The following is a 57,671-nucleotide window of genomic DNA, read 5'->3' as shown; positions in this document are numbered from 1 at the left end:
TGATTCCGGCATATCTTGCAGTATTTTCGGATTCACCTACTACTGTGATCTCATAACCCTGTTTGGAATATTTCAGATAGAAAAACATAACAAACATCAGAATTACAACAATAAGAATATTGAGGTTGTATCTCTGTCCCATAAACTGCGGAAACCATCCGGCCTGTGTGGACATGTTCAGTTTTCCAAGACTGGAGGCCTTTCCTCTGAGAATGTTCGTCATACATGCAACAATACTTGTTGCAACGTAATTCATCATCAGGGTGAAAAGAGTCTCGTTGGTATTCCAATATGCTTTAAATACTGCCGGAATAAATCCCCAAAGACCGCCGGCGATCACACTTGTAAGAAACATTACCAGAAAAAGCACCGGTGTAGGAAGGCTTCCTCCGAATTTTACCATAATCATAGCTGTCGCAAGACCGCCTACAAGCACCTGACCTTCTGCACCAATATTCCAGAAGCGCATTTTAAACGCAGGAGCAAGGGCAATACCAATGCAAAGCAGGGTTACCAGATCTCGCATTGCCCAGGAAAAACGGATGCTTGTCATAAAGGTTCCGTTTAACATAACTCCGTATACAGACAGCGGATTTAGCCCGGTTACACTATAAATGAAAATAGCATCTACGACCAGTGCCAGAATAATGGCAGCTGCCCGAACCCATACCTTATAGCCAAAGCTGCTTCTGTCACGCTTAATAATTCGGATCAAGGGCTCTTTTGTTTTTACTTCGCTCATTTATTTTCCCTCCTTCCGAAGATTTGTCATAAGAAGTCCCACTTCTTCCTTGGTAGTAGTTCTGGCATCCAGAATGCCGTTCTCCTTACCGCCGCAAAGCACAAGGATACGGTCACACAAATCAATAAGAACGTCCAGATCTTCACCAACGTAGACAACTGCAACTCCTTCTTTTTTCTCTTCATCCAGAAGATTATAAATTGTGTAGGAGGTATTGATATCAAGACCTCTTACCGCATATGCAGTCATCAGTACAGTAGGTGCCTCTGCAATCTCACGGCCCACCAGAACCTTCTGCACATTTCCGCCGGACAGACGGGATACAGGAGTATTCAGGCTTGGAGTTACAACCTCCAGCTCCTCTTTTACCTTTTCTGCCATTTTTCTTGGAGTACGCATATCTGTAATCGGGGATGAGCCTTTTCCATAGCTTTTAAGAAGCATATTTCCGGTCATACCCATAGAGCCTACCAGTCCCATGCCAAGACGATCCTCCGGAACAAATGCAAGGTGAACGCCTGCATCGCGGATCTTTTTTGGTGTTTTACCAACCAGCTGAATAGGCTGATCTTCTTTGCCGCGCTCATAGAACTCAATGCTGCTTCCCTGCGCTGTGATCTGAAGTCCTGCAATGGCTTCCAGAAGCTCCTTCTGGCCATTTCCGGAAATACCTGCGATTCCCAGGACTTCTCCTCCATAAACATCAAAGCTTACGTCATCCAGTATCTTGATTTCCTCGCGATTATATACAGTCAGATGAGATATTTCCAGACGTTTCACAGGATTCACAGGTGCGGAACGGGCAATGTTCAGTTCTACCTTTTTGCCTACCATCATCTCTGTCAGAGAATTCTCTGTAGCTTCACTGGTGTTTACTGTACCTATATATTCGCCTTTTCTGAGAATTGCAACCTGATCAGAAATCTCTAATACTTCATGAAGCTTGTGTGTGATGATAATAACAGATTTGTTATCTGCCTTCATATTACGGATTACTTCAAAGAGACGTTCTGTTTCCTGAGGTGTAAGCACTGCAGTAGGCTCATCCAGAATCAGGATGTTCGCGCCTCGGTAAAGTACCTTTACAATCTCCAGAGTCTGTTTCTGAGACACACTCATCTCATAGACCTTCTGGTTCAGATCCAGGTCAAAATGATATCTGTCACAAATAGCCTGTGCTTTTTTCCGAACCTCTTTCAGATCGAATTTCTGTTTTTTGTCAAGTCCAAGAGCAATATTTTCTGTGGCACTGAATACATCGATCAGCTTAAAATGCTGGTGGATCATACCGATTCCCAGATCATAAGCATCTTTTGGTGAGCGGATCTCGACTCTCTTCCCATCAACAAGGATTTCCCCTGAATCCGGAAAATAGATACCGGAGATCATATTCATAAGGGTAGTCTTACCGCTTCCGTTTTCTCCCAGGAGGGAGAGGATCTCGCCTTTTTTTACATCAAGGCTTACATTTTTGTTGGCAACAACTTTTCCAAATGTTTTGGTAACATTTTTTAACTGAATTGCATATTCCAAAGTGTTGTGCCTCCCTTCCCTTTTTCATTAAGAAAAGGGGAGCCATTTTTACAGCTCCCCTTTTGGATTCATCTAATTCTTAGCTGTCAGAAACAGCATTTCACAAAAGATCTGTCAGTTATTCAACTGCCTCTGCATCCTCTGTGATTCCGTCAATACGAAGTGTAAAGTATGGAGCACTTCTGAATGTGGACTCTGCAAAATGTCCGTCCTGAATTGCCTCAACTGTCTCGCCCTGGTATACAACAGTTGCAGGATCAGTTGTGTAATCCATAAAGGAAAGATCAACCGGTGCAGAAGTAACCTCTTCGCCGCCAACAGTAAATGTAGAAGTATCAAATACCTGAAGAGAACCATCTTTGAGCTTGCTCTCAATGTCAGCAACATAATCTGCTGTGCCTTCTGCGCAGGACTCACCAAGGTCTGTAATACCTACTGCATCATCATTATATCCTGCGGACCAATCCTGCTCAAGATCACCGCCGCCCATTACAGTTGCAATAGCGTGTTTGTAATATACAGCCCAGTTATTGGTTGCAGAAGTAAGTGCTGCTGTTGGAGCAGTTGCGATCATATCAATGTTGTATCCTACAGAGTAGCAGATCTTGCCATCATCATGAAGCTTCTGTGTAGCTGCAGGAGCACCTGTAGAGTCTGCATGCTGTCCAATGATAACACTGCCGTTTGCAATAAGTGCCTCAGCTGCTGCACCCTCTTTGTCAATATCAAACCAGGAGTTTGTGTACTTAACTTCCATTACAACATTCGGAACTACGCTCTTAACACCAAGGTAGAATGCAGTGTAGCCTGAAACAACCTCTGCATAGCTGAATGCTCCAACATAACCGATCTTAACATTGCCGTCTGCATCAAAGCTGTCTGGCTGAGTTTCAGCTGTAAGAGTACCGTCTTCCATAATCTCTTTCAGCTTCAGGCCAGCTACAACGCCGGATACATAACGGGATTCATAAATGTTTGTGAATGCATTCTTGAAGTTCTCAAGACCGCTGATTGCTGCAAAATCACCTGTCATAGAAACGAAGGTTACATCCGGATACTCCTGTGCAGCCTGTACCAGATAAGTCTGATGTCCGTAGCTGTTTCCGATTACCAGGGAGCATCCCTGTCCCACAAGGTCAATTGCTGCATCATAACAGCTGGAATCTTCCGGAACTTTATATTTCCAGATGATCTGGCTGTCATCAAGTCCAAGCTCTGCAGCAGCTTCCTTAATGCCTGCAATGTGAGCTGCAGAATATCCTTCAGTCTCATCGCCTACAAGGATAACGCCCATTTTGAAGTTCGGGTCAGCTTCTACCTTGTCTTCGTCAGCGGCATAAACAACAGAAGCGAAGGCAGTCATTGTGAGTACCATCACTGCTGCAAGAAGAAGGCTGACAACTTTTTTACACATTTTGTTCATTTTACTTCCTCCTTGATATTTTTATTTGCTTTCATTTTATTTTTTTTCTAATTAGATGTCAACCTTTTGCAACTAATTTAAAAAATTTTTTTGAACAAATTATAAATTTTTTTGGATTTTTTTATAAACGCACCTGGTCGCTTTTTTTATTTTCCAGACGAAAGGCTCTTGGCGTTACATGATAGCGTTCTTTAAACACCCGGTGAAAATAACTGTTATTCTCATACCCAACTGCTGCGATCACATCACTGATGGGAAGATCTGTATCGCACATCAGTTCCACCGCCTTGCTGAGTCGTTTTCTCTGCAGCAGCTCTTTAAAATTATAGCCCGTAGTTTTCTTGATCATTTTACTAAGCACATGCATAGGAAGGTGAAGCATTTCGCAAAGCTCAGTAAGGGTAGCAGTGCGGTATTTCTGCTCAATATAATCCAGCGTAGTCATGGAAATCATATTCTCATACTGATTTGGCAGACGCATTTCCACACACTGCACAGAGTCCAGAAGATAAAGGAAAATAAGCCCCATTGTGGTCTGATTGATCCGATTCTGGTTTCCCCGGCCTGTCACAAGGGAATAAATCATATTCTCCAGAAGATTCTGGATCTGCAGCACCTCTGATACCTTAAAATGAAGATATTCTCCTCGTTGGTTATCACGGCGAAGCACATTCACCAGAAAATTCGCCAGCACATTGTTGTTGCCCGCCATTGTATATGCCACATCGAAAAATTCCGGAAGAATCATAAAATTAATCGCAATGTCATTTCTTTTTGCCGCCAGGATTTCATGATGGGTAAACTGATTCAGAAAAAGAAGTTCCCCCTTTCGCACAATTACCTGTTTTCCATCTATAATATTGGTAAGGGATCCCTCACAGACATAAAGAACCTCCACATAATTATGCCGGTGGAGAGGAAAATGGATAAATCGTGTGTGGGTACGCACCGCAATCAGCTTTCCTTCCTCCAGCATCTTGCTGCTGTCAACAGTAAAATCCTTTCCTGATGTATAAAGGTCTCTATCTACTTCAGCCTCTCCGTTCAGGATCCGCCTCTCTTCTTCTGTAATTTCACGAAGCTTTTCCAAAAGTTCTTTTTGCACAGGGTACCTCCTGACTGTATTCTAAAACGTTCAACGCAAAAGTCCGTTTTTCCCATTATACAGTCAAAAAGAAGCCAGTGTCAAAAAATCTTTTCGCACTGGCTTCTTATTTTCAGGAGAGGATTGGTCTCCTGCATCTTATTTCATTTTTTATTTGCTTCGTTTCAGTATTCTGGTTTCCAGAGGCGCAAGAACTTCCTTCTCTGTTCCGTAGAGCACTTCATAACCAGCCGGAACCGGGACTGCTTTTGGCTCTCTTGCAAAGTTCTGGATAAACAGATACTGGTATGCTTCATTTTCACGCAGGGTAACGGAAACGCCTGCTGGAACGAATTCCAGAGGAGCCTGTACACCCGCTTCTTTTACAGTGCGTCCGTAGAAGTCTTCATAGAAGGCCTGCTCCATATCCGCGCATACATAGTATACGTGACCCTTTCCATATGCCTTGTGTGTCAGAACTGGTCTGCCTGCGTAGAAATCTTTGCCGTAGCGCATCAGCACTTCGGCATCAGAAACCTTCACAAGCTCACACAGATTTTTGCAGGTGTAAGTACCTGTTATTCCAAGGTGATTGCCGTTTTCCGGGATGCCGAAATTCTCTTCCCAGTCATAAAGGGCGTCAATTTCTTCTGTGCGAAGGCCTACTGCCTCCATCAGACCGTAAGGAGTTCCCCCAAGTAAACACTTATCTGTGCCGTCCACAAGTCCGGACCAGTAGGTAAGCACCAGCGTTCCGCCGTTTTCAGCAAATGTACGCAGCTGCTTCTCGTAGCCATCCAGGAACATATAAGCCATCGGCGCTGCCACGATCTTGTAATCAGAAAGGTCGTGCTCCATGGAAATCACATCCACATTCAGACCCTGCTCCCGCAGTGCACGGTACTGCTTCTGTACTGCTTCTGTATAAAACATATTCTCGTTTCTCGGACCCTGTACATCCTGTATTGCCCAGTTGTTCTCTCTGTCGTAAAGGACAGCCGCCGGAGCCTTCATCTGGCTGCCGCATACTTCCTGAAGCTTCACAAGTGCCTCGCCTACTTCTGTCACTTCTTTAAACACACGGGTATCATCACCGCCGTAGTGGTCGATCACAGCCCCATGGAATTTCTCAGAAGCACCCTGGCTCTGATGCAGCTGGAAGTACAGCACACTGTCAGATCCATGAGCCACAGCCTGCAAAGAGGCTGCCAGCATCATGCCTGGCTTTTTCAGCTTATTGATAGGCTTCCAGTTGGTAGCGGAGGGGCAGGATTCCATAAGAAGGAAGGGCTGCTTCTTGATGCTGCGCATAAGGTCATGCTGCATGCCTGCATCAATGGCAGTAAGATATTCCTCTTTTTTGTGCCATCCCGGGTAGTTGTCCCAGGACACAACATCCAGAACGTCACGGAATTTCTTATAATCCAGTCCATTGTAATCGTACATCAGATTGGCTGTTACCGGAAGCTCTGAACCGCCTTCACGGATTGCAGATATCTCTTCTTTGATAAAGTCGAGGGTGCGGTCTGTGACAAAGCGTTTCCAGTCCAGATTCAGGGCATGCAAAGCATCCTCTCCTTTGGGTGATGGCGCCTCAATCTGGTCAAAGCTGTTGTAAGTATGGCTCCAGAAAGTGGTGCACCAACTGGAATTCAGCTTCTCAATGGTTCCGTATTTCTCCTTCAGCCATTCCCGGAATTTCTGCTGACACAGCGGGCAGTAGCACTCTCCGCCGAATTCATTGGAAATATGCCACAGGATCACCCCTGGATGGCTGCCAAGTCTCTGGGAAAGCAGCTTATCTATTGCATGAACCTTCTCCCTGTATACAGGGGAGGTGTAGCAGTGATTATGCCTGCCTCCAAAAAATCTTCTGGTACGGTCCGGATCCATGCGAAGGACTTCCGGGTATTTGTCTGCCATCCACTTTGGCCTTGCACCGGATGGTGTGGCAAGGATGGTATAGATTCTCTCTTTGTATAAATTATCAATGATCTGCTCCAGCCAGTCCAGATTGTATTTTCCCTCTTCCGGTTCCAGCACAGCCCAGGAAAAAATTCCTACAGATACGGTATTGATATGGGCTTCTTTGAAATATTCAATGTCTTTTTTCAGAATGTCCGGGCGGTTCAGCCACTGCTCCGGGTTATAATCTCCGCCGTGCAAAAAGCGGCCGTATTCTATTTTTTTTGCCATCGCTGTCTCCTTTTATGATCTATCTCAGATTCCCTTAAATACAAAGGAAAACTCCATAGGCTTGCTTGCATCCAGCAGATATTCCTCGTGGGTGCGTGCGCCCCAGCTGTCGTCTCCTGCAATTCCCATCTGGCCTTTTGCCACACGGACTACCGTGTAGTGAACTTCCGGAAGCTCGTAAGGATGCATTGCATTTTCCATTTCATGCGGGGTATATGGAAGGGCTGAGAACATCATCGGGCCGTTTTCCGGATCCATCTCAAAGAGCATTCCTCTGCCCTTGCGGTCTGTGATCTTCGCCCATCTTACCTCTTCCTTGGAGCCGCACTCCTGGGGAACCATATATCTTGCAATATTATCTTTTACCAGGTTGCTGTAGATGCCAAGCTTAGCACCTTTCTTGCGGTCTGCGTAGGTCTCTGCCTCTCCAAGTCCATACCAGCTTACATGGTCATAATCTGCATTAAACTTGAAAATCACACCGAACTCCGGCATATCGCCAAGCTCCTTCACAGGATCATAGGAAAGGGTGGTGCGTACTCTTCCGTCTCCGTAAACCTCGTAAGCAAGGGTGCACTCTGCCGCCGGGGTTGTAGGAAGGAAATAGGTGTAGGATACTTTTACAGAATGTTCCTTCTCTTCCACCTTGGGTTCATTTCCTGGTCCGTAGGCTGCGCCTCTGTATTCCTTGTGGTTTACATACATGCTGGCAATTTTCCACTGTGCGTAGCGCATTGCCATCAGATTTCCACAGTCATTGTCTGTTGGTGCACGCCAGAAGTTAGGCTTCGGAATGGCCTCGATCATTTCTTTGCCTGCGTATTTATAGGATACCAGTCCGCCGTTGAGTACGGAGAAAAGTACTTCAAACTCTGCACCTCTGACACCGATGTTGTGAGTGCTGTGAATGACCTGAAGGGGTGCTGTGCATGGCTTCACAGGTGCTTCTACCTTGTATACGTACTGGCCGAAGGCTACCTCATGGCCAGCCTTTGCCCATGGCTTATCCTCTTTCAGATGGAAGGATACGGTTACGGTATACTCGCCTGCTTTTTCCTCTTTCTTAAATGGAAGGGCATATTCTTTCTGGCTTAAAGGCTCTACTGCAGTCTCCATGACAGCTGTGCGGACAACCTTTCCATCTTTCTGAAGCGTTGCCTTGCAGTCAAAGATATTGGTATTTACAAACAGGTTCTTATTGATAACCTTCACGGTTTCTTCTTTTACCTGTGCGGTAATGTTCTGATAATTGAACTTCACTTCCTGCATCTTCGGAGACGCATCACGATTGCCGCCGTAGGCAATTCCGTTGCCGCTGAAATTGTAGTCAGTAGGACGCTCGCCGAAGTCTCCGCCGTAGGCCTGGAATTCCTTGCCGTAGCGGTCTTTTTTGTAAATAGACTGGTCAATGTAGTCCCAGATGAAGCCGCCCTGGTATTTCGGCTCCGTGCCGGTAAGGTCTGTATATTTGTGCATGGCTCCGCAGGAATTTCCCATTGCATGAGTGTACTCACAGCAGATGAATGGCTTGGAATCGTCCTTTGCAAGGAAGTCCTTGATTGCCTCTACGGACGGATACATCTGGCTTTCCATATCGCTGGTGGCATTGTATCTGCGGTCATGGCAAACCCCTTCGTAATGTACCAGACGGGTAGGATCTGTGTTTCGGAAAAACTGGGACATTTCAAAAATGTCCTTGCCGCCGAAGGACTCATTTCCGCAGGACCAGATGAGAATTGCCGCATGGTTCTTGTCTCTCTGGTACATGGAATTGGCACGATCCAGCATCATAGCCTGCCACTCCGGCTTGTCGTGAGGAACTACATAGGTATAGTCCTTAGTAAATTCTGCCACATCCCAGGAGCCATGGCTCTCCAGGTTAGTCTCGTCGATCATGTAAATGCCGAACTCATCGCAAAGCCGGTAGATCATAGATGCGTCCGGGTAATGGCAGGTACGGATGGCATTGATATTGTTCTGCTTCATGGTAGTCAGATCCTTACGAAGCTCTGCCTCAGATACGCATCTTCCTGTGACGGAGCTGAACTCATGGCGGTTCACGCCTTTGAATACAATTCGCTTGCCGTTTAAGGTCATGATTCCGTCTTTCATTTCGAAGCGGCGGAAACCGATTTTCTGCGGGATGACTTCCTGAAGAGTACCGTTTTCATCGGAAACTTCCAGAACCAAATCGTAAAGCTGGGGATCTTCTGCACTCCAGAGAATGGGATTCTCTACGGTCCATGTGAAAATGTCCAAAGAATCAGCCTGTGCAGCTGCACCTTTGCCGTCATCATTGTTCTTTGCATCTGCATCCATATTCCTGCTGCCTGATTCTGCTGCCACCGCTCCCAGACTCTTACTGTCTTCCAGCACCGTCTGTCCGTCTTTTGAAAGAACAATATGTACGCTTCCTTTTCCCCATGCAATTGTTTTAATCTCAAATTCTGCCTTCTTTAATGTCTCATCTGGAATCGCGCGAATCTGCAGATCATACACATGTACATCCGGCACCGTATAAAGATAAACCTCTCTGTAAATGCCAGAGAAACGGTAGAAATCCTGATCCTCGCACCAGCTGCTTGCTGTCCACTTAAACACCTGGGCTGCCAGCTTGTTTTCCCCACCTTTCACATAATCAGTGAGTTCAAATTCGGACGGGGTGAAAGAATCCTCGCTGTATCCCACAAACTTTCCATTCAGCCACAGGGCAATTCCGCTCTCTGCGCCCTGGAAGGAAATGAAAAGACGTTTTCCTTTCATCTGCTCCGGCACTTCGAAATATTTCACATAGCTTGCCACTGGATTGAAATGCTCCGGGATTTCTCCAGGATGGATGTCTTCATGGCCTTCCCATGGGTACTGCACGTTGGCATACTGGGGAGCGTCGTAGCCTTCCATCTGAATGTGTGCAGGTACGCGGATATCATCCCAGTCCCTGCAGGAATACTCTTCCTTTTCAAAGCCCTTTACTGTACTTTCATAGTTGCGGGCATAATGGAATTTCCAGATGCCGTTCAGGCTGTGGCGAAAAGAAGTCTCCTCCAGAGAAGCTTCCTCTGGATTGGCGTAACTGATGTGGTCGGAATGGGCATCCATTCTTCCGTCCTTAAAATATTCCGGATTCTTTACTAATGAATAATCAAATTCTTTCATATACGATCCTTTCTGTTTCTTCAATAAAAATTTCTAAGTTCCTATTATACTCACATAAGAGTTTATTTCCATGAAATTTATTAAGATAAATATATAAATATTTGCGCTTATTCAACAAAAGGGCGCCGCAGACAAATCGCAGCACCCTCTCATTTTTCAAACTTATTTTACCGCACCGGTAATACCTTCTGCAAACTGTTTCTGCAGTACGAAGAATACAACCATAGTCGGAATGGAACAGAATAATACGCCGCACATCAGCATACCGTAATCCGTTACATAACCTGTGATCAGGTTGGCGATCAGCATTGGCATTGTGATGGCTTTGTTATCTGTCATAATTACCTTCGGCCATAAGTATGCATTCCAGGCATTCATAAAGGTAATAACAGCGGCTGCTGCGTAGGTTGATTTCATGGTCGGAATAAACATCTGGAAAAAGATCCGGACCTCACTTAATCCGTCAATACGTGCAGCTTCAATAATATCTACCGGGAATGCACGGGCATTCTGTCGGAACATCATGATCATAAACGGAGTGGAAATGATCGGAAGGATGAAACCGATGGATGTATTCAGAAGCTTTGCCTTTGAGAACATCTTGAATAACGGAACCATTGTGGCAACCTGGGGAACCATCATGGCAAGAAGCAGGATGGAAAACAGTCTGTCTTTTCCTTTGTCATGATATACCTCAAATCCGTATCCAGCGATGGAGCAGATCAGAAGGCAGATCACAGTGGTCAGGATCGCATACAGGAAAGAGTTTCCAAGTGCTCTCCAAAGAGGCTGCTGGGATGTCAGGTTGTTGAAGTTCTCCATAAAGTGACTTCCCGGAATAATACGTCCGCGTGATACATCTGTGGAAGTATTGGTAGCTGCGGAAATCATCCAGTACAGCGGGAATACGGAGAAAAATGATACAATGATCAGAAAAATATATGTAGGAATCAGTCTTCTCTGGATTGCAGATTTGTTTTTCTTAGTCACGAGTATCACCTACTTTCAAGTTGATAAATGCCAGAATCGCTACCATGATAAAGATAATAAAGGACATTGCTGCCGCATATCCGAAGTTCGGCACGTTGACGAAACAGGTATTGTAAACATAATGTGACATTGTAATGGTACTGTTTGCAGGACCGCCCTTTGTCAGGTTCATGGACTCATCGAACAGCTGCAAGGTACCGTTGATGGACATAATAAATGTCATGATAATGGTTGGCTTCAGAAGCGGTACTGTAATTTTCCAGAAGGTTTTCCATCCGTTTGCACCGTCGATCTTGGCTGCCTCATATACAGAATACTCAATGTTCTGAAGTCCTGCCAGATAGAATACCATGTTATATCCGGTCCATCTCCAGATCAGGGCGATGATGATTACGATCTTCGCGCTGGTAGCGTTTCCAAGGAAGTTATATCCTGTGGACAGGATTCCCAGTTTCATCAGAACACTGTTGACCAGACCGTCTGTTGCAAACATGGAACGGAAGATCAAAGAATAGGAAACCAGGGAGGTCGCACACGGAAGGAATACGCATGTACGGAAAAATCCCTTAAACTTCAGGTCCTTATTGTTCAGAAGCTGAGCAAGCAGGATTGCAAGCACCAGCATGATGGGAACCTGAATGATCAGATACAGGAATGTATTTGCAATAGACTGCTGGAATACTTTGTCTGCAAGAATACGTTTGTAGTTGCTGAAGATCGGATCTGTGAAACGCATGTTTGCGCCGGCACCTGTCTGCAGGGAAATGATGAATGCTCGGATCATTGGATAAAAGCTCATGATCGCAATCATAATAGAAGCGGGTGCCAGGAAGATCCATCCGGCTGCCTTTTGCTTGGTAGCCAGAGTCATACCTTTTTTCTTGGAATTCACAGGAACTCCTCCTTTCAAGTCTTGTGTACCGACAAATGATCCGGGAAAATTTGCCGCCGCACTTTCATTTAATGCCCATATTTTTGTATAGAAAACGGAGGACCACTTAGCAGTCCCCCGCCTCCTAATAAATTATTTCTTATTCAGTCTGAAATCACATCGCAAGAAAGATTACTCAGTCATCTTGAATGCCAGTGTATCCTGTGCTTCCTGAAGAGCATCTTCTTTGGAAGTTCCGTTTACAATATTTACAACTGCTGTGTTGACGCACTCTCTTGCCTCATAGTGATATGGAGTCTTTGTGAACTCCGGAATATGAGAGGAGTACTCTACGATTGTGGAGAAGATCGACTGTCCGCCAAAGAACTCGTTTGGCTCGTTGTAAACATCAGACTCACCAGCTGGCAGGTAGCAGGAAATAGCACCTGTCTCAGGAAGGATTGCATCATAGAAGTCTGTGCTGGAACCGAATGTGCTTGCAAGGAAGTCCTCAGCAAGCTCTACGTTCTTGCAGTTAGAGGTAATGTACCAAGAAGATCCACCGTTGTTTGCATAGTTTGTAGCTGTGTCAACACCGTCAACCTTAGGCATTGTGGTGATTCCCCATAAGCCCTTCTGATCCTCTGTGGACATCAGAGTAGCTGTGATCCAGTTACCATTTACGATACCAGCAGCCTCGCCGCTTGTGATGGTGGAGATGTACTCATCCCAGTTGTTTACAAGTTTTACAACGTCATTCTGTACCAACTCTGTGTAAAGGTCGATACATTTCTCAGCTGTCTCATTGCCAACGATATAAGCTTCACCGTCTTCGTTTACGAAGTTTGCACCGCAGGACTGGATCATCATCATAAGTGTATCGCCGCCTGTTGCTTCGCTTGTAAGAAGGTATTTGCCTGTTTTCTCATGAACGTCTTTACCGATCTCTTCGAATCTGGACCATGTGATGTCTGTAAGGTCATCCAGTGTATATCCAGCTTCCTCAAGGATATCTGTACGATAGCATGCAATAACTGCACCGTTATCAAACGGAACACCGTAATGTGTATCATCTACCATGGAATAGGACTGTTTCAGAGCTCCGAAATCATCCCAGTTGATATCCATATCTTTCAGATCTGTGAAAGCATCCGGATAAGCTTTCAGGAATTTCTGATAGCTGTTGTCCTGCATAAGAACGATGTCAGGAAGAGTGCTGTAGTCACCTGCATTCGCTGCTGTGGTAAGCTTGGTCTGGCAGTCATCAGAAGAGGTCTCGATAATATCTACTGAGAATCCCTCATGGTCGGCTGCATACTGGTCAGCTGCGATCTGCATGGATTTAATATTGAAGTTCTGGTCCCATGCCCATACAGTTAAGGTGTTGTCGCTCTCTTCTGCAGATACAACTGTTGCGCCAGCTGCCATGGAAGCTACCATTGCACCTGTGAGTAATACGGTAAGTACTTTTTTCTTCATAGAAATATCCTCCCTTAATAAATTGTTTCTTCGTATTTCTTATGAATGCATTATAACATCCGTATGCCCTTTGATGTATGCAATACCGCTCATATAATGTGCATTTTCGACCATTATATGTGTTTTTAACTTTTTTACTGTTCGTTCATTTTTCTATATATTTTCGTCATCTTAACGAATTCCGTCGTTTATTTTCACCAGATAAAACATAAAAAATGTATTTTCTGTACTTTTTCACAAAATTTATGTGTCCATTTTGTGAATATGTTACATTCTTTTCTTTTTAAATTATGCAAAAAAGACTTTACGCGGATACTTGGTTTTGATGGTATGGAGCATCTCCTGGGTAAGATCCAAAAGGAGTTTGATCTTGCGTCCGTCCTCCTTTATGATCATGGTGTAATAAGGCGTATCCTCTTCATAGGAGGTGTAATCATATTTCTTCAGATGCTCGGTTCCGCCGTTCTTTTTGTACTTTGCCACTGCCTGATGCCAGTGTGGGGCGATCATCTCAAGCTCTCTTAAATCCAGCTCATGGGCAGTCTTTCTATACTTGTTTCCGTAGATCACGTCAATGGTAAGGGTATCGTTTTCCAGGGTGTACTCATAATCCCTCTGGCAGAAGGTTCCGTAAATAAAATACAGACCTGCCAGACAAAAGCCGGCCAGCATAAATGCCTGGGAGATGGTAATTCCCATCAGTACAAATACCACTGCAAAGAATACCATTGTCTTTTTTAAAACTCCGGAGAGCTTCTTTTTCTTTCTTGTCACCTGTTCTACTATTTTGTAATCGTACATTCTACCATCCTTTCTCTGAGTGAATATCAAATTTCAGCAGCTGCTGTTCATAATTTTCCGGACGCTTCCGCCACTCTGCCGGGGACATTCCCATAAGCTGGTGGAAATTCCGGTTAAATGTGGAATTAGTTGTGAAACCGCATTTGTAGGCAATATCAGAAATGGGCTCGTCTGTCTTTTTCAGGATTTCACATGCAGTCTGGATCCTTACTTTGTTGATGTACTCCAGCGGGCTCATGTGCATGTAAGAAGTGAAAACCCTGCGGAAATGAGTCTCGCTGATGTGGCTTGCCTTTGCCAGGTCCCCAATTCGGATATCCTCCATATAATACTGAGATATGTAGTCGATGGAACGGGCGATCATGTTGGTAATCTTTCCTTTTTCCTCAATATTCTCTTCCTGGGAAGAACGGTTCAGCCTTGCCACCTCTGCCAGTAGCGCCAGAAGGATTCCCTTGGCTTCTTCCAGGTAAAATTCCTCACCACCACGCATAATATCCAGGATCTTAAGAATCTTATCAGAAAGGCTTTTGTATTCACACTCTTTTAGGCAGAAGGCTTTGGAATAGATACGCTGGACCATCTTCTCTGCGCGCAGAGGAGTTCCCGCCGCATTCGCCAGAAAGCCTTCCACATCAATAAACAAATACTCCCATTTGCTGATATTTCCGATATCGCTGGTAGTGGTGTGGGGAAAATTGGGCGGGATGATTGTAAACTCCCGGCCTGCGAAACGCACAGTCTCCTCGCCCAGTACCAGTTCTCCTGCTCCGCTGTAGCAGTAGCCGATTTCCAGGTAATTGTGGAAATGAAGGAAGTCCACATCCCTTCCGTAATTCTGTTCCCACTTTTCACCAAGAAGGGCAAGAATGGGGCTGCCATCCTGCATCTGGTAATAGCGGAATTCCATTTTCATTTTTCGTTTCTTCGCCATATGGTCTCCTTTGAAGTTCGTCTTGCTTTACTATATCATAATTCATGTTTCCATTCATACTTTTCTTGTAAAAAATACATTTTTCTGCTATGCTCTTTTTATATTTTACACGCTAAAGGAGATTTCGCCATGTCCGAAGCACAGATTTTACTATACAATTTCAAAGATGAAAACCGCCTGCGCCAGATCCGCAGATATTTGAACAGACAGAAGATTTCCCTGCGGATGGTGCAGCCGTCAGAGTACCTGGAGAGCCTTGGATTTTTGTTTGAGATTCCGGGATTTGCGAAGAATTCGGTGTTTAACCTGGGACAGAATTTCCAGGAGGAAATGATGGTTCTGAACGGCTTTTCCAGCCAACAGCTGGATGAATTTCTGGCCTTCTTTAAAGAAAACAGCCTCCCGCCCGTAGCGTTAAAGGCTGTGCTTACCCCGGTAACCATGCACTGGGATTCTATGAAGCTCCATGAGGAACTGATGAGGGAACATGCAGCCACACATGCTCGTTGATAACGCCAGAATACAAATCCAGGACAGAATCCCCAAGACGTGAAAAAGCCCTGCACGCGGCAGGGCTCTTTCTTTACCATTTAATCTTATTTTAGACTGTCTGATTAGTACAGTTTAGCCATCTCTTCGATGTTGTCTGGGTTGAACTGAAGAGGAGCACCAAGAACAACTTCTGTGCCGCCGTCATCAGCTTCTGTGATTGTGTAGTCCCCAAGGTCACCAGCTGTGAAGGTCTCATCAAGAGCACCTGTGATATCCTCGTTGACCAGAGCGATTGTTGTCAGAGCGGAAAGTTTTCCAAGGCCCTGCATATCCCACAGATAGAAGTATGGGCAGGAATGCTCATCATCAGCACCTGTGTACTCAAGCATCTCAGATGGAAGTCCAAGACCTGTTAATTTGCAAGCAGATCCGTTGTCCTGAAGGTATTTAGCAGCTGCTGCGATACCAACTGTTGTAGGTGCGCAGATAACTTTCAGATCTGGATATTTCTCAAGAAGAGCTGCTGTCTGGTCTGTAGATTTCTGTGGCTCGTCATCGCCGTATGCAACTTCTACAAGCTCAAGGTTTGCATAAGTGTCATCGCTTTCCATGATGTTCTTCATAGCATCAATCCATGCATTCTGGTTAGCTGCCTGAGATGTAGCAGAAAGGATTGCGAACTGTCCTTCTCCGCCAGCGATATCAAGAACTGCATCCAGAAGAGCCTGTCCTACAGCAACGGTACCAGCCTGGTTGATGAAGATCTGACGGCTGTCTGGGTTTGTTGCAGAGTCGAAGCAGGAGATCTTGATTCCTTCGTCCATAGCTTCCTGTAATTTAGCCTGAAGAGCGTTTACGTCGTTTGCGGAGATACAGATTGCATCATAGTCCTGAGAAATCAGGTTGTCAAGAACTTTGATCTGAGCATCTGCTGTAGCTGCCTCTGGGTAAACAGTATCAACTGTAGCACCCTCTGCCTCAGCTGTCTCTACGAAAGAAGCTGCTGCGATTTCGAAGAATGCGTTACCAGCGGATTTACCAACCAGTGCGATTTTCTTTCCGTCAGCTGTACCAGCCATAGCCGGAACTGCGGATCCGAGGATCATTGCTCCACAAAGAACTGCGCTTACGATTTTTTTGTTCATAGTTTTTTCCTCCCATGGAAATAATATAGTTTTTATTTGCAACTGCCCCGCCCTTCCGCGGGTGCAGTTAACAAGCATGTAAAATAAAATTGTATTACTTTTTTAAGGTTAAGGTATTAAGGAATTTTATTGGTATAAGTTAGGTGTTTCACTGCAAAAATTATTTTGCCATTTTTGCTTTTTTCTGGATTTCTTTTACAATGTTTGGAAGTCCAACTGCACCGATGAGAAGCACACCGATGATCAGCAGGATAACCTGTGGATGAATGTTTCTCTGTCCAAGACCAACACGAAGGCAAACGATGATAAATGCTGAGATCAGACCGCCGACGATATTACCTTTACCACCTGTGGAGGAGATTCCTCCGAATACTGCCATTGCGATGGCATCCATCTCGAATCCATTACCAGTTGTGGTGTTTGCTCCAAATGAGGAAGAGATCAGGAACAGCGCACACAGACCGGAAATCGTTCCCATCAGGGTGTAGATAATGAAACGGATCTTCTGTACATGGATTCCTGAGTAGTAAGCTGCAAGGCGGTTGGTACCGATTGCATATACTCTGCGTCCGAAAGTACATTTGCCAAGGATGACTGCTGCAATGATTCCAAGGATCAGAACCAGGAAAAGGATGTAAGGAATACGTCCTACTTTTCCGCCAAGTGCAGAGAAGCCTTCTGTATTAGTTACGGAAATACTTCCGCCGTTTCCAAGAACGATTTCTGCGATACCTCTGAAGATGATCTGTGTTGCAAGTGTTACGATCATCGGAGGCAGTTCCTCAAACTGTGTAAGAACGAATGCGTTTACTGCACCGCATGCAGTTCCAACAAGAAGAGCCGCAAGGATTACTACGATAAATGGTGCACCTGTATTGGATACGATACAAGCCATTGTTGCGGAGAGACACACGATAGATCCAACGGAAATATCAATCTCGCCAAGTACCAGAATGTATGCCATCGGCAGCATCAAGAAGATTTCTGCCAGATAAACAGGCATCTGACGGAGCAAGCTCTTCAAATTATAGAACTCTGAAAAGTTTGCACAGAAAATATTTACTGCAATAAACAGGAGTACCAGAATGCCTTCCCAGCTGAAGATCATCTGTTTTACGGGGCTTTTCGGCACGTTGTTAATACTTCTTCCAGATTTTCCAGCCATGATTACATCTCCCTTCCCTTTAATGCGTTTTTGTCAGCTGTACGCTGTAAAACAATGTTTACAACAACTACGACAAGAATGATAACACCCTTGATCGTGTTCAGCCACAGCTGATCGAAGAATGGGATCAGCGGAAGTGCTTTTGCGATTGTTGCAAGGATTAAAGAACCAAGTAATGCACCAAGTACAGTACCGCGTCCACCGCTCATGCTTACACCGCCGATAACACAGGCTGCGATAACATCCATCTCACCGCCCTGCTGCATATCAGGCATTGCGGAAGCGTAAATAGAAACCTGAAGGGCTCCGCCAAGACCAGCAAGAAGACCCATGATGGTGTAAACAAGAAGCTTAATGTTCTTTACATTGATACCTGAAACCTCAGCTGCACTTGGGTTGCTTCCTACTGCGTAGATTCTTCTTCCAAGTGTTGTCCACTTCATGAATACGAAGAATACTGCATAGCAGAAGATGATCACCCAGATTACAAGGCTCATTCCCAGGAATTTTGTTGTTGCAAAATCTTTAAATTTACCAAGGGCTGCTGCACTTGCCCACTCACCGTTGTGGGAAACAAGATATCCCATTGCACGGTAGATGTACATGAAGCCCATTGTTGCGATGATCGGAGGAACGTCAGCTCTGGAGATTACAAGACCTACCAGGAAACCGCATGCGATTCCGATTGCCAGTGCGATCACAAATGCCAGGAAAGTACTGGAAATGTGGTCATATTTCAGAAGCATACCAATTGACATACCGGTCAGTGCCAGTGTAGACATGATGGAAATATCGATTCCGCCTACCAGCATAACGCACAGCATACCAAGTGACATTACCATTGTTACGGCGTTGTTTTTCAGCATATCCGTCAGAGACTTAAATGTAAGGAATGACGGGCTGATGATTGTAATTACTACGAAAAGCAGAACCAGGATCACTGCAAGCAGTGCTTCACGGGAACCTGTCAGCTTTTTCATGAAAGATTTCTTTTCCATTATTTAGCTGCCCCCTTTCCTGATGTACCTTTCTCCATAGCCAGCTCAAGGATCATCTCTTGAGTTGCTTCTCCGCGGTCAAGCTCACCAGTCTTGCGTCCGTTGCACATTACAACGATTCGGTCAGCCATTCCAAGGATCTCAGGCATTTCAGAAGAAATCAGGATAATTGCATATCCCTTCTTCGCCAGATCACCCATGATTGCATAAATTTCAGCTTTGGCACCAACGTCAACACCCTTGGTAGGCTCATCCATGATGACAACCTTCATTTCCTGGCTAAGCGCCTTGGCAACTACAACCTTCTGCTGGTTACCACCAGACAGAGAGCTTGCAGGCTGGAAAATATCCACTGCCTTGGTATCAACTTCTTCCAGAAGCTTCTTGGCAAGATCTCTTTCTGTCTTCTCGTCATTGAAGCCTTTCTTTGCATATTTGCTGATGGTCGGAAGGGTTACGTTTCTTCCAAGTCCCCAGCTCATGATCAGACCTTCCTTCTGACGATCCTCAGGAAGAAGGATGATTCCTTTCTCCATTGCCTCAGATGGCTGTTTGATATGTACTTCCTTACCTTCCAGATAAACCTTTCCTTCATCTGGTCTGGTGATTCCACAGACGCTTTCCACAACCTCTGTACGACCTGCGCCAACAAGACCTGTAAGGCCAACGATCTCGCCGGCATGTACATTGAAGGAAACATCTTTGAAATATCCGGTACGGGATAAATGCTCGATACGAAGCATCTCATCACCGATCTTAACTTCCGGTTTCGGGAACAGATCCTTGATCTCACGGCCAACCATGGCTTTGATCAGGTCTGCATTGGTGATTCCATCTACATCATAGGTACCGATGTACTGGGAGTCACGGAATACGGTAACTCGGCTTGCCAGACGGTACATATCCTCAAAACGATGGGAAATGAAGATAATGGAAACTCCTTTTTCTCTTAACTGATCTACGATTCTGTAGAGTTCCTCGGATTCTCTCTTTGTAAGAGATGCGGTAGGCTCATCCAGGATGACGATCTTTGCATTTGTGGATAATGCCTTGGCGATCTCGACCATCTGCTGCTGGGCAACACTTAAGGTTCCCATCTCAGCTGTAGAATCGAAGTCTGCATTCAGCTGTTTCAGAAGCTTGTTGGCTTCCTCATTCATTGCTTTCCACTGGATCATGTGATTCTTCTTGATCTCATGTCCCATAAAAATATTCTCGGCCACGGTTAAGTGTGGATAGGATGTTGGGTGCTGGTAAACAGCTGCGATTCCTGCTTCCTGTGCATCCTTAGGTCCTTTGAAATCCACTTTCTGGCCAAACAGGTACATTTCGCCCTCTTCTGCTTTATGTACACCGGTAATTACTTTAATGAAGGTAGATTTACCTGCACCGTTTTCGCCCATCAGTGCGTGAACTTCGCCAGGCTTTAACTGGAACTGTACGTTGTTCAGTGCTTTAACGCCGGGGAAAATTTTCGTAATGCCTTTTAATTCAAGAACATATTCAGACACGGCTTTTTCTCCTCCCTTTCTTGATCTGGTTCTATTCTATCATTAGGCAATTTGTTTGGAAATGGGAAAATATTTTGAAACAGGGTAAAATATTTTCCACTTAATGGGTAAAATTTTCCACTGACAAATGAATTTTCCACAAAACCAGGCGGTTTGCGTCTCGTATTTTAGATATAATTGTGATATGATAGATACATGCATTTTCACCCTTTAAAGGAGTTTTATCATGAAATTACTAATCGTAGATGACGAAGAGCTGACCCGTGTGGGTGTGATTTCTTCTATAAACTGGCAGTCTATCGGAATCGATGAAGTACTTCAGGCGGATGACGGCATGAACGGCCTGGAAATGGCACGCATGCATAAGCCGGATATTATCCTGTGCGATGTGCGCATGCCCCGACTTGACGGGATCCAGATGTTAGAGCAGCTGGAAACCATTCTTCCCGATGTGGTTCCTGTTTTTATGAGCGGATACTCAGATAAGGAATATTTGAAGGCTGCCATTAAGTTAAAGGCAGTCAACTATATTGAGAAGCCTCTGGATCCTCTGGAAATCCAGGATGCTGTGATCGAGGCCAGGGATCTTTGCCTGGAAAGAAAGCGGACCAGACACAACGAATCCATCCATTCCATGGAAAATGCCTCCCGCCTGGCCCTTTTGCTTACCCAGCCTTACGCTCAAGCAAAAGAAAACATTGACCAGCTGCTGGCAGAGCTTTCCCTTTCCATAAGCCCATCTACCAGCTTTACTGCCATTGTTCTGAAAACAGAAACGGAAGAAGAACTTCCTATTAATGAAGCTGGTGCCATGTACATGTCTGTGCGGGAATTTCTGAAAACTTTCCATATAGATTGTATTTTTGCGGAAAAGCGCGTGCAGTATATGGTTTATTTCCTGTTTGGCCCGGCTCCCGGTCCTGCCGCCAGGAAAAGCATTGAGGAGTTCTTCTGCAAGCTTTATTCCCGCTATTCCCGCTTCTGCATTGCGGCAGGGGACACCCTGACTGGCATTTCAAAAGCCTATCAGTCCTATACCTCCGCGGTCATCCTGCTGCAGAACAGCTTCTTTTTCCCGGCCGGAACCTTCCTGTCTCCATTCCATGAAGCACCGTCTGCCTGGAACAAGCCGGAGCTTCCTGCCCATCCGGAGCATGAGCTTCTTACCCTCCTCACAGCCAAGGACCAGGAAGGGACTACTCTTTTTCTGGATAAGCTTATGGAATACTTTGGACGCAACCAGAATATTCTTCCCAATCAGGCAAAGGATCTGTATTACAAGCTTTTCCGTTCCCTGGAGGAAGCGGCGCGGCAGCTGAAGCTGACCCTTTCTGACAAACAGGAAAACCTGATTGATGCCCTTGAGAAAATTTTCTCATTTGGCGAACTCCATCAGAAGCTGGTCCGCAAAACAGAGGCCTTTTTCCAGGCAGTGGACAATACAGCGGAAGAAAACTCCACAATTTTCATGATCAAAGATTACATTAGCCAGAAGTACATGAACGAGACCTTGTCTGTGAAGGATATCAGCGACCATGTATTTTTGTCCACTTCCTATGTGTGTACCTTCTTTAAAAATGAGACTGGACAGACTTTGAATCAGTATCTTACGGAGTTCCGCATGGAAAAAGCCAAGCAGCTGCTTTCCGACCCCAGATATAAGATTGCAGACATCTCTTCTCAGGTAGGCTACAGCGATGGCAATTACTTCGGAAAGAGCTTCAAGAAGTATACCGGATTTTCCCCCTCTGAGTACAGAGAGAAAATGGGATGACAGAAAGGGGGGATGAACTTTGCGGACAATCAAGCAATGGTACCAGGATTTGAACCTACAGTCCAAGTTCACCCTGGTACTTCTTGTGATCGTGGCAATTCCTGCAATTGCCATTATTTTCTTTTTCTATGGAAATGCCTATGACATGGTGGTCTCCTATACCATCCGCCAGGAACAGGACCGCTCTGCACAGACGGCGCCGCTGATCGAGGAATCTCTCCAGAAGATCCTGGATGTGAGCACGGAGATCTCTTCTCTGGATTTTTACCAGACTCTTTTCAAAAATGCCATAACCGATTCCTTTTCGGATCTGGCGGAGTCTGAGGACGCAGCGGATTTTTCAGACCTGATCAGGCAGCTGACCCAGGACACACCTGTGACCAATGTAAAAATTTATATGGAGGTTCCAAAGGAAGCCTCAGCTGATGTGGATGCGTTTTTGAATTCTGATCATCTGAAGGATACCTTCCTTTCCCTGGAACAGGCCAAGGGAACCTACTGGTACGGAATTTTCAGAGGAACCCGGGCAGCCCAGCTGTTCTGCCCTTCCTTTTATCTTGGTGCACAGGAAAAGAAAGCATACGGAGACCAGGCCTACATTACCCATGCTTCCGTGATCTATGACAGCGGAACCTATGATGCTTACATAGCGGTTTACTACTCCGGCTATGATTTCAACCAGATTTTGTCGGAAAATCTCACTCTGGACGGCAGCGTTTCCTATATTATGAATGAGCGAAACAACCTGGTATCTGCTTCCAGCGATTCCCTTGCCGGAATATACTGGCTGGATTACGACAAGATCATGGAATCCTATATGTCTTCCAACAGCTATGTGGAGCAGGAAATCCTTGGAAAGACAGTTTATGTTGGATTTTACCGGATCCGGCAGCCCGGATGGTTTATGGTGACGGTCCTTCCTTCCCAGCCGCTGATCACGCAGAGCAATATTCTGGTGCTTCAGTTCCTGGCTATTTATATTGCAGTGCTGGCCCTGGCCTTTTTCCTGGCAAGCACCCTGTCCAAATCTATTACCGGACGAATTTCTTCTGTCATCAGCCAGATGCGTACAGTACGGCACGGGCCGCCAGTTCCCATGGACAGCCCGGATGCCCACGATGAGATTGGTGATCTGATCGACACCTACAACTATATGACCCGCAAGATGAACCAGCTGATGGAAAAGCAGGCACAGGCTGCGGAGGATCTTCGCATTGCAGAGTTTAATTCCCTGCAGGCACAGATCAATCCCCATTTTCTTTACAACACCATGGATATGATCAACTGGATGGCGCATCAGGGACGTACTTCCGAGGTGTGCAACGCGGTGCAGAGCCTTTCCCGTTTTTATAAGCTGACCTTAAGCCGCAAGAAGGGAATCAGCACCATTGCCAAAGAAGAAGAACATGTTTCCATCTATGTGCATCTGCAGAACATGCGTTATCACGACAGCATTTCCTTTATTTCGGATATTCCGGATGAGCTGATGGAGTACCAGATTCCCAAGCTTACCCTGCAGCCGGTTGTGGAAAACGCAGTGCTTCACGGTATTCTGGAGACGCCAACCAAGTCCGGTACCATTGTTCTTACCGGATGGATGGAGGATAAGGATGTGGTGCTTCTCATTTCTGACGATGGTGTGGGAATTGCACCGGATAAGCTGCCTGTGATTCTTTCCGGTGAGGGAACCAGCGTTTCCGGAGGAACCAATATTGCCATCTACAATACGCACAGACGGCTTCAGGTTCTCTATGGAGACCAGTACGGACTTTCCTATTCCAGCAAGCTTGGATCTGGAACAGAAGTGCAGATTCGTTTTCCTGCAAAGAAGGATGGGATTTCAGAGGAACAAATAAATACAGAGACGAAATGATAACTGCCCTGGGAGAAAGCTTCCAGGGCAATTTTTTTCAGGACAGCAAAAGAGAGAGTCCGCAGGCTCTCCCTTTCGCTGAATATGAATATGTGTACAAAACCATATGATGGTCTTATTATTACCGCAATTATCTTGTTACGATATCAACCGGAATGTTGAAGATCTTGGCAACTTTCAGAAGAGTATCGATATGTCTTCCTGTTGCAGCAGCCATATGATGTGTCGGGCCTGCTTCGCTCCAACGGTTTACGAACTCTCTTGCGCCGCATGTGAAACGTGTTCTCATGTTGGTATCACCGAAGGAAAGGATCGGTCCTTCCTCGTTGATGCCCTCAGCAACAACGAATTTGAAATGTCCGTCAGCATCCTGTGTAATTGCAAGATAGGTAACCGGGCCTGTGTATGGATAGAACTGTGTCAGATATCCGCCGCCTGTTTTGCCGTGGAATACTGGTACGATCTTCATGGTAGGCTTCTTGTCGGAGATGTCAGCATCACCGCTTCCGGAATGACCGATAATGCAGATGTCATCGTTGAAGTCAATGGAGTACATCTCGGAAAGCTGGCCGGTACCGGAAATTGTTTTCAGAATACTCATTGCCATAGCAACCTTCATGTCGCCCTCAACAGCACATGCAGTACCCTGTTTGATCAGCATGGAGAATGCCGGGATCAGCATACTGTCAAGAACACCAGCCTTGCCCTGTGCAAATCCGTCGTAATGGGAAGCGATCATTCCAAGATGCTCATCTTTTACCCATTTCTCAAATGCTACAACGTATTTGGCCATATCCCATACTTTCTCAATGGTTCCGCCGCCTTCGATATCAAAGGTATCAAGGATATCCTGAGCTTTTGCACGGATTGCATCCTCATCTGTGATATCATCAGCGATTGCCCACATCTTCTCCCAGTCGAACTGTTTGGTGTAGAGGAACATTCTGTTGTACAGGTTAGTCTCATCAATGTAAAGGTCCATCATACCTGGGTAAGGTCTTCCGATCTGTGCAATGTTGGTGTCACGGAATCTTCTTCTTACCTGAGCAGCCTTGCACCAGTCTTCGATCTCAGCCTGAACGCCTGGATCTCCGCCTTCTACAACACCTGTGATAACAGCGTGTCTCTTGCCGGCTCTCTCAAGGTCAGCAACAGCTTCTCCAACAGCACCGCAGGCATAGCCTTCACCAAGCCATGCAGCAATGTCTGTGTGATCATAATCCAGAGCTTTCAGCTTCTGAACGTTTACCAGAACAACCGGAACGTCAAGGTCACGGATTGCCGGCAGCATATTGTAGGATGTAGCGTAGGTCAGCATCTGAAGGAAAACAAGGTCAACGTCTGCTGCACGGAATTTATCTCCTGCAACCATAGACTGCTCTTTGGTTGTTACCATTCCTCCATCAATGATCTCTACAGTATCCGGAATTGTTTTCTTAAATGCTTCATACTGAGCTTCAAACTCAGGTACCAGTGACGGGAATTGAGGCAGATATGCTCCTAAAGCAATAGAAAATACACCTACTTTTGCTTTTGTGTTTACTAACATAGTAGTACCTCCTGTTTTATTTGATATATTGTACACCGGTGAGCAATTCACAGGTGCTATCATACATACACTTGTATATCCTGAAGCTTGTTTGAAAAAGGCTCTCTGCAGGATGTGCGTCACAATTTCTTTTTCTAATTAAGCCTGATATACCTTAATTCCAAAGGACTCATGAATTGTGGTACGAGCCTCTTCGATAGATTTGAACTCTTCTGCTTTTAACATCTGAGCGGTAATATTGCCGATCGCGGTTGCTTCTCCAGGACCTGCATGAACTTCCTTGCCAGTTGCCTTAGCTGTCAGCTCATTGAGGTAGCCTGCATTGGAGCCGCCGCCAACTACGTGGATACGGCTGTAGGTTCTGCCTGTCATCTCTTCCAGTTCCCTGGCTGTCTTTGCATAGCACTCAGCAAGGCTGGTGTAGATCACAGTTGCGATCTCGCCTAATGTCTCCGGCACCTTCTGTCCGGTTCTGCGGCAGTAATCCTTCACTTCCTCAGTCATGTTGTCAGGGGAAAGGAAGCACTCATCATTAGCATCTACTCTGGATGGGAAATCCTTGGCTTCCTCTGCCATCTGGCAGATCTCTGCGAATCCGTATTTGTCATCAAATTCATGACGAACGGACTGGATCATCCAAAGACCCATGATATTTTTCAGATAACGGAATCTTCCTGCATAGCCGCCCTCGTTGGTCAGGTTCATCTCACAGCTCTTCTTGGAGCAGTCTGCTTTCTCTCTCTCGATACCCATCAGAGACCATGTTCCGGAGCTGATGTAAATGAAATCGTCGTCATTTGCAGGAACTGCAAGAACTGCAGAACCGGTATCATGTGTAGCAGGTGCTACAACCTCTACGTCAAATCCAACCTCTGCTTTTACTTCCTCAGTGAAGTGTCCGATGCTTGTTCCCGGCATGATCAGCTTCTGGAACATTTTTCTCGGATATCCAAGCATATCGATCAGTTCGTAGTCCCAATCCTTTGTCTCAGGGCTAACCAGCTGTCCGGTAGTTGCCTCTGTGTACTCGCAGGTCTTCTGGCCTGTGAGGAGATAGTGGAAATAATCCGGTACGTGAAGCATAGTCTCAGCCTGCTCTAAGTACTCCGGATGTTTCTTCTTTACTGCCATCAGCTGATATACAGTGTTGAAGATTGCCTTCTGGATTCCGGTACGTGCGTAAAGATCCTCAAGAGAGATGATCTTGTAAACTTCCTCGTCCATTCCCTCTGTTCTGTGGTCACGATATCCAACGGTATTTCCAAGAACCTTGTCATCCTTGTCCATCAGTACGAAGTCAACGCCCCAGGTATCTACACCCATGCTTACCGGAATCTTGCCGATTTCTTTACATTTCTTAAGGCCATTTTTGATTTCCTTGAAAAGTCTGTCAAATTCCCAGCAAAGCTCTCCATCTTTCTTTACCATTCCGTTTTCAAAACGGTGAACCTCTTCAAGCTCCATCTTTCCGTTCTCAAGATGTCCCAGAATCAGTCGTCCGCTGGATGCTCCAATGTCTACTGCCAGATAATATTTTGCCATTTTATAAAACCTCCTAAATATGTATGTGTGCAGTTACTGTATACAGTAACATACTGCATGATTGTAAAGCGAATATTTGTACTTTGCTTTCCTGCTTGTTCATAAATGCAGTCTCATTCATATTTGATGATACCATAGTACTATATTCTTTATTAATATATAAGACCCTTGTTTGTCCAAAAAAGTGTCCTTATTTGCAAATGCTCTCAGTTTTTGCAGATAAAGCCACATATTTTTTCTTTAGCAGAAAACCCCCAGGGCATTGCCCCGGGGGTCTGTTTTATTCACAGTTCAAATGCCTGCAAACACTAGACGTTTCTTCGTCTCTTTATTTCTGATTAGTCATAAAGGTTTGGAGCGATGTCTTCTGCGTCGATGTTTGTAGCATCATACCAGTAACCAGCTGTAGGAACATCCTCAAGCTCCTGTCCGTTAGCTGCTGCTGTCAGAGCGTAGATTGCATAGTATCCCATCATCAGAGGAGACTGTGTAACTGCACCAAGGAATGTGCCATCTGTTACAGCTGCTTTAATGATAGAACCAGCGTCAAAACCAACACCGATAACGTCGCCGTTAGCTGCGTCAGAACCAAGAACGTTCAGGTTAGCGTTAGCTGCAAGAACACCCTCTGCGGAAACCTGGTTGGAACCGAAGATAGCGATGCAGTTTTCCTGAGAAAGGATAGCCTGAGCCTCTGTGGAGCAAAGCTCTACAGTTGTCTGTGCCGGAACTGCAACCTGGATAACAACGTCTGCATCAGCTTCTGTAGCGTCAGCACCTGTTGCTGCGTTTACATAGAACTCATTACCTTTAACTGCTACTGTTTTTCCATCAGCTTTAACAAGCTCGATCATCTTATCGATGAATCCTGTACCACGCTGCTGGATATTCTGAGCTGTAGCATCCTGGTTAACCTCACCGATGATAACCTGTCCCTCAGCATTTGCGATAACGTCTTTGATTGCCGGATACATATTCTCAGCAGCTACAGCACCAGCCTGTGCGTTGTCTGTGCAAACTTCGCAAACTACAGAGCCTTCTGGAGCATCTGTGATACCTGTATCAAATGTAACAACCGGGATTCCCTTATCAACACATGTCTGAAGAGCTTCCTGTACAGAAGAGGTATCGCAAGCTGCAAGTCCTAAACCAACTGGGTTAGCTGCGATTGCTGTGTTAATCATGTTAACCTGGTCAGCGATATCGGACTCACTGTTCGGTCCCTGTGCGGTATAAGTTACGCCTAATTCTTCAGCAGCTTTGTCCATACCTTTCATAGCTGCTTCCCAGTATGTAGACTGGAAGGATTTAACCATCATTGGGAACTCATAAGCTTCGTTAGCTGTAAGACCATCAAACTGATCTTCCGGAGCTGCCATAACAGTTGTTGCTGCTAAACCAGATACCATTGCTGCACAGAGTACTAATGCCATAACTTTTTTTGCTTTCATTTCTACTTCCTCCTTGAAATAAATTATATAGTTTTTTATGATGATACGCCATTACACCTCTTTGACGCTTCACATCCATTATAAATGTTTCACTCAGACCAGCTGCCTTGCAGCTGGTCTCACATATTCAATTGTTATTTTGCGCTTTTCTTTTCTTTCAGAATATCGATCAGTACTGCAACGATCAGTACAAGACCTGTGATGATCTGCTGCCAGTTCGCCTGAAGACCAACATATGGAAGACCGGTCTTAAGCAGCATGATAACGAAAATACCAACTAAAGTTCCTACTACAGATCCGTAACCACCGGAAGCTGCAACACCACCAACGAATACACCGCCGATTGCATCCATCTCAAGTCCGGCACCTGTACCAGGCTGTACAGTAGGAGTTACTGCTGCATATGCGATAGCTGCAAGTCCTGTAAACAGACCGCATACAACATATACCATTACATGATAGAACTTAACATTGATTCCGGAAAGAGCTGCTGCTTCTTTGTTGGAACCGATTGCGATGGTGTAACGTCCGAATTTAGTATGGTTCAGAACGAACTCCATCAGGATTACCAGAAGAATCATCCACAGGAAACCGATTGGATAACGGGAAGCACTTCTTCCCTGACCAATTGTCAGCTTAAAGATAGAGTGGAACCATCCGCCTGGCTGATTCAGTGTAGGCCATGGTGTAGCACTGCAAAGAGAACCGGCACCACGGGTAATCATACAGGTACAAAGAGTAGCAAGGAATGGCGGCAGATTCATAATACCAATGAGAACACCATTCAATGTACCGATTAAAATTCCGAGTACAATACAAATCAGCATTGCTGCTAATACAGGAACATTGTTGTTTCTTATAAGAGTTCCGCCGATCAGCGCGTAGCATACCATACCAGTTCCGATTGACAGGTCTACACCACCGGTAATAAGCGGGAATGTAACACCGATTGCCATCAAAAGATCATAGTATGAGAAATCTAACATACTAAGGATTGTGGTATACTGTCTGAATTCCTTACTCATGAAGGAAAATACAGCAGACAGCGCAATGATAACCAGCAAAACAACAAATCTTTGATCACTTAAAATACTTTTTTTCTTCTTAGTCATGACGCCCTCCTTATTCGATATTCCGTGTAGCCTTATCCATGATGCGCTCCTGGGTTGCTTCGGAAATATCAATATTTCCTGTTACTTTACCTTCGCACATGATGATGATACGGTCACTCATTCGGAGAATCTCTGTCATTTCAGAAGAAATCATAATAATGGATTTTCCTTCTGCTGCAAGTTTACTCATTAATTTGTAAATCTCGTTCTTGGCGCCAACGTCAATACCTCTGGTTGGCTCATCGAAGATCAGGATTTCACTGTCACGGGTAAGCCATTTTGCAATAACTACCTTCTGCTGATTACCACCGGAAAGATTTACAACCAGCTGATCTGTGGTAGGTGTTTTTGTTGCAAGCTCTTTGACATACTTCTCTGTGACTTTTTTCTCTTTGGACTTATTGATGAATAAACCATTGCAGAACTCTTCCATTGTAGCCAGAGTAGTATTCTCTGTTACAGATTTCTGAACAACAACACCATATCTTCTTCTGTCCTCAGACAGATAACCAATACCATATTTAACTGCATCCTGTGGGCTGTTGATGGTAACCTCGCGAAGCTGTCCTGATTTATCCATAATGGAAATCGTACCGCTCTGCTTCGGATCAGCACCAAACAGTGCTCTTGCGGTCTCAGTACGTCCAGCACCCATAAGACCGGAGAAGCCAAGGATTTCACCTTTATGAAGCTCGAAGCTTACATCCTGAACCATCTTACCTGCGTTCAGATGCTCAACCTTAAGAACTACAGGTGCATCAGGAGCAACCATGCTGTGTTCCTTCGGATCTTCATAAATAACACGGCCAACCATCATATTGATGATATCTTCTTTTGAACTCTCAGCTGTGATCAGAGTTCCTACATAACCACCGTCTCGCATGACAGTTACACGGTCTGTAATAACCTTAATCTCATCCATACGATGTGAGATATATACGATACCAAGTCCCTTCTTACGAAGATCCTTGATGATCTCAAATAAATCTGCAATCTCTTTCTCAGTAAGAGCTGCGGAAGGCTCATCAAAGATGATAACCTCTGCTTTGTGGGAAATCGCTTTTGCGATCTCGCACATCTGCTGCTTACCAACGGTAAGGTTGCTCATTTTCTCTCTTGGATCAATTTCAATATTCAAATCCTGGAACAGCTTCTTGGAATCCTCGATCATCTTCTTGTCATCTACACGGATACCTTTTTTCGGCTCACGTCCGATAAAAATATTCTGTGCAACTGTCAGATCTCCGATCATATTCAATTCCTGATGTACGATTACAACTCCGGCATCCTGAGCTTCACGGGTATTGTGAAATTCTGTTTCTTTGCCTTTATATGTAATTGTTCCGGAATCCTTCTGATAAATACCGGTAAGCACCTTCATCAGTGTAGACTTTCCGGCTCCGTTCTCTCCCATAAGTGCATGTACTTCACCGCGTTTCACCTCGAAATTAACATGATCCAGGGCATGAACTCCAGGAAAGGACTTATCAATATCCTTCATAGTTAAAATAACTTCACCCATTGTCGAATCCTCCCTTATGATCAGTTCTTTCTGCGTCTTGCAGAAACGTCAGCGTAAACTGCTACAATAACAATGATACCAGTGATGATCATCTGCTGTCCTTTACCAAGACCAAATGCCATGATTCCCTGCTGAAGAAGAGAGATGATGAACACACCAATTACAGTACCGCCGATGGAAGCAAGTCCACCAACCATGGATGTACCACCCATTACACAGCCTGCAATTGCCTCGTTGTTATACTGATCGCCATATCCTGGCTGAACGGTTGTATAAGTTGCTACGAAGAACAGTGCTCCGATTCCTACCAGAAATCCGCAGATCATATAAGCAAGCATTCTCCATTTTCTGGTGTTAACACCGGAAAGACGAACTGCCTCACTGTTGGATCCAAGGCAAAGGATATAACGGCCAGGCTTTGTATTATAAAGAACCAATCCGCAAATCACAGCCATTGCAAGGAAAATCACAAGACCAACCGGGAATCCGTTATAAGAAGTAATATTACGGAACCATCCGTTCACCGGATCAGAACTCTGTGGCCAGCTGACTGACTGAGTTTTGGTAAATACAGAAGCAATACCTTTTGCAATGTTCATAGATGCCATGGAAACGATAAATGGCGGAACTGACATATAAGATACCAGCCAGCCATTGAAGGTACCAAATGCAAGACCGATAAGTATACAAAGTACCATAGCAGCCGCACAGGGAACTCCATAAGATGTCATGCAGTAACCGGAAACCAGTGCACAGCAGAACATAACCGGTCCAATGGAGAAATCGATTCCTCCTGTCGCAATTACAAATGTTACTCCAAGTGATAAGAAGCCCAGGAAGTATACATAGTTCAAGGTGGACTTGATACTGTCGCCAACCGGGAATTTACTTCCGAGTACTGCCTTGAAAACTACGAACATGAGAACCAGAATACATACAAGCAGGATTCTGTTCAGGCCGAGCTTTTTCACAATTGGATTTTGTTTTAACTTTTCCAACTTTTCACCCTCCTTAAGTTTTTGCTGCCGTCCACTTTTTCATAAGCTTTACGAACCTTATCTGTGAGCAGCAACGTTTTCGCACTCTCTGCGTTTTCTATATAATAACGTGAATCCTGCACAATTGTAATAGAATATTTTACAGAAAAAGGTTAAATATTTACGGTATGGCCATAAATATTTAACCTTTTACGGAAAATATGAACAGTTATACTATTTTAATCTGCCCCTAATACATTGAAAGGAAAAATCAACTTTTCGATTTCACTGGAATACATATTTTCCGGTGTTACCAGCTGGCAGCCGGAATTTACATTCTCATCATATGGTTTTCCTTTAAGCATGCGCACAGTCTCCATTACGCCCAGATATCCCATTTTAAAAGCTTTCTGGACCACAATTCCCTTGAAAACACCTTTTTCCATAAGCTGAACTGCTTCCTGGGAGCTGTCCACACCCACCACCTGAATTCCCCCCTCTTTTCCGCACTTTTGCACCGCTCTTGCCGCGCCGACAGCAGAGTACTCATTCATGCCGGCAACCATCTCCAGATCCGGATACTTTTCTATGAGAGCCTCTGTAAGCTGAGATGCCTTATCAAACAGAGAATTGCAGTATACCACTTCCACCACATTCTTATTGTAATCTCCAAGCCCTTCCCGAAATCCCTGTTCTCTTTCTACAGCAGTAGATACGCCCTTTACATGACTGACAATGGCAATCCTGGAATTCTCATTCAGAAGAGTCCTTGCATATTCTCCAAGAAGCTTTCCGGCTTCCAGATTATCTGTAGCAACTGTCATATCCTGAATATTGCTTTCTGTGTAGGAATCTATAAATGTGATCTTAATTCCTTTTTCCTTTGCTTCCTGCAAAAGCTCATCGGATGCATCAAAACTGGACGGAGAAAATAAAATAGCATCTGGATTCTCTTCAATGGCCTCTGCCAGAAACTCATTCTGGCGCTCCACATCCTGCTCCCGCTCCGGTGCCAGAATGGTAAGGGAGGCTCCGCATTCCTGAGCCGCCATCCTTGTGCCGGAAATTAAGGAGGTCCAGAAGTCATTGGTTCCGTCTTCAGTCTTGGGAATATAGATCAGGGACCATTTTTTATTGTTGTTTTTCTGCCGGACATACAGCATCGCCCCGGAAGCAAGACAGACAGTCAGTGCGATGCAAAACAGCAAAATCCATTGTTTACGCTTCTTCATCATGTTCCTCCTGCTCCATGGGAATTACCACTGTGACCGTAGTTCCTTTTCCCTTCTCACTCTTATAGCGCAGACCATAATCCTTTCCATAGTACATGGAGAGCCTTCTCTGCACATTGTACACTCCCACTCCATTGGAACGATAATTTACTTTATGCTTCTCAAAAATATGTTTTAAGGTCTCCTCATCCATTCCTACGCCGTCATCGGAAACCTCAAGCACTGCCTCCTGACCTCTCTGGTATCCGGTTACCCGAAGTATTCCCTTTGTCTCCTTGTATTTCAGGCCATGATAAATGGCATTCTCCACAATGGGCTGCAGTGTTAGCTTCACAATGTGGGTATTCATAATAGAAGGATCTACGTGAATCTCGAATTCCAGCTTATCCTTGTAGCGCATTTTCTGGATGGTCAGGTAGCTTTTTACATACTGGATTTCCTGGCCGATGAGAACAGTCTCATCCTCATTGCTGATGCTCTGGCGCAAAAGCCTTGCCAGAGAAGCCGTCATAAGCACAACATCTTCATATTTCTTTCCCTCTGCCATCCAGATAATAGAATCCAATGTGTTATACAAAAAATGAGGGTTGATCTGGGACTGAAGAGCTTTCAGCTCACTCTTTCGCTTCTGCTCCTGTTCATGTACGTTCTGTGCCATCAGGTCCTCGATCTTGTGTGTCATTACATTAAAGGATGTGGTCAGGCTGCCAATCTCATTCTTAGAAGGAATCACGACATCTGCTGCCTTAAAGTCTCCTTCCTGCACCTTCTCCATGGAATCACGAAGCTTCTGGATGGGAAGGGTAATGCTTCTGGCTACAAAGCTTGAAATCAGCATGGCAATGGCAATCAGCACAATTGCAGTCATGACGTAAATATTGTTGGCTTCCCTGCTGCTCTTTAACAGCTCTGCCATATTCATGCAGCCTACAACAGTCCAGCCTGTAATGTCAGAATGGGAAAAAGTATAAACCTTCTCATCATCCCCCTCGCCTGTGACCACGGTATCAGAATCCGCATTCATAACAATATCGATGTTCTCTGTCTGCAGCTCATTGTAAAGCTGCTGCTGGCTGGGATGATAAACAATGTTTCCGTCCTGATCCAGAATAAACACGTATCCCTTGTCACCAATGCTGTTCTGGTCACACAGCTCACTGATGGCGCTGTAATTCAAGTCAATAAATACCACACCGTCACTGTTCCCTGTGCCGTAGAAATTATGGACCTCCCGGCTTAAGGTGATCACCCACGGGCGCTGCCCCTTGATCACATGCTGCACATGGGAAGAAGTGAGATTATACTGATTGTAATTGTCCACTGCATTTGTGTACCATTCCTGTGTAGACAGATCCAGATCCGGGTTAATGGCCTGGTAGCCGCTGTTTATCAGCATAACCCCGTCTTTTTGAACGATTCCAATATTGCAGATATCTCCGCGGCCCTTCAGAATGGTGCTGAACTGTTCCAGAAGACGTTTTTTGTGGCCTTCCTTTACTGCATCGTCTTCCCCTATTTTCTGATACAAAAGCTGGTAGGCATCCTGGCTCTTGGCAATAACAGAATCGATATTGTCCATGTAAGTAATGTAAGAATCAATGTTCTGGTTCAGCTGTTTGATAATGGTCTGGGTGTAGATTGCGGAATTCTCATAAATCGCAGAATTGGTGTATCTTACGGAAACAAAAGTAGCCACGATCACGGCACAAAGAACCAGAACAGAGACTGCTGCAAATATGGTGCTCTGAATACTCTTGAATCCTATGGCGAAGTTTGTATTTCTGTTCTTTTTATTCATGGATCTCTCCCTGCTTACTCAATCGTCTCCCAGTTCTTGTCTGACTGAAAACTGTCCTGAAGCTTCTTCGAGACGTGAATCTGTTCATCTGCAGTAATCAAAATCACATCAAATTCATCCTGGTGCTGCTCCCAGAACTGAACCGCCTTATCATAGCCCATAATATAAAGGGCTGTAGAAAGTCCGTCTGCAAGCGTTCCATCCGGGGACACAATAGTCACGGATAAAAGATCGTTCTCTACCGGATATCCAGTCCTCGGATCTATAATATGGATGTAGGTCCTGCCATCTTCCTCAAAATACCGCTCATAGCCGCCGGAGGTTACAACCGCTTCATTCTGCACCTGAAGAACCCCTGCATAATCCTGCTGGCTGCCCTTGGGATCACGGATTCCCACTCTCCAGCTGCTGCCATCTGGCTTCGTCCCTATAGCCTGGATATTTCCGCCCAGGGACACCATCGCAGAAGAAACTCCATATCCCTGAAAAATTTCGGTCAGTTTTTCTCCTGTATAGCCCTTGGCAATTCCTCCAAGATCAATCTGCTGGCCTTCTCCAAGAGTTACGGTATTGCCGCTTATTTCTACCGTTCCTCCATCCACATCAGGAAGAAGGTTCTCAATCTCTTCCCCGGATGGAACATGATACTCCCCAGTAGGAAAGCCCCAAAGCTCCATGAGAGGATAAATCGTATCGTCAAAAAGGCCGTCTGTCTCCTGAAAGATTTCTTTCCCGCGCTGGATAATCTCTGCCAGATCATCTGAAACCTCAAGACTGCCCCGCTGATTCAGGGCATATACCTGGCTTTCTTCATTTTGTGCTGATAAAAGTGCATCCAGTCTCTGCACTTCCTTTGCTGCCTTTTCTACTGCCTGCTGACCGCCCCTGCCATATGCGGTAAACTCCATATAAGTGTCCATGGCAAACAGCTGTTTCTGGTATTTTTCATTTTTGCTGTAATTCTGATACAAGCCTGCCGCTGCGATCAGTGTACATACGCACACGCCAGCTATCATCACCAAACGTTTTTTCATACAGATCTTTTTTCCCTTGCATATTCTGTCGGTGTCTTGCCTGTCATTTTCTTAAAGGAAATACTGAAATAATGAGGGTCGGAAAATCCTACCATCTCTGCAATCTCATAGTTCTTCAAGGTTGTCTGCTCCAGAAGCTCCTTGGTCTTCTCCATTCGGATGCGGCTGAGAAATTCCAGGAACGTTCCGCCTGTGGCTTCCTTAAAAATAGTACTGAAATGGCTGGTACTGATGTTCAGGTAGGAACAGATATCATTCAGGCTTAATTCCTGTTCCATATAATGTGCGCGGATGTATTCCATTGCAAGCACGGCCTGCTTCTGTCCGCTGGAGCTGTTCATGGAGAAACATCTCTCAAATACTTCATGCACATAATTCTCTGCCAGTAAAAAAGCCTCATCAAAGGTCTTCTGTTCGGTCACCTTGCCCATCAACAGCTCTCTTTTGTGAAACAGGTCTTCACCGCCAGAGGTCACAGACTCCCAGCAGCTTCCCGCATGACGCAGGATCATCTGAAGGCACACACATGCCTGGCTTTTGTCTGCTCTTGCATTTTTAATTTTTTCTTTCATGTCAGACAGGGCATGGTTTACTGCCTGAAGATTCCCATTTCGGATTCCATTTGTCATTTCATTTAATGACTGCTGTAGGGAAAGGCTTCTTTCCTCTTTTTGTTCTTCTGTGTCAATCAGAAGATTACCGCCTAACAGGTAACGGAGTCCAATTGCATTCTCTGCCTGCTCGTGGGAATGGATCAGCTCTTCTGGATTTTTAACCCAGCCTCCAATTCCGGCAGAAACCTCGATTCCAATTACTTCTTTTACTTTATTCTGAATTTCTTCACAGATTTCATGGGTTTCCTGGGAAAATCCCCTGCAATGATCTCCCATAAAGAGAATGCACACCCGGTTATTGCCTTCCTGATATGCAATTCCAGCTCCTCTTCCGGTTACGATTTCATCTGCCACATTAAACAGAACAAATGCCATCAGGGCACTTTCCTGCCGTTTCTCCATATCAATCTCATGAATCTCAGAAAACAGATCCATATCAAATACAGCTACCCGGTAGGAGGAGCTGTCCATGTAAATCCCCATCTTTGCCAGTTCATCCAGGCTTTTCTGAACATCTCTGGTACAGCCAACCAGTGCCTCAATGGCTTTGGAGCGGATCACGAGGGCATTCTTATGGTAGTCCTGAGAGGTTTTGGTCAGAGATTCTAATTTCTCCTTCTCTTTGCGTTGCTGGTCAACCTTCTCCTTCATTTTACCGATGACTTCCCGAAGCTCCATGGCGGTAACCGGCTTGAGCATATATTCACTTACATTATACTGGATTGCCTTCTTGGCATACTCAAATTCCCCGAAACCGCTGAAGATCACAATCACAATTTCCGGATAATTATCGTGGAGAAAATGACTTAATTCCATGCCATCCATATATGGCATGAGAATATCGGTAAGGACAATATCCACCGGATGAGTCTTCACAAAATCAGCGGCCTGCTTCCCGTTCTCGCAGTCCCCCACCAGTTCGCAATCCATGGATTTCCAATCAATATTCTCCTTAATCGCATCTCGTACCAGGATTTCATCATCAACAAGTAAAATTCGATACATAGTTTTTGCTTTCCCTTTCTGTCTGTTATTCGTATGTATCTGATCGGCTCCCCCCGGTGCCGGTCTGTACCATATTTCCTCAAAACATTTACCAAATATCATATTATCACATGCCATATCATTATGCAAACCAAACAACTAAGAGTATGTGAAATTCACAGAAAACCCGAGAATTAAGTTTGCGTAGCAAGCGCTGCTTCTTGCGCATTACACAAGAAGATTTGTCTTTCCTGGCATCGAGAAACGTGCTATTGGGCAGCAAAAGCTGCAAAGTTGTCCCTTGCTTCAAGGACTTTGCAGCTTTTGTATGAAATCTTATTGTTTTCCTAGAGCGTGTTTGAAAAAGGCTTTCTGCAAGATGTGCGTTATTTCACAATAACGCCGTCCTCATCCCACAGGTCGTGCCAGTCTTTGGCGCCTTCCCACAGGAATACATGACCCTTGATCAGACGGTTGTTCTTATCTAAGGAACGGATTGTCTCCATCTCCGCATCTGTCAGCGGATCTTCTGTTACGCACTTCAGGTTCATAGTGTAGTTCTTCTCCTTCAAAGAGAACGGAATCGGAGAAACGCCTCTCTGTACTGCCCATTTGATGCAGATTACTGCCGGATGAACGCCATGTGCCTCAGCAATTGCCTTCAGTTCTGGCAGCTCAATATCTGCAATATCCTCTGGCATCTTGTCACGCTCCGGACGCTCTGGGGAACCGATTGGACAGAATCCAACTACTTCAATGCCCTGTTTCTGGCAGTACTCAAACAGCTCTGGCTGCTGGAAGCATGGATGAAGCTCCATCTCAATTGCGGCTGGCTTAATTCTGCAAAGAGGAAGAACTGCCTCAAGCTTCGGAATGGTCATATTAGACATACCAATGTGCTTGGTCAGGCCCATGTCTACCAGACGCTCCATCTGACGCCAGGTCTTCATGAAACGCTCTACTGTAAATGGCTTGGAATCAGGGTTTCTGGAATCCACATCGCAGTGAGGTGCATGATAGTTCGGGAATGGCCAGTGAACATAGTACATATCCAGATAATCCAGCTTCAGGTCCTTCAGTGTCTTAGCGCAGGCAATCAGTACATCTCCATCACCATGCATGTCATTCCATACCTTGGATGCGATGAACAGATCTTCTCTTTTTACAACACCTTCTGCAAACGCGTCAGCAAAAACCTGTCCGATCATATCCTCGTTGCCATAGCAGGCAGCGCAGTCAAAGGAACGGTAACCTACACGGATTGCGCCAGCCACTGCTGCGGAAACAGCATCTGCATCTGCATGGTCACTTCCAAATGTTCCCATTCCTACTGCTGGCAACTTCGCGCCAGTATAAAGTGTTCTCTGCGGAACAATTGCCGGATCGATCATTGTCATCTTTTTATCCTCCTTAACATTTCGCACATTTTTTATATTTATTATTACAGTCTGGTAATCTCAATCTGAGGCAGCAGCTTCTCCATATCTTCCATTACGAAAAATCCGGTCTCTTCTCTCATGGCTGCTGCCGCGGAGATTGCGCTTGCAAGACGCAGAGTCTCCTCTAACGGGAGTCCCTTGGACAAACCAAGGGCAAAGCCTGCGATCATGGAATCGCCGCATCCTACTGTATTCACTGCATCTATTTTCGGAACACGGGCACGGAAAATTCCATCATCTCCCACTGCAAGGGATCCGTCTGCACCAAGGGAAACAGCCACGATCTTCACGCCTCTCTCGTGGATTGCCCTGGCAGCTTCGATAATCTCGGAAATATCATCACAGCGTTTGCCTGTAAGCATACGGATTTCATCAATATTTGGCTTAATCATGGTAGGAATAGCCTCAATTCCCATCTCAAGAAGCTTGCCGCTGGTGTCCAGGATCACTGGAATTCCAGCATCCTTCACAATTTTTACAAGGCGCTGATATGCAGTTCCGTCCAGTCCCTTGGGAACACTTCCCGACATGGCTACTACCTTGGCTTCCTGAACCAGCTGGCGAAACTTCGCCTCAAAACCAGCGAAATCCTCCTCTGTCAAAGTGAATCCAGGTTCCAGGAATTCGGTCTGTACCTGATTCACTTCATCCCAGATATTGATGCAGGATCTGCTCTCAGCATCCACATGGTAAAAAGCACTCCTGATTCCAAAAGGCTTCAGTGCATCCTCAATATAGGCACCAGCGTGGCCCCCCGCAAATCCGGTAGCCACTACCTCTGCTCCATAGATGGAAGCTGGCTTGGACACATTCAGTCCCTTGCCGCCCGGTACATAGGTGCACTCTTTCACACGATTTACCTCGCCGGTGCGAAAGCCCTCTACTACATAGCGCTTATCAATTGCAGCATTTAATGTTACTGTCAGTATCATATGCTCAGTCCTCGTTCATCAGAAGAATCTTGCCTTTTACAAGACCTGGTGTCTTATAAAGCTGGAAGGCTTCCTGCGCCTGGCTCATAGGCATCTTGCGATAGATAAATCCCGGGTCAAATTTCAACTGTCCGGTTGCAAAATAGTGTGCGGTAAGATCCCACTCCTTGCCCGGGAATGGAGAACTGTAGGACATCCAGGAACCGGTCAGCTTGAATTCCTTACGGTTCATGTTCTCCCACTGCTTCGGTGTAAAGGTAAGGTCAGCATGAGGAGTACCGATAAAGCATACATGAGCCTTATTGGCAGCCAGTTCAAATGCCATATGCATGGTAGGAACCTGTCCTGCTGTCTCAAATACGTAACCATAGCCCTTACCGCCAGTAATTGCCATAGCCTCTTCCATATAGTTCTCTTTGGTGGTATCGATTACAGCGTCTGCACCCATACGTTTCGCAAGGTCAAGACGCTCCTGGCTGATATCAAACACTACAACCTTCTTGGAACCGAAAATCTTCGCCCACTGCATAGTGAAGATTCCGATGGTGCCGCATCCTAAAATTGCCACACACTGTCCGCCCTGATAATCATTCTGAAGAAGTCCGTGAAGGGCAACAGTAGAAGGCTCAAACATAGCTCCCTGCTCATAGGAAATAGATGGATCAAATGGAATGGCATTCTGCTCTGGAATTACTACATAATCCGCATTGCTTCCCTGCTGTCTGGAGCCGATAAAGCTGTAATGCTTGCACAGGGAGAAGTTTCCGTTCTGGCAGTCATCACATTTCATACAAGGAAGAAGAGGTGCACCGGATACACGGTCGCCTACTTTTACTTTGGTAACGCCCTCTCCAACCTCTACAACGTCTCCTGAGAATTCATGTCCCAGAACGATAGGATAGAAATGAACGCCGTGATTCAGTACACGCGGCACATCGGATCCGCAGATACCGGAAGCTTTTACTTTAATTTTGACCCAGCCTGGCTTTGCCTGTGGCTCTTCCACTTCCTGATACTGAACATCCTCATTTGCAACTACAGCTGCTGCTTTCATCTTAAAATACCTCCTTACTGCCGCACCATCATATGTTTCAGAGAGTCATAAAGTTCTCTGTATGTACGGTATGCCTTGTCATAAACTTCTTTCCTGGAAGGATCCGGCTGGTGACGTCTTGTCTCCTTGACCGTCAGGGAAACCGCTTCCTCATAATCTTTATAAAATCCAACACCTACTCCTGCAAGAATCGCAGCCCCTAAAGTAGACGCGGTGTCAGAAGCAGGCACTACTACATCCTTGCCTGTTATATCTGCCTTAATCTGGGTCCAGAGAAGGGAATTGGCAGATCCGCCCATTGCACGGAGCACCTTCACTTGAGCCCCAGCCTTCTCTGCCACTTCCAGATTGTGACGAAGGGAAAATGCAACGCCCTCCATACAGGCCCTTACCATATGTCCCTTGGTCTTGGAAAAATCAAGGCCATAGAAAACACCCTTGGCATATGGGTTCCAGATTGGGGAACGCTCTCCGGACATATAAGGAAGGAATACCACACCTTCACTTCCGGCTGGTACTTCCTGTGCAATCTGGTTGAGCTGGTCAAGGGAAGACTTGCCTGTCTCTTCCTTGCGGCTTCTCTCAAAATCTGCGAACTCCCGCTCGAACCAGCGCATAACCCCGCCGCCTCCGGTGGTGCCTCCCTGAAGGAGCCACTTTCCCGGCACTACATGAAATCCCAGGATCAGGCTTGGGTCTGCCTTGTAGGTATCCGTGCAGATACTCATGCCGCCTGCCTGTCCGCCCTGCTCCTGTGTCTCACCAGGATGGATCACGCCAGCTCCAAGTGTACCGCACGCTGCATCAAGACCGCCGGCTACTATCGGAGTGCCTGCTGCAAGTCCGCACTGGGCTGCTGCCTTCTCATTTACCGTTCCTACTACCTGATCGCAGGGAACGATTTCCGGAAGAAATTCCATTGGAATTCCCAGCTTCTCACACATCTGCGCATCCCATGTACCAGTGCGCATATCAAAACAATGCAGTCCGTATCCCTGGGAAAGATCCTGTGTCACTGCACCGGTCAGCCTGTAGGCAATAAAGCTGTTGGACTGAAGAATCTTGTAGATTCTGCTGTATACTTCAGGCATGTTCTCCTTATACCACAGAATCTTCGCTGTAGCATAGGAAGGCTGAAGGGAATTACCAGCAACTTCAAAAATATTCTCGCTGCCAATTTCATTATTGAGTCTGTCACAAATCTCCTGTGCCCGGGTGTCCATCCAGATTGGTGTATCTGTCAGCACATTTCCATCCTTGTCAATGGCTATGGCTGACCAGCTCTGTCCGTCGATTCCCACTCCTGCAATCTGCTCCGGGGAAATTTCTCCTTTGCTTAAGCATTCCTTTATGGCACCGCACACAGCCTGCCACCATTCCTCCGGATTCTGCTGAACCCATCCCTCCCTGGGATAATACACAGGATAGTCTCCATTTGCGTAAGCCATTACCTGTCCGTTTCTGTCAAACACAGCCACCTTACAGGCACTGGTTCCAATATCAATTCCTAATAAATAGTTCTTGCTCATCCTTGTCTCCTTATGGATTTCCCCATAAAAATATCGGTCTGAAGCTTCCGCACCACTGGCTCCTGAAGGTCTTCCTTTCCCTCAAGGCGTGCCAGCATCAGCTGGGCCGTCTCGCGGGCAATCTTCTCTGTGGGCTGGGATACAATGGTAAGTGCCGGGCGACAGGCCCGGGCAAAAGGAAGATTGTCAAAGCCCACCATGGAAATCTCCTCTGGCAGGGATACTCCCATCTCATTCAATCCGATCACAGCTCCCATAGTCATCTCGTAATTAGTGACAAAAACTGCGGTCATATCCGGATTCTCCTTCACCAGGGCTTCCACAGCCTGAACGCCGCCCTGAATGGTGTAATCCCCGTGACAGATCAGCTTCTCATCAACAGGAATGCCGTGCTTCTTCAGTGCCTTGATATATCCAAGCATACGCTGTCTGGCAGTATAGATCTCATCCGGACCGCCGATCAGCCCAATCTTATGATGCTCCTGCTCCACCAGCATGGTAACTGCCTTCTCAGCAGCCATCTCATTATCTACCAGCACACAGTCACAGGAAAGTCCCTGGATCATACGGTCAATAAGCACGATGGGCTTCCCAGTTCTCTGAAACTCTTTCAGATGGGAACCTGTCATATCCACAGGCATATTGATGATTCCGTCCACGCGCTTCCTGGTAAGAAAGTCCACAGCTTCCCTCTCCAGGTTCTTATCGGTCCTGCAGTCACAGACAATGGCTGCATATCCATGACTGCGCAGAATATCCTCCATGCCGCTGATGATCTCGGCGCAGAATACGTTATTCAGCTCCGGGATCACCACCCCCACTGTCTTCGTGGCATTAGTCTTCAGTCCGCGGGCAACCTCATTCACTTCATAGTGTAATTCTTCGATGGCTTCTTCGATTTTGATGCGGTTCTTCTCCCTTACATTACCCCCGTTAAAATAAGAGGAGATCGTTGCCAAACCAAGACCTGTCCGTCTGGCAATGTCTTTCATCGTCGCTGCCATAGGGCTGCCTCTTATTCAGCTTTGCCGTCACAGCCGCAAACCTTCATACGGGCCATTACAAGCTCTTTCACAGCTGCAATTCCAGCCTTGCCGTATGCCTTCGGGTCAAATACCTTCTCATCTTCCAGTGTCTCTCTTACTGCCTTGGAGTATGCTGCACGAAGCTCTGTAGCAAAGTTCACCTTGCAGATTCCTCTCTTGACACAATCCATTACGTCCTCATCGCTAAGTCCGGAAGCACCATGAAGAACTAACGGAATATCTACGACCTTACGGATCTCGCTTAAACGCTCCTTATCAAGGACTGGTGTTCCTACATAGAATCCGTGAGCAGTACCGATTGCAACTGCAAGAGAGGTAACACCTGTACGCTCTGCAAATTCCTTTGCTTCCTGCGGATCTGTATTGGTATCTGCTACAGCAACCAGATCGTCTTCCTTACCGCCAACCTTGCCAAGCTCTGCCTCGCATGGAATTCCCATGGATGCTGCAACATCAGCAACCTTCTTGCTCACCTCGATGTTGCCCTCATAATCCAGCTTGGAGCCATCGATCATAACAGAAGTATATCCGGCCTTGAGAGCCTTCATCGCAAGGTCAAAGCTGCTGCCGTGATCCAGATGCAGGCATACAGGAACGGAAGCCTTGGCAGCTTCTGCTGCAACGATTGCCTGATAGGTCTCCAAAGTTCCGTACTTGATGGTAGACGGGGTAGTCTGGATCATAACCGGTGCCTTCAGCTCCTCTGCAGCCTGGATGATTGCTTTCACCATCTCCATATTCTCTGCATTGAATGCACCGACTGCGTAACCTCCCTGCTGAGCCTTCAGTAACATTTCTTTAGATGTAACAAGTGGCATATTTTCCTCCTTCTGCCTGTGCCGGACAGGCTGTAAGCTTTCGTTTTTTCAGAAACCGAAACGTTTCCGTTTGAGTTCATAATAACTCTTTTGCCAGTTCCTGTCAACTGTAAATATTTCATCTTTTTCCGTAAAATTTTAACTTGAAATGTTGTTTAAATACGGGTAATTTATAGAGTAGAATACTTTCGGAACCGAAGTATGTTTCAGGCAGATTTCGGTTCTCCGAGAAAGAACGAAGGGAGATTAAATTATGTTAAAAGGAATTCCGGAAATACTTTCACCACAGCTTTTAAAGGTATTATGTGAGATGGGCCACAGCGACCGTATTGTAATCGCAGACGGCAACTTCCCTGTAGAATCCATGGGTAAGAATGCAGTTGTTGTACGCTGTGACGGACATGGCGTTCCAGAGCTTCTGGATGCGATCCTGACTGTTATCCCGCTTGATTCTTATGTAGAGAAGCCGGTAACATTAATGGAAGTTATGCCTGGTGATCCAGTTAAGACCCCGATCTGGGATACCTATAAGGAAATTGTTTCCAAGCATGACGACCGCGGTGCAGACGCTGTTGGAAATATTGAGCGCTTTGCATTCTACGAAGAAGCCAAGAAAGCATACTGCATCATCGCTACAGGTGAGAAGGCAGTTTACGCAAATGTTATGCTTCAGAAGGGTGTTGTTATCAACAATTAATTCCAGACTCTATGAAAAAATACAGCCTTGCTGCTGTTTTATAACAGCCTCCTATCAAAAAAGCTCCGCCGTTTTCATTCCGGCGGAGCTTTTATTTTGTATTCTTATTTACTTAATCATTGTCTTTTTTGTTTCTCTTAAGGAGCCAGATCACAACTACAATTCCGATAATGATTACAACGACTAGAATCCAGATCAGTGATGTCATGCCGGAAGAGGTTTTCTCCACATTCTCACTGGATGCTTCCTGTCCTGCACTGTCCGTTGGAGTGGCAGCCTCAGTTGGCTTCTCTGTAGGTGCGGATGTCTCAGTCGGCTCTGGAGTCGGGGTACTGGTCTCAGTCGGCTCCGGAGTTGGAGTGCTTGTATTAGTTGGTTCCGGAGTTGGAGTGCTTGTATTAGTTGGTTCCGGGGTCGGGGTGCTGGTATTGGTTGGTTCTGGAGTTGGGGTGTTGGTTGGCTTCGGAGTTGGGGTTGCAGTTGCCTTTGCCTTAGTGTCTGCTGCAGCTTTTCCAACAGCCTGTGCATCATCCTCAGAATTAATATCAATTCCATCTTCCGCCTGCGGCTCTGCCACGTCAGAATTGTCAGCTGCTCCAGCCTCTTCTGATCCATTGCCTGCAGCGTTCGTTTCATCCGTATCTGCAGCCACTGCTGCATCAGCTGTACCTGTCTCTTCTGCTGCCTGCGCAGTGTCAGGAATCAGTTCTACACTGCTCTGCTCAGTATTAGTAGCCTGTGCAATGTCTACCCAGCCAGATACATCGCCTGCTGTGGTTTTGCCCCAGATGCCGTCCTTGCCGGTGTCAACTTCTACGTCAATATGTAATTTCTCGCCGTTGGCAATGTTGCAGCCGCCGGATACTGTGCCATATTTCTTGCCAGGTCCCTTGTAAAGGGAAACAGAACCATCTTCCTTGGCATTTACGGTAATGTCATAATTCACATCTGTACTTCCATACAGGGCAAGCTCGGAAGCAACAGCCTCAGCAAGAGTTGCTGGCTTCAGATATTTCTCTTCAAGGAAGCCAAACATTCCGTGAAGCTGTGTATACAGCCACAGGTTTCCTGCATCGTCCTTGCTCTCTCCTTCTACATGGATAGCCGTTCCATTAGGAATCAGTTCATCGTTCAGCTTCGGACTGTCAGTACTTGTCTCAGAAAACATGTCCACTCCGCCGTCCGGTGATTCCACAATCATATAATAATCGGTTTTATAATCTACCTGCTGTGATTTCCCTGCATCTGCAAAAGCGCTTACAGACATACAGAGGGTGAGAACCACAGCCAGCAGCAATCCCAGCTTTTTCTTCATAAATGTCCCCTTTTCCCTGTTATATACTTTTTTATGCTAGTCTTTATTGTACCACATCACCAAGAAGTTGCAACCACTTTTTTCTTTATTTTTCCAGTATTCGAGCCGGATAAGAGTGGTTTTACTTCTTGAACGACAAAAGGCCCGGCGTTCGTGGTATAATCAGTTTATGCTACTTTTCTGAACTGTATAAAACTTACGGCAGGATCAGAAAAAATCAGGCAACGCCGCGTCAGATGCTGAAACTCGTTATCTATGCAGCAATGAATCGAATCTACTCAAGCCGGGATATCAGGAAGGCATGGAAACGGGCTATTACGAAAAACCAGGCCCGGTTATACACGAAACTAACTTCTTTTGTGGCTGAATGCGAAGAACTTCCCTTTTTTGAAAGATATGGAGAGTCACTTAGGATTTAAGTATTCAGAGATCGTTGCAGATGCCGGATATGAAAGTAAAAAAAACTATCTTTTCATTGCGGGGAACAGACAGAAGATCTGGAACGGATCACAAGTGAGTATGGAACGATGCTCCGTATGAACCGCAGTATTCAGGCAGAAGGTTCTTTTGCCGATGTAAAAGAAGACATGAATTTTCGGAGATACCTGTACCGAGGAAAAGCGAATGCACTGGCAGAGAGCATCCTTCTTGCAATGAGACGAAATATCAATAAGCTTCATTGCAGGATTCAAACCGGAAGAACAGGAAGTCATCTTTTTTCATTAAAGACGGCATAGATTTTGATGGTTGAAAATAAAACAGTTCGAAATAAGGCATGCCGAAAGGGATGTCTGGGAATGAACTGTGTTTATAGAGAATGGCATCGAAACCACAACCAGTTTCGATGCCATTTGGGCTTAAAGCAGGGCTGCCGCCCAGCAAAAAATATTTGCTAATGCGACAGCCCCTTTCGCGTCCTTCTTTCGAAGTCTTGGGGGGAGAAAGAAGGCGATTATAAAAAGCTAATTATTTATAAAGAGGTCCATAATTCTTGCAAGCTCTGAAGTCTGCACCTTCTTTATCCATTCCAAATGCATTCCAAGCTGCCGGACGGAAAACATCTGCTTCAGGTACGTTATGCATGCAAACCGGGATTCTCAGCATAGAGCACATTGTGATCAGATCTGCACCAATATGTCCATAGGAGATTGCACCGTGGTTAGCACCCCAGTTATTCATAACATCATAAGCAGTCTTGAATGCACCGTCTTTGCCATCGCATCTCGGTACAAACCATGTACATGGCCATGTGTAGTCAGTACGTTTCCAAAGTGTATCAGATACATCCTCAGGAAGCTCTACAGTCCATCCCTCTGCAATCTGAAGAACCGGTCCAAGTCCTTTTACAAGGTTCAGACGGATCATAGTTGCCGGCATGGTGGCTCTTGTCTCGAATCTGGAGGAGAATCCGCCGCCACGGAAGTATCCGTTGTCAGCTGCGTTCCATGTAGTAGCTTTCATGATTGCTTTCTGATCTTCCTCTGTAACGTTCCACCATTCTTTCATTACGCCGTTGCCGTTCTCATCTTTCACAACACCGGAAGCGTCAAGGCAGCATGCACCAGAGTTGATCAGGTGGATGATACCATCGTTCTCTTTGGCAACGCCCTCAAGATCATATCCTGTAACACGTTTTACTGCATTTGCACTCCAGTATGTACGAACGTCTGCAAACATCTGAGCACGTCCGGTAAGGAGTTTCATGAACAGCATTCCAAGACCGTTGAGTACATCATTCTCTGTAGCAAGGATGTATGGCTCTCTTGCTCCGTTCCAGTCGAAGGAAGTATTCAGCATAGCCTCTGCAAAGTCACCGTTCGGATAGAAGTCTGTCCACTGTCTCTGTCCCTGGAAACCAGCTGCAAGGGCATTGTGTCCGATTGCTTCCTCAGAGAATTTCGGATCAAGCTTGTCGCATCCATTCATAAGTTCCTGGATGATAACTGCCATCTTAACTACAAACTCAAACTGCTCTTCTTTCTGCTCTTCTGTCATCTGAAGTTCCGGCGGGTTCTTGTCAAAGCCGATGGTGCAGTTCTCTTTTGCCCACTTCATTGCTCTGTCGAACTCTTCGTGATCATAGATGCCCTCTGTCATACGGCGGATGATCTCAACCTCGTCAACAGACTCTACACGCATTCCAAGATAGGACTCGATGAAATCAGGATCGATAATAGATCCGCCGATACCCATTGTAACGGAACCGATCTGCAGCCAGGATTTGTTTCTCATGGTTGCAACAGCAACAGCTGCACGGCCGAATCTTAACATTTTTTCTTTTACATCTTCTGGCATTACTGTGTCATCAGCATCCAGAACCTCATGTCCGTAGATACCGAATGCAGGAAGACCCTTCTGTGCATGTGTAGCAAGAACGGATGCAAGGTAAACAGCACCTGGTCTCTCAGTTGCATTGAATCCCCATACAGCCTTGATGGTCTGTGGATCCATATCCATTGTCTCTGCGCCGTAGCACCAGCAAGGTGTAACGGTTACAGTAATATCAACGCCTTCATGTCTGAACTTATCAGCACATGCAGCAGCCTCACCAACACGTCCGATGGTGCTGTCTGCGATTACAACCTTTACAGGCTCGCCATTGGAATATTTTAAGTTTGCCTCATATAATTCCTTAACGGATTTGGCCATATTCATGGTCTGCTCTTCCAGGGATCCTCTTACGTCGAGGGCTCCTCTACGTCCGTCAATTGTCGGTCTGATACCGATTACAGGGTAGCTTCCGATTAATCTGCTCTTTGCCATAGTAGTTCATACCTCCTGTTATAAATAAAATTTGCTTTTTATAAACATTTTCTGCGTCAGGTTCTGCGCCTGGGTGCTGTCAAGGGTTCAGCAATTCTTCTGATTTTCCTTAACCTCTCATATCTTACATTATATGATTGATTCTGGAAAATTACTTGTGTTATAATGGCAAATAATAGTACAATATTCACCTTTTCTGTTGGAATGACAAAATTTCAATAAATTTGCGGAAGGAGGAATGATTTTGCAGATTATAGATCAGAATGAAGACCGTCCCAGAGGGACTTATGAGTTTCCTTTTGAGTTTCACCACATTGACCAGAGCCATCCCAGATATGTGATGTCTTACCACTGGCATGTGGAATATGAAATCATCCGCATTCTTACCGGAGAATTTACCGTCACTTTAGACGAAAAAAGTTTTAAAGCAGTGCAGGGTGATGTGATTTTTGTCCACAGCGGAATCCTGCATTCCGGAATTCCTGTCAATTGTGTCTATCAGTGCATTGTCTTTGATATGAACGTATTTTTGAAGCTGAATTCCGTATGCGCGGATTACATCCAGAAGATCGTCCACCAGGATATTCTGATTTTTCACCACTTTGACCAGCGTTATCCGGATGTTCTTTCGGCAGTAAATTCTCTTTTTCAGTCTATGGATGAAAAAAAGCCTGGATATGAGCTTTCTGTAATCGGACAATTTTACCACTTTTTCGGTATTGTTTTTGGTAATCATTACTACCTTGACAGCCAGCCCAAAGCGCGCCGGGATTACAAGAGGATCCTGCAGCTGAAGCAGGTAGTGGAATTTATTGAAAAGAACTATGCTTCTCCTCTTACCTTGGGGCAGCTGTCTGATTCCGTATCCATGTCCCCCAAATATTTCTGCCGCTTCTTTTCGGAAATGACCCATCAGACTCCTATGGACTATCTGAACCGCCAGCGCATTGAGCAGGCCTGCTACCAGCTTTCCACCACAGACGATTCCATAACGGATATTGCCTATCGCAACGGCTTTAATGATCTGAGTTATTTTATCCGTACTTTTAAGAAATACAAGGGAACCACTCCTGGAAAATATAAAAAAAGCTGATCCAGTTTGAAAAACAGGGAACAGCTTGAAGCCAAAATTGATTTTCGGAATTGTGCCGGGCGGGAATGCACCTTTACCCCCGCCCGTGAAAAAGAACTTTATTCTTTTTTCAAAAAGCACCAGATATGTAGAAGATATGATTTTTTTCGCCGCAAGAAAACGACAGAGAACTATTCCCGCATTTTCATGCGGGCTATGGTGATGCACTTTATGCATCTTCTTTTGCTGTACAGACACGAAAAATCGTATTTTCGTTATACAGGCTGGTTACAGGCTGGTTATTCCAGGACCCTTATGCTGCGCGTCTCGAGTTAAATGGATGATGGAATGATTGCTGATCAGGCTGAGTAGCCCATGGCAGAAAACTGTCCGCACATACTGCAGCAGAACGCCGCAGAAAATCAGAAATTTGTTTTTCTCTTTCGTTTCCTCTATTCTAACAAAGTTTTTGGTCTGTTACAATAAAATTCGGTCGTAAAATTCTCTTATAAATCGACAGCCGTTCCCGTCATTTTCTGCTGTTATTGAGATATTTTATCAATATGCAGCGTTTTCTTTTGGAATAAACGTGCTATAATAGTTTTAGTTAGAAGATGCTAACAAAAGTACGAAGAAGGGAAGCTGTCAGATCATGGGAAGACGATATCATTTATCAAAAGCTGTTTCAAAAGACCAGACAAATGAAATCTTAAAAGAACTTACGGAGCGGGGCGATGTGAAAACTGCCTCAATTTCAGATGATGGACGTTATCTGCATGTAGACACCATTGATGGTGAATTTTCTGTAGTAATGTATTCTGCAGTAAACATCTGCAGCCGTATTGCAAACTGCGAGCTGTCCTTCGAGGGATTTGACTATACAGCTTAAAAATATTTACAGAATGGAGAACAACGATTATGCAGCAATATACTTTAAAAATAGACGGAATGATGTGCGGAATGTGTGAATCTCACGTAAATGAAAGCATTCGAAATGCTTTTTCCGTAAAAAAGGTTACCTCTTCCCAGGCAAAGGGAGAAACCATCATCCTCACTGAGAAAGATCTTGATGAGAAGAAGCTGAAGGAAACCATCGATAAGACCGGTTATCAGCTGCTTTCCATCTCCAAATCCCCTTACGAGAAAAAGAAGGGTCTTTTTTCCTTCCTGAAAAAATAAGCCCTCTTTTCCATAATAATTAATAACCCCATAAAAAGACCCTGCTTACGCTCTTATAAAAGAGAAAAGCAGGGTCTTCCCATTCTCAATTCTATCATCTATCTATAAGCTTCAGCCCAGAATCTCAGGCAGTACAGACAGTCCGTATTCTGCAAGGCTGTGGTCTTCTTCACCTGTGCCGCCGCTGATGCCAAGTCCTCCGATAATGGTATCTCCGGATTTCAGCGGGACGCCGCCGCCAAAGATCACAATCTTGCCTCCATCCATCTTATCTACGCCGTAAAAAGTTCCTCCTGGCTGGGCAAGGGCGGAAAGCTCCATGGTGGACATCTTCACTGCCACGGAGGTATAGGCTTTCTTAAGTGCTACATCAAAGCTTACCAGAAATGCTCCGTCCATTACATGAACTGCAATGGGATTTCCGTCTGGTCCACAGACTGCGATCACTGCACGTTTGCCCCGGCGAAGTGCTTCCTGCTCAATCTTCTCGATCAGCTTCTTGGCTCCGTCCAGTGTAATTCTGCCGGAAACACCAAGACGTCTTAAAACTGCCTGGATCACGGCTTCATCTACAGAATCAGAAGAAACGCCGCCGGACGGCTGTGCCTTCTCTTTCGAAGACAGGGGCGTACCTGGCGCCTCATGATCAGCTGCGCCAGATAATCCCTTCCCAGACATACTGGCATCGGCATACCTTGCCAGCACATACAGATAGTCAGCCAGACGGTTCATATATTTCTTACTGCCGGAATCCGTACCGAACTTTACGCTTACTGCTGCAAGTGCGCGCTCAGCCCTTCTTGCAACAGAACGGGTCACATCAATCTGGGCAGACAAAGGACAGGCTCCCGGAAGAACGGAATCCTTCGGACAATGAAACAAACCTTCCAGACGGTCAATTTCTTCCTCCAAAAGCTCCGTCTTATCATCGTTGATCTTATATTCTCTGTTATAAGGATCCGCCACTCCTGCCGTTACTTTGACAAGATTTTCCTGAATCTTCTCCAGGAAACGGATAGTATCCCCGTCGCTTATCATGGTTTTCACCACACCGATATGGCTGGTCAGCTCATCTATGGTTCCCTCCAACTGGATTCGGTCATCCGATTTGGAAACATTTTTGGTATGGACAAGATTGGTGGTTCCCTTGTCTCCGCTTTTCGTATAAATACTCATATGGCACTCTCCCGGTCTTTTTGTTACCAGTACACTGAAAATAAGACAACCTAAGCTGTTGCCTGATGTTCACTATACTGGTAGGCTTCTCACTGTGTAATTGATAAACTGGCTTAAGACAGACCCGTTAAGTATCTGCCTTAAGCCCATTGCATTCATCAAAATACCGCCTGTGGCGATACCGCTTTTAGAATGACCACAGTTTCTTGTAAATCTTTACGATATCTTCCTTGGTAGGAACTCTCGGGTTCGCAGGTGTGCAGGCGTCTGCAAGTGCTGCGTCTGCCATCTTGTCGATAGCTCCAAAATATTCATCAGGAGAAATGGTTCCAAGTTCCTGAATGGTAAGCGGAATATTCATTTCCTTCTGCATGAACTGGATCCAGTTTACAAGAGATCTGACGGACATTACTTTATTGTAATTGCTAAGACCCAGAATATGAGCAATATTTGCATATCTCTTCACTGCCGGAAGATATTCTTTCTGGCTCTTGCTGTGTTTGTTAATGTCTGCATTAAACTCAACAATATGAGGAAGAAGCATGGCATTGGCACGGCCGTGAGGAATGTGGAACACAGCTCCAAGCTGATGTGCCATACTGTGTGTAATTCCAAGTCCTGCTGCATTAAAGGAAAGTCCAGCAAGACAGGAAGCTACATGCATTTTCTGACGGGCATGCATATCGCTGCCGTCAAGGTAAGCTCTTAACAGAAAGACTCCGCAGATTTCAATTGACTTTTCTGCAAGAGCAGATGAAAATTCATTGTGATTGATACTTACATAAGACTCAATGGCATGAGTCAGTACATCCATACCTGTATCCGCTGTAATGGAAGGCGGAACACTCTTTACAAGCTCTGCATCCAAAATTGCCTCATCAGCAGTCAGGCTGTCTGAGATCAGCGGATATTTCACATGATTTTCTGTATCGTTTACAACTGCAAAAGAGGTAACCTCAGATCCTGTACCACTTGTGGTAGGAATTGCAATAAGACCTACCTTGCCGTAATTGTTGATCTTCAGGGCAAACTCACGGATTGCCTTGGAAGAGTCAATTGCAGAGCCGCCTCCAACAGCTACTACAACCTCTGGCTGATACTCCAGGAACTTCTTTACACCTACTGCAATTTTTCCTACCGGTGCATCCGGCACAACATCACTGAATACTTCAAACTCCTTACCACCGCGTTTCAGAGGCTCTGTGATCAGATTGATCATTTCCCCTTTTGCGATGAATGGATCTGTGATCACCAGAACTTTTTTGTATGGCAGTTCTGCCAGTCTATCCAGGGAATTGTCACCAAAATGGATGACTGTTTTCATTTCAAAAGTTTTCATAATTCAATGCTCCTTTATCGGACAGCTTACGGATATCTGCACTCCACGCCCACCTCTTCAAACAGCTGCAGCCATTTGTCGGAAGGCTTTTCATCTGTCACGATGATATCAATGTCCCGCAATTTTCCTGCTACGGAAAACGCGGTCTGGTCAAATTTTGTATTGTCCACAACCAGGATTTTCTTACGTCCGGAATCCAGCATAGCTTTCTTCGCAGTTCCGAAAGCCTCCTGAGATTCCATTACTCCAAGCTTCTCATCAAGAGCCTTGCAGGAGAAAATAACGGTATCAGCAAAATAAGAGCGAATGACTTCTTCTGTGCGGGAACCAAGGAAAGCCAGGTAGCCTTCCTTCATCATCCCGCCTGTGGAAATAATATTCCAGCCTGACACATCAGCCAGTTCCAGAAGGATCTCCATGGAATTGGTGATCACAGTCAGGCGCTCTTTTTCTTTCAGTGCTTTCGCCACGAACACCGCAGTGGTGCTGGCATCCAGAAGCAGATGTTCCCCGTCATGCACAAGAGAGGCTACAATTTCCGCCATCTTCTGTTTTCCCACTACATTCTGGTTCTTGCGCACATTAAAGGGCAGGTCAATGCTCACATCTTCATTGATCACAGCACCGCCGTAGCTTTTGATTGCAAGACCTTCTTTTTCCAGCTTATCCAGATCTCGCCGGATGGTCTCCTCAGAAACCCCGTACATCTGACTAAGCTCGCTTACAACTACACGTTTTTCATCCTGTAGTTTTTCCAGAATCAGATTTCGTCTCTCTAATGCAAGCATAAGGTCTCCTCCGCGCTTATTTTTTTAGACCAGAAGCTTACAGAAGGCTGTCGATCATTCTCCTATCCGGATGTGCGATAACAGATGAATCCAGATACATGCCTTTTGCCGCAACCAGCTCTTTGGCTCTGTCAATAGATGCAGATACTGCAGAAACCTCACCAGTGATCATCATGTAAGATTTTCCGCACATACCTTTTGCAATACGAAGCTCAATAAGATCAACGATTGCAGTCTTTGCAGCCTGGTCTGCAGCTTCAATAATGGAAGCTGCATCATATGTTTCAAGAATTCCCAGTGCACTGATCTCCTCAACCTGAGTAGTTCCATAAATTGCCGGGAAAAGGGACTCATGTGGATTGCCCAGTACGAAACTGTCAATGCACTTGTCCTCGTATGTTGTTACAGCTGTATCAACGGCAGCTTTTACCGCACTGAGATCACCGGTAATAATTGCAATATATTTACCCGGACACACGGTCTGCGCCTCAACGATTTCTACATCAGATGTCTTAACCATTGCATCTGCTGCAGTAACGCCGGTAGCTGTAGTTTTGAATTCAATCATTCCGATTGCTTTACTCATTTTCTGCACGTCCTTTCTAATTCTTTGCAACTACGATCCAGCGATCTGTCACTTCGGTAACTTTACCGGAGATGGTTGCATGGATGCCAACACTTAAGCCCTGGGCAGGTTCTGCGATCATCTGACCTCTTGTCACCTGATCTCCAACCTTGACAATTGCCTTTGCAGGTGCTCCGATATGCTGGCTCAAAAGAATTTTTACCTTCGGAATCTCAACCAGTGTCTCGTCCATTGGTGCGTCCTTATCATATTTGGTAAGACCAAGACGTGCCATCAGGCGCTCTTCCGGAACCTTGCGGTATTCTCTGGATTCCTTAACCGGTACTGGCTGTACTCCCTGAGGAGGACGAATACCTGCCTGACGAAGTCCGCCCTTCATATCTGCAAGAAGTGTTCTTGGAGCAAGACTCTGCGGACATGCATACATTTCACAAACACCGCAGGAACTGCAGAAGCTTGCATTGATGTATGGATTCATGTCTCTGAAATCATGATTGGATGCTGCACGCATGAAACGTGCCGGATCAATCGGATGTCCCAGATTGTTACGTGGGCAAAGGTCTGTACAGGTATTGCACTGGCAGCAGATAGATGCTGCGCGTTTCAAATCTATGGAAGAAGTCCGCATCTTCTTCTGTACGATCAAATGGTCTTTTGGCAGAACCAGAATCGCATTTGTTGTCTTCGTTACAGGGTCAGAACCTTTTCCGATTCTTCCCATCATCGGTCCACCAACAAAGTAAACCGGGTCTTTTAAAGTAGTTCCGCCAGCCTGGGCTACTACATCATCCATGGTACATCCAAGAGGTACTCTTACAGTGACCGGATGATTTACCTCAGCTACAACAGATACATATTTGGATGTTACTGGCTCTTTTTTCTCTACTGCCTGATAAATGTTGTACAGTGTCTCTACGTTGAATACTGCAACTCCCTGCTCAATAGGAAGTCCGCCAGGTCTTACAACTCTACCAGTTGCCTCGTAGATCAGTACAACCTCGTCTCCCATAGGATATACCTCATCCAGAAGGTGGATGCGCATTCCCGGGAACTCCTCGATATGCTGTTTCAGAGCATTTACTGTCTGAACATAGGATTTCTTAATTCCAATAATGGCCTCAGCAGCACCAACGGTCTCCTGAACCATATGGAAAGTTTTCATAATTTCGTAAGCGTGCTTCTCTAATAACTGTCTGTGTAATTTCAGTAAAGGTTCGCACTCTGCACAGTTCATAAGAATGGTATTAGCTTTATCTGTCAGCTTCATGTATGTAGGGAATCCAGCACCGCCGGCACCAACTACACCATTCTCCTGTATAATATTCTGTAATTCTTTGATATCCATGGCGTTACTCCAATCCTGCACCGTCATCAACGATACCTACAATGGCGGCATCTACCGGTGCTGTTTCTACGCCGCAGCCAATTCTTGCCGCGCTTCCTTGTGCCACCAATACATATTCTCCGATTCCTGCACCGATAATATCGATTGCAACAATCTGGCTGAGGTCACCTTTCATGTGATGAACCGGTTCCACGATCATAAACTTATTGCCGATAAGCTTTTCGTTTTTTCTTGTGGAAACAACGCTTCCTACTACCTTGCCAACTATCATGTGAACCTCCAAATTTATGTCAGCACAGCCATGCAGCATCTGTACTGCCAGATCCCGCATGGCTGAACATCTTTATTTTCGTAATGAGGGGAAAATCCCCGACTGCATTACTTTATAATTGTAACTGTATTGCCTGTGGCAATTTTTGCTGCATTTGCTTCGTCTGTATCAATGTGCATTTCCAGTGTAAAGCTGTCGTCTACACGGATCTTCACCTGATTAAAAATGGTTCCTCTCTCATTGTCTGCCTTAACGGAAACAATATCTCCATCCTTCACTCCAGCTGCCTGGGCATCCTTCGGGGACATGTGGATGTGGCGCATTGCTACGATACATCCCT

48 protein-coding genes and 1 pseudogene (2 of these 49 cut by a window edge) are annotated in these 57,671 nt (G+C 45.5%); 9 read left to right on the top strand and 40 right to left on the bottom strand.

Annotation, left to right across the window (positions count from 1 at the left end):
• The 11 genes from H8S54_RS01520 to H8S54_RS01470 form a co-directional block, all read right to left on the bottom strand.
• A protein-coding gene (locus H8S54_RS01520; protein ID WP_186900736.1) for an ABC transporter permease crosses the window boundary here: on the bottom strand, window positions 1-742 show its 5' portion. 356 nt of this gene lie to the left of the window's left edge; 742 of the gene's 1,098 nt are visible here — the first part of the coding sequence; its start codon is at window positions 740-742; the stop codon falls past the left edge of the window.
• Window positions 743-2,275, bottom strand: coding sequence for an ABC transporter ATP-binding protein (locus tag H8S54_RS01515; RefSeq protein WP_117850666.1), 1,533 nt, complete (start codon window positions 2,273-2,275; stop codon window positions 743-745). It abuts the gene before it with no gap.
• A gap of 118 nt (window positions 2,276-2,393) precedes the next feature.
• Window positions 2,394-3,698: a BMP family ABC transporter substrate-binding protein gene (locus H8S54_RS01510; RefSeq protein WP_117850668.1), complete on the bottom strand. Its 1,305-nt coding sequence runs from the start codon at window positions 3,696-3,698 to the stop codon at window positions 2,394-2,396.
• A 121-nt stretch (window positions 3,699-3,819) separates the two neighbouring features.
• Window positions 3,820-4,803, bottom strand: a complete 984-nt coding sequence (locus H8S54_RS01505) for an AraC family transcriptional regulator (RefSeq protein ID WP_186900735.1) — start codon at window positions 4,801-4,803, stop codon at window positions 3,820-3,822.
• 150 nt (window positions 4,804-4,953) lie between these two features.
• Entirely contained in the window at window positions 4,954-6,978 is a 2,025-nt protein-coding gene (locus tag H8S54_RS01500) for a beta-galactosidase (RefSeq protein WP_186900734.1), read from the bottom strand.
• Between the two features lie 24 nt (window positions 6,979-7,002).
• A complete protein-coding gene (locus H8S54_RS01495) occupies window positions 7,003-10,134 on the bottom strand; it encodes a glycoside hydrolase family 2 TIM barrel-domain containing protein (RefSeq protein ID WP_186900733.1) in 3,132 nt (1,043 codons plus the stop codon).
• 162 nt (window positions 10,135-10,296) lie between these two features.
• The gene (locus H8S54_RS01490) at window positions 10,297-11,124 is read right to left on the bottom strand and encodes a carbohydrate ABC transporter permease (RefSeq protein ID WP_021925720.1); all 828 of its coding nucleotides are present in this window, start codon (window positions 11,122-11,124) and stop codon (window positions 10,297-10,299) included.
• Window positions 11,117-12,016, bottom strand: coding sequence for a carbohydrate ABC transporter permease (locus tag H8S54_RS01485; protein WP_186900732.1), 900 nt, complete (start codon window positions 12,014-12,016; stop codon window positions 11,117-11,119). Before H8S54_RS01485 ends, H8S54_RS01490 begins: the two co-directional genes overlap by 8 nt.
• Window positions 12,017-12,187: 171 nt before the next feature.
• Window positions 12,188-13,474: an ABC transporter substrate-binding protein gene (locus tag H8S54_RS01480; RefSeq protein ID WP_117850681.1), complete on the bottom strand. Its 1,287-nt coding sequence runs from the start codon at window positions 13,472-13,474 to the stop codon at window positions 12,188-12,190.
• A gap of 288 nt (window positions 13,475-13,762) precedes the next feature.
• The gene (locus H8S54_RS01475) at window positions 13,763-14,275 is read right to left on the bottom strand and encodes a hypothetical protein (protein WP_021925718.1); all 513 of its coding nucleotides are present in this window, start codon (window positions 14,273-14,275) and stop codon (window positions 13,763-13,765) included.
• Between the two features lies 1 nt (window position 14,276).
• The gene (locus tag H8S54_RS01470; protein ID WP_186900731.1) at window positions 14,277-15,209 is read right to left on the bottom strand and encodes an AraC family transcriptional regulator; all 933 of its coding nucleotides are present in this window, start codon (window positions 15,207-15,209) and stop codon (window positions 14,277-14,279) included.
• 129 nt (window positions 15,210-15,338) lie between these two features.
• Here H8S54_RS01470 and H8S54_RS01465 point away from each other — a divergent pair, with 129 nt between their 5' ends.
• Window positions 15,339-15,719: a DUF3783 domain-containing protein gene (locus H8S54_RS01465; RefSeq protein ID WP_173767264.1), complete on the top strand. Its 381-nt coding sequence runs from the start codon at window positions 15,339-15,341 to the stop codon at window positions 15,717-15,719.
• A gap of 104 nt (window positions 15,720-15,823) precedes the next feature.
• Here H8S54_RS01465 and H8S54_RS01460 read toward each other — a convergent pair whose 3' ends face one another.
• The 4 genes from H8S54_RS01460 to H8S54_RS01445 form a co-directional block, all read right to left on the bottom strand.
• Complete coding sequence (locus H8S54_RS01460; RefSeq protein WP_117850689.1) at window positions 15,824-16,846, bottom strand: substrate-binding domain-containing protein; 1,023 nt, start codon at window positions 16,844-16,846, stop codon at window positions 15,824-15,826.
• Window positions 16,847-17,006: 160 nt separating this feature from the next.
• Window positions 17,007-18,011, bottom strand: coding sequence for an ABC transporter permease (locus tag H8S54_RS01455; RefSeq protein WP_117850691.1), 1,005 nt, complete (start codon window positions 18,009-18,011; stop codon window positions 17,007-17,009).
• A 2-nt stretch (window positions 18,012-18,013) separates the two neighbouring features.
• Window positions 18,014-19,009 carry an ABC transporter permease gene (locus H8S54_RS01450; RefSeq protein WP_117850694.1) on the bottom strand — a complete coding sequence of 332 codons (996 nt, stop codon included), beginning with the start codon at window positions 19,007-19,009 and terminating at the stop codon, window positions 18,014-18,016.
• Complete coding sequence (locus tag H8S54_RS01445; RefSeq protein ID WP_117850696.1) at window positions 19,009-20,520, bottom strand: sugar ABC transporter ATP-binding protein; 1,512 nt, start codon at window positions 20,518-20,520, stop codon at window positions 19,009-19,011. Before H8S54_RS01445 ends, H8S54_RS01450 begins: the two co-directional genes overlap by 1 nt.
• Before the next feature lie 226 nt (window positions 20,521-20,746).
• On the opposite strand from H8S54_RS01445, the gene H8S54_RS01440 reads away from it, so the two are divergent.
• Window positions 20,747-22,294, top strand: a complete 1,548-nt coding sequence (locus H8S54_RS01440; RefSeq protein WP_021924773.1) for a response regulator transcription factor — start codon at window positions 20,747-20,749, stop codon at window positions 22,292-22,294.
• Window positions 22,295-22,313: 19 nt separating this feature from the next.
• Window positions 22,314-24,167 carry a sensor histidine kinase gene (locus H8S54_RS01435; RefSeq protein ID WP_173767262.1) on the top strand — a complete coding sequence of 618 codons (1,854 nt, stop codon included), beginning with the start codon at window positions 22,314-22,316 and terminating at the stop codon, window positions 24,165-24,167.
• 130 nt (window positions 24,168-24,297) lie between these two features.
• Here H8S54_RS01435 and H8S54_RS01430 read toward each other — a convergent pair whose 3' ends face one another.
• The 16 genes from H8S54_RS01430 to H8S54_RS01355 all read right to left on the bottom strand — a co-directional run bounded on the left by H8S54_RS01430 (window position 24,298) and on the right by H8S54_RS01355 (window position 44,800).
• Window positions 24,298-25,716, bottom strand: a complete 1,419-nt coding sequence (locus H8S54_RS01430; RefSeq protein ID WP_117850701.1) for an arabinose isomerase — start codon at window positions 25,714-25,716, stop codon at window positions 24,298-24,300.
• 138 nt (window positions 25,717-25,854) lie between these two features.
• A complete protein-coding gene (gene rhaB, locus H8S54_RS01425) occupies window positions 25,855-27,258 on the bottom strand; it encodes a rhamnulokinase (protein WP_173767261.1) in 1,404 nt (467 codons plus the stop codon).
• A 338-nt stretch (window positions 27,259-27,596) separates the two neighbouring features.
• Window positions 27,597-28,709, bottom strand: a complete 1,113-nt coding sequence (locus tag H8S54_RS01420; RefSeq protein WP_186900730.1) for a substrate-binding domain-containing protein — start codon at window positions 28,707-28,709, stop codon at window positions 27,597-27,599.
• A gap of 134 nt (window positions 28,710-28,843) precedes the next feature.
• The gene (locus H8S54_RS01415; RefSeq protein ID WP_117850709.1) at window positions 28,844-29,821 is read right to left on the bottom strand and encodes an ABC transporter permease; all 978 of its coding nucleotides are present in this window, start codon (window positions 29,819-29,821) and stop codon (window positions 28,844-28,846) included.
• 10 nt (window positions 29,822-29,831) lie between these two features.
• Window positions 29,832-31,343, bottom strand: coding sequence for a sugar ABC transporter ATP-binding protein (locus H8S54_RS01410; protein ID WP_117850711.1), 1,512 nt, complete (start codon window positions 31,341-31,343; stop codon window positions 29,832-29,834).
• Between the two features lie 20 nt (window positions 31,344-31,363).
• Window positions 31,364-32,341 carry an ABC transporter permease gene (locus H8S54_RS01405; RefSeq protein WP_021926673.1) on the bottom strand — a complete coding sequence of 326 codons (978 nt, stop codon included), beginning with the start codon at window positions 32,339-32,341 and terminating at the stop codon, window positions 31,364-31,366.
• Window positions 32,342-32,559: 218 nt separating this feature from the next.
• A complete protein-coding gene (locus H8S54_RS01400; RefSeq protein WP_186900729.1) occupies window positions 32,560-33,552 on the bottom strand; it encodes a substrate-binding domain-containing protein in 993 nt (330 codons plus the stop codon).
• A complete protein-coding gene (locus H8S54_RS01395) occupies window positions 33,539-35,350 on the bottom strand; it encodes a sensor histidine kinase (RefSeq protein WP_021926671.1) in 1,812 nt (603 codons plus the stop codon). The genes H8S54_RS01400 and H8S54_RS01395 overlap by 14 nt, the downstream gene beginning before the upstream one ends.
• A 14-nt stretch (window positions 35,351-35,364) precedes the next feature.
• Complete coding sequence (locus tag H8S54_RS01390; RefSeq protein WP_186900728.1) at window positions 35,365-36,384, bottom strand: FAD:protein FMN transferase; 1,020 nt, start codon at window positions 36,382-36,384, stop codon at window positions 35,365-35,367.
• A complete protein-coding gene (locus H8S54_RS01385; RefSeq protein WP_021926669.1) occupies window positions 36,381-38,003 on the bottom strand; it encodes a response regulator in 1,623 nt (540 codons plus the stop codon). Before H8S54_RS01385 ends, H8S54_RS01390 begins: the two co-directional genes overlap by 4 nt.
• Window positions 38,004-38,368: 365 nt before the next feature.
• Window positions 38,369-39,379, bottom strand: coding sequence for an aldo/keto reductase (locus H8S54_RS01380; RefSeq protein ID WP_186900727.1), 1,011 nt, complete (start codon window positions 39,377-39,379; stop codon window positions 38,369-38,371).
• 44 nt (window positions 39,380-39,423) lie between these two features.
• Entirely contained in the window at window positions 39,424-40,353 is a 930-nt protein-coding gene (gene pfkB, locus H8S54_RS01375; protein ID WP_021926667.1) for a 1-phosphofructokinase, read from the bottom strand.
• Window positions 40,354-40,357: 4 nt separating this feature from the next.
• Entirely contained in the window at window positions 40,358-41,407 is a 1,050-nt protein-coding gene (locus H8S54_RS01370; RefSeq protein WP_117850720.1) for a galactitol-1-phosphate 5-dehydrogenase, read from the bottom strand.
• A gap of 14 nt (window positions 41,408-41,421) precedes the next feature.
• Complete coding sequence (xylB, locus tag H8S54_RS01365) at window positions 41,422-42,936, bottom strand: xylulokinase (protein WP_186900726.1); 1,515 nt, start codon at window positions 42,934-42,936, stop codon at window positions 41,422-41,424.
• The gene (locus tag H8S54_RS01360; RefSeq protein WP_186900725.1) at window positions 42,933-43,940 is read right to left on the bottom strand and encodes a LacI family DNA-binding transcriptional regulator; all 1,008 of its coding nucleotides are present in this window, start codon (window positions 43,938-43,940) and stop codon (window positions 42,933-42,935) included. Before H8S54_RS01360 ends, xylB begins: the two co-directional genes overlap by 4 nt.
• A gap of 11 nt (window positions 43,941-43,951) precedes the next feature.
• Window positions 43,952-44,800, bottom strand: coding sequence for a class II fructose-bisphosphate aldolase (locus H8S54_RS01355; protein ID WP_021926663.1), 849 nt, complete (start codon window positions 44,798-44,800; stop codon window positions 43,952-43,954).
• 253 nt (window positions 44,801-45,053) lie between these two features.
• Between H8S54_RS01355 and H8S54_RS01350 the strand changes: the two genes are divergently transcribed.
• Window positions 45,054-45,497 carry an RbsD/FucU family protein gene (locus H8S54_RS01350; RefSeq protein ID WP_021926662.1) on the top strand — a complete coding sequence of 148 codons (444 nt, stop codon included), beginning with the start codon at window positions 45,054-45,056 and terminating at the stop codon, window positions 45,495-45,497.
• A gap of 112 nt (window positions 45,498-45,609) precedes the next feature.
• Here the strand turns inward: H8S54_RS01350 and H8S54_RS01345 are convergent, their stop codons facing one another.
• Window positions 45,610-46,812: a hypothetical protein gene (locus H8S54_RS01345; protein WP_186900724.1), complete on the bottom strand. Its 1,203-nt coding sequence runs from the start codon at window positions 46,810-46,812 to the stop codon at window positions 45,610-45,612.
• A gap of 236 nt (window positions 46,813-47,048) precedes the next feature.
• On the opposite strand from H8S54_RS01345, the gene H8S54_RS19245 reads away from it, so the two are divergent.
• Window positions 47,049-47,231 (top strand): hypothetical protein, encoded by a 183-nt coding sequence (locus tag H8S54_RS19245; RefSeq protein ID WP_408610250.1) that lies wholly within the window; start codon window positions 47,049-47,051, stop codon window positions 47,229-47,231.
• 72 nt (window positions 47,232-47,303) lie between these two features.
• A pseudogene (locus H8S54_RS01340) lies at window positions 47,304-47,549 on the top strand (transposase); the annotation flags it as partial.
• A gap of 229 nt (window positions 47,550-47,778) precedes the next feature.
• Here the strand turns inward: H8S54_RS01340 and H8S54_RS01335 are convergent.
• Entirely contained in the window at window positions 47,779-49,575 is a 1,797-nt protein-coding gene (locus tag H8S54_RS01335; RefSeq protein WP_117850728.1) for an L-fucose isomerase, read from the bottom strand.
• A 244-nt stretch (window positions 49,576-49,819) separates the two neighbouring features.
• Between H8S54_RS01335 and H8S54_RS01330 the strand changes: the two genes are divergently transcribed.
• The 3 genes from H8S54_RS01330 (at window position 49,820) to H8S54_RS01320 (ending at window position 51,826) form a co-directional block, all read left to right on the top strand.
• Window positions 49,820-50,668: an AraC family transcriptional regulator gene (locus H8S54_RS01330; RefSeq protein ID WP_021924664.1), complete on the top strand. Its 849-nt coding sequence runs from the start codon at window positions 49,820-49,822 to the stop codon at window positions 50,666-50,668.
• Between the two features lie 631 nt (window positions 50,669-51,299).
• On the top strand, window positions 51,300-51,536 hold the full coding sequence (locus H8S54_RS01325; protein WP_117850733.1) for a hypothetical protein: 237 nt from the start codon (window positions 51,300-51,302) through the stop codon (window positions 51,534-51,536).
• Between the two features lie 29 nt (window positions 51,537-51,565).
• Window positions 51,566-51,826: a heavy-metal-associated domain-containing protein gene (locus H8S54_RS01320; protein ID WP_021924666.1), complete on the top strand. Its 261-nt coding sequence runs from the start codon at window positions 51,566-51,568 to the stop codon at window positions 51,824-51,826.
• Between the two features lie 111 nt (window positions 51,827-51,937).
• Here the strand turns inward: H8S54_RS01320 and H8S54_RS01315 are convergent, their stop codons facing one another.
• From H8S54_RS01315 to pduL, 7 genes are all read right to left on the bottom strand, one after another.
• Window positions 51,938-53,002 carry a cob(I)yrinic acid a,c-diamide adenosyltransferase gene (locus H8S54_RS01315; protein ID WP_173767249.1) on the bottom strand — a complete coding sequence of 355 codons (1,065 nt, stop codon included), beginning with the start codon at window positions 53,000-53,002 and terminating at the stop codon, window positions 51,938-51,940.
• A 187-nt stretch (window positions 53,003-53,189) separates the two neighbouring features.
• The gene (locus H8S54_RS01310) at window positions 53,190-54,341 is read right to left on the bottom strand and encodes a 1-propanol dehydrogenase PduQ (RefSeq protein WP_117850739.1); all 1,152 of its coding nucleotides are present in this window, start codon (window positions 54,339-54,341) and stop codon (window positions 53,190-53,192) included.
• A gap of 26 nt (window positions 54,342-54,367) precedes the next feature.
• Window positions 54,368-55,129, bottom strand: coding sequence for a DeoR/GlpR family DNA-binding transcription regulator (locus H8S54_RS01305; protein WP_021924669.1), 762 nt, complete (start codon window positions 55,127-55,129; stop codon window positions 54,368-54,370).
• Between the two features lie 37 nt (window positions 55,130-55,166).
• Window positions 55,167-55,715 (bottom strand): BMC domain-containing protein, encoded by a 549-nt coding sequence (locus H8S54_RS01300; RefSeq protein WP_117850741.1) that lies wholly within the window; start codon window positions 55,713-55,715, stop codon window positions 55,167-55,169.
• 16 nt (window positions 55,716-55,731) lie between these two features.
• On the bottom strand, window positions 55,732-57,060 hold the full coding sequence (locus tag H8S54_RS01295; protein WP_186900723.1) for a 4Fe-4S dicluster domain-containing protein: 1,329 nt from the start codon (window positions 57,058-57,060) through the stop codon (window positions 55,732-55,734).
• Between the two features lie 4 nt (window positions 57,061-57,064).
• Complete coding sequence (locus H8S54_RS01290) at window positions 57,065-57,331, bottom strand: EutN/CcmL family microcompartment protein (RefSeq protein ID WP_117850917.1); 267 nt, start codon at window positions 57,329-57,331, stop codon at window positions 57,065-57,067.
• Between the two features lie 107 nt (window positions 57,332-57,438).
• Window positions 57,439-57,671, bottom strand: partial view of a phosphate propanoyltransferase gene (gene pduL / locus H8S54_RS01285; RefSeq protein WP_117850748.1) — the 3' end only. The gene runs 412 nt beyond the window's last position; the window shows 233 of its 645 coding nt (coding positions 413-645); the start codon falls outside the window, past its right edge; it ends in the stop codon at window positions 57,439-57,441.

This window comes from Blautia segnis, from assembly GCF_014287535.1.
GTDB classification, from domain to species: Bacteria; Bacillota; Clostridia; order Lachnospirales; family Lachnospiraceae; genus Blautia_A; species Blautia_A acetigignens.
This window is presented reverse-complemented; position numbering and strand designations above follow the sequence as displayed.

What these genes read in the sequence shown, in the direction of transcription:
- H8S54_RS01510 (WP_117850668.1), bottom strand. Translation starts at nt 3,698, where the DNA reads ATGAACAAAATGTGTAAAAAAGTTGTCAGCCTTCTTCTTGCAGCAGTG.
- H8S54_RS01500 (WP_186900734.1), bottom strand. Translation starts at nt 6,978, where the DNA reads ATGGCAAAAAAAATAGAATACGGCCGCTTTTTGCACGGCGGAGATTAT.
- H8S54_RS01495 (WP_186900733.1), bottom strand. Translation starts at nt 10,134, where the DNA reads ATGAAAGAATTTGATTATTCATTAGTAAAGAATCCGGAATATTTTAAG.
- H8S54_RS01480 (WP_117850681.1), bottom strand. Translation starts at nt 13,474, where the DNA reads ATGAAGAAAAAAGTACTTACCGTATTACTCACAGGTGCAATGGTAGCT.
- H8S54_RS01475 (WP_021925718.1), bottom strand. Translation starts at nt 14,275, where the DNA reads ATGTACGATTACAAAATAGTAGAACAGGTGACAAGAAAGAAAAAGAAG.
- H8S54_RS01470 (WP_186900731.1), bottom strand. Translation starts at nt 15,209, where the DNA reads ATGGCGAAGAAACGAAAAATGAAAATGGAATTCCGCTATTACCAGATG.
- H8S54_RS01465 (WP_173767264.1), top strand. Translation starts at nt 15,339, where the DNA reads ATGTCCGAAGCACAGATTTTACTATACAATTTCAAAGATGAAAACCGC.
- H8S54_RS01460 (WP_117850689.1), bottom strand. Translation starts at nt 16,846, where the DNA reads ATGAACAAAAAAATCGTAAGCGCAGTTCTTTGTGGAGCAATGATCCTC.
- H8S54_RS01455 (WP_117850691.1), bottom strand. Translation starts at nt 18,011, where the DNA reads ATGGCTGGAAAATCTGGAAGAAGTATTAACAACGTGCCGAAAAGCCCC.
- H8S54_RS01450 (WP_117850694.1), bottom strand. Translation starts at nt 19,009, where the DNA reads ATGGAAAAGAAATCTTTCATGAAAAAGCTGACAGGTTCCCGTGAAGCA.
- H8S54_RS01440 (WP_021924773.1), top strand. Translation starts at nt 20,747, where the DNA reads ATGAAATTACTAATCGTAGATGACGAAGAGCTGACCCGTGTGGGTGTG.
- H8S54_RS01430 (WP_117850701.1), bottom strand. Translation starts at nt 25,716, where the DNA reads ATGTTAGTAAACACAAAAGCAAAAGTAGGTGTATTTTCTATTGCTTTA.
- rhaB (WP_173767261.1), bottom strand. Translation starts at nt 27,258, where the DNA reads ATGGCAAAATATTATCTGGCAGTAGACATTGGAGCATCCAGCGGACGA.
- H8S54_RS01420 (WP_186900730.1), bottom strand. Translation starts at nt 28,709, where the DNA reads ATGAAAGCAAAAAAAGTTATGGCATTAGTACTCTGTGCAGCAATGGTA.
- H8S54_RS01415 (WP_117850709.1), bottom strand. Translation starts at nt 29,821, where the DNA reads ATGACTAAGAAGAAAAAAAGTATTTTAAGTGATCAAAGATTTGTTGTT.
- H8S54_RS01410 (WP_117850711.1), bottom strand. Translation starts at nt 31,343, where the DNA reads ATGGGTGAAGTTATTTTAACTATGAAGGATATTGATAAGTCCTTTCCT.
- H8S54_RS01400 (WP_186900729.1), bottom strand. Translation starts at nt 33,552, where the DNA reads ATGAAGAAGCGTAAACAATGGATTTTGCTGTTTTGCATCGCACTGACT.
- H8S54_RS01395 (WP_021926671.1), bottom strand. Translation starts at nt 35,350, where the DNA reads ATGAATAAAAAGAACAGAAATACAAACTTCGCCATAGGATTCAAGAGT.
- H8S54_RS01390 (WP_186900728.1), bottom strand. Translation starts at nt 36,384, where the DNA reads ATGAAAAAACGTTTGGTGATGATAGCTGGCGTGTGCGTATGTACACTG.
- H8S54_RS01385 (WP_021926669.1), bottom strand. Translation starts at nt 38,003, where the DNA reads ATGTATCGAATTTTACTTGTTGATGATGAAATCCTGGTACGAGATGCG.
- H8S54_RS01380 (WP_186900727.1), bottom strand. Translation starts at nt 39,379, where the DNA reads ATGACAATGATCGATCCGGCAATTGTTCCGCAGAGAACACTTTATACT.
- pfkB (WP_021926667.1), bottom strand. Translation starts at nt 40,353, where the DNA reads ATGATACTGACAGTAACATTAAATGCTGCAATTGATAAGCGCTATGTA.
- H8S54_RS01370 (WP_117850720.1), bottom strand. Translation starts at nt 41,407, where the DNA reads ATGAAAGCAGCAGCTGTAGTTGCAAATGAGGATGTTCAGTATCAGGAA.
- xylB (WP_186900726.1), bottom strand. Translation starts at nt 42,936, where the DNA reads ATGAGCAAGAACTATTTATTAGGAATTGATATTGGAACCAGTGCCTGT.
- H8S54_RS01360 (WP_186900725.1), bottom strand. Translation starts at nt 43,940, where the DNA reads ATGGCAGCGACGATGAAAGACATTGCCAGACGGACAGGTCTTGGTTTG.
- H8S54_RS01355 (WP_021926663.1), bottom strand. Translation starts at nt 44,800, where the DNA reads ATGCCACTTGTTACATCTAAAGAAATGTTACTGAAGGCTCAGCAGGGA.
- H8S54_RS01350 (WP_021926662.1), top strand. Translation starts at nt 45,054, where the DNA reads ATGTTAAAAGGAATTCCGGAAATACTTTCACCACAGCTTTTAAAGGTA.
- H8S54_RS01345 (WP_186900724.1), bottom strand. Translation starts at nt 46,812, where the DNA reads ATGAAGAAAAAGCTGGGATTGCTGCTGGCTGTGGTTCTCACCCTCTGT.
- H8S54_RS19245 (WP_408610250.1), top strand. Translation starts at nt 47,049, where the DNA reads ATGCTGAAACTCGTTATCTATGCAGCAATGAATCGAATCTACTCAAGC.
- H8S54_RS01335 (WP_117850728.1), bottom strand. Translation starts at nt 49,575, where the DNA reads ATGGCAAAGAGCAGATTAATCGGAAGCTACCCTGTAATCGGTATCAGA.
- H8S54_RS01325 (WP_117850733.1), top strand. Translation starts at nt 51,300, where the DNA reads ATGGGAAGACGATATCATTTATCAAAAGCTGTTTCAAAAGACCAGACA.
- H8S54_RS01320 (WP_021924666.1), top strand. Translation starts at nt 51,566, where the DNA reads ATGCAGCAATATACTTTAAAAATAGACGGAATGATGTGCGGAATGTGT.
- H8S54_RS01315 (WP_173767249.1), bottom strand. Translation starts at nt 53,002, where the DNA reads ATGAGTATTTATACGAAAAGCGGAGACAAGGGAACCACCAATCTTGTC.
- H8S54_RS01310 (WP_117850739.1), bottom strand. Translation starts at nt 54,341, where the DNA reads ATGAAAACTTTTGAAATGAAAACAGTCATCCATTTTGGTGACAATTCC.
- H8S54_RS01305 (WP_021924669.1), bottom strand. Translation starts at nt 55,129, where the DNA reads ATGCTTGCATTAGAGAGACGAAATCTGATTCTGGAAAAACTACAGGAT.
- H8S54_RS01300 (WP_117850741.1), bottom strand. Translation starts at nt 55,715, where the DNA reads ATGAGTAAAGCAATCGGAATGATTGAATTCAAAACTACAGCTACCGGC.
- H8S54_RS01295 (WP_186900723.1), bottom strand. Translation starts at nt 57,060, where the DNA reads ATGGATATCAAAGAATTACAGAATATTATACAGGAGAATGGTGTAGTT.
- H8S54_RS01290 (WP_117850917.1), bottom strand. Translation starts at nt 57,331, where the DNA reads ATGATAGTTGGCAAGGTAGTAGGAAGCGTTGTTTCCACAAGAAAAAAC.